The 41,898-nt window shown below is 72.7% G+C and carries 37 protein-coding genes; 30 read left to right on the top strand and 7 right to left on the bottom strand.

The genetic code is table 11. The features are described 5' to 3' along the window. The first annotated feature begins 676 nt into the window (after nucleotides 1-676). Nucleotides 677-1,417 carry a hypothetical protein gene (locus tag ACWC21_RS38740; RefSeq protein ID WP_450889134.1) on the top strand — a complete coding sequence of 247 codons (741 nt, stop codon included), beginning with the start codon at nucleotides 677-679 and terminating at the stop codon, nucleotides 1,415-1,417. Nucleotides 1,418-1,483: 66 nt separating this feature from the next. Here the strand turns inward: ACWC21_RS38740 and ACWC21_RS38735 are convergent, their stop codons facing one another. Then, entirely contained in the window at nucleotides 1,484-2,767 is a 1,284-nt protein-coding gene (locus ACWC21_RS38735; protein ID WP_450889126.1) for a DUF1015 family protein, read from the bottom strand. Between the two features lie 72 nt (nucleotides 2,768-2,839). Here ACWC21_RS38735 and ACWC21_RS38730 point away from each other — a divergent pair, with 72 nt between their 5' ends. Genes ACWC21_RS38730 through ACWC21_RS38715 form a run of 4 tightly spaced genes read left to right on the top strand, consistent with a single transcriptional unit; the run spans nucleotide 2,840 to nucleotide 6,900 of the window. Continuing rightward, nucleotides 2,840-3,865 (top strand): HAD hydrolase-like protein, encoded by a 1,026-nt coding sequence (locus ACWC21_RS38730; protein ID WP_450889124.1) that lies wholly within the window; start codon nucleotides 2,840-2,842, stop codon nucleotides 3,863-3,865. 46 nt (nucleotides 3,866-3,911) lie between these two features. Continuing rightward, a complete protein-coding gene (locus tag ACWC21_RS38725; RefSeq protein WP_450889122.1) occupies nucleotides 3,912-4,955 on the top strand; it encodes a FecCD family ABC transporter permease in 1,044 nt (347 codons plus the stop codon). Further along, nucleotides 4,952-6,007, top strand: coding sequence for a FecCD family ABC transporter permease (locus ACWC21_RS38720; RefSeq protein ID WP_450889120.1), 1,056 nt, complete (start codon nucleotides 4,952-4,954; stop codon nucleotides 6,005-6,007). Before ACWC21_RS38725 ends, ACWC21_RS38720 begins: the two co-directional genes overlap by 4 nt. Next, nucleotides 6,004-6,900: an ABC transporter ATP-binding protein gene (locus ACWC21_RS38715; RefSeq protein WP_450889118.1), complete on the top strand. Its 897-nt coding sequence runs from the start codon at nucleotides 6,004-6,006 to the stop codon at nucleotides 6,898-6,900. The genes ACWC21_RS38720 and ACWC21_RS38715 overlap by 4 nt, the downstream gene beginning before the upstream one ends. Here the strand turns inward: ACWC21_RS38715 and ACWC21_RS38710 are convergent. Continuing rightward, nucleotides 6,884-7,231 carry an SCP2 sterol-binding domain-containing protein gene (locus tag ACWC21_RS38710; protein WP_450889116.1) on the bottom strand — a complete coding sequence of 116 codons (348 nt, stop codon included), beginning with the start codon at nucleotides 7,229-7,231 and terminating at the stop codon, nucleotides 6,884-6,886. The genes ACWC21_RS38715 and ACWC21_RS38710 overlap by 17 nt on opposite strands. Before the next feature lie 42 nt (nucleotides 7,232-7,273). Here ACWC21_RS38710 and ACWC21_RS38705 point away from each other — a divergent pair, with 42 nt between their 5' ends. From ACWC21_RS38705 to recN, 4 genes are all read left to right on the top strand, one after another. After that, on the top strand, nucleotides 7,274-7,558 hold the full coding sequence (locus ACWC21_RS38705) for a hypothetical protein (protein WP_450889114.1): 285 nt from the start codon (nucleotides 7,274-7,276) through the stop codon (nucleotides 7,556-7,558). 7 nt (nucleotides 7,559-7,565) lie between these two features. Further along, the gene (locus ACWC21_RS38700) at nucleotides 7,566-8,381 is read left to right on the top strand and encodes a TlyA family RNA methyltransferase (RefSeq protein WP_450889112.1); all 816 of its coding nucleotides are present in this window, start codon (nucleotides 7,566-7,568) and stop codon (nucleotides 8,379-8,381) included. Further along, nucleotides 8,378-9,283, top strand: coding sequence for an NAD kinase (locus ACWC21_RS38695; protein WP_389147449.1), 906 nt, complete (start codon nucleotides 8,378-8,380; stop codon nucleotides 9,281-9,283). The genes ACWC21_RS38700 and ACWC21_RS38695 overlap by 4 nt, the downstream gene beginning before the upstream one ends. Nucleotides 9,284-9,666: 383 nt before the next feature. Next, nucleotides 9,667-11,409, top strand: coding sequence for a DNA repair protein RecN (gene recN / locus ACWC21_RS38690; RefSeq protein ID WP_450889132.1), 1,743 nt, complete (start codon nucleotides 9,667-9,669; stop codon nucleotides 11,407-11,409). A 24-nt stretch (nucleotides 11,410-11,433) separates the two neighbouring features. On the opposite strand, the gene ACWC21_RS38685 is transcribed toward recN, so the two are convergent. Then, nucleotides 11,434-13,005: an FUSC family protein gene (locus ACWC21_RS38685; RefSeq protein WP_450889110.1), complete on the bottom strand. Its 1,572-nt coding sequence runs from the start codon at nucleotides 13,003-13,005 to the stop codon at nucleotides 11,434-11,436. Nucleotides 13,006-13,114: 109 nt separating this feature from the next. Between ACWC21_RS38685 and ACWC21_RS38680 the strand changes: the two genes are divergently transcribed. After that, nucleotides 13,115-13,597 carry a MarR family winged helix-turn-helix transcriptional regulator gene (locus tag ACWC21_RS38680; protein ID WP_450889108.1) on the top strand — a complete coding sequence of 161 codons (483 nt, stop codon included), beginning with the start codon at nucleotides 13,115-13,117 and terminating at the stop codon, nucleotides 13,595-13,597. A gap of 11 nt (nucleotides 13,598-13,608) precedes the next feature. Continuing rightward, entirely contained in the window at nucleotides 13,609-14,922 is a 1,314-nt protein-coding gene (locus ACWC21_RS38675; RefSeq protein ID WP_450889106.1) for an alpha-amylase family protein, read from the top strand. A gap of 118 nt (nucleotides 14,923-15,040) precedes the next feature. Here the strand turns inward: ACWC21_RS38675 and ACWC21_RS38670 are convergent, their stop codons facing one another. Then, entirely contained in the window at nucleotides 15,041-15,649 is a 609-nt protein-coding gene (locus tag ACWC21_RS38670; RefSeq protein ID WP_450889104.1) for a helix-turn-helix domain-containing protein, read from the bottom strand. A 373-nt stretch (nucleotides 15,650-16,022) separates the two neighbouring features. On the opposite strand from ACWC21_RS38670, the gene ACWC21_RS38665 reads away from it, so the two are divergent. The 10 genes from ACWC21_RS38665 (at nucleotide 16,023) to ACWC21_RS38620 (ending at nucleotide 25,016) form a co-directional block, all read left to right on the top strand. Beyond that, the gene (locus tag ACWC21_RS38665) at nucleotides 16,023-16,292 is read left to right on the top strand and encodes a phosphopantetheine-binding protein (RefSeq protein ID WP_450889102.1); all 270 of its coding nucleotides are present in this window, start codon (nucleotides 16,023-16,025) and stop codon (nucleotides 16,290-16,292) included. Further along, on the top strand, nucleotides 16,285-17,055 hold the full coding sequence (locus ACWC21_RS38660; RefSeq protein ID WP_450889100.1) for an SDR family NAD(P)-dependent oxidoreductase: 771 nt from the start codon (nucleotides 16,285-16,287) through the stop codon (nucleotides 17,053-17,055). The genes ACWC21_RS38665 and ACWC21_RS38660 overlap by 8 nt, the downstream gene beginning before the upstream one ends. 37 nt (nucleotides 17,056-17,092) lie before the next feature. Further along, nucleotides 17,093-17,563, top strand: coding sequence for a hypothetical protein (locus ACWC21_RS38655; protein ID WP_450889098.1), 471 nt, complete (start codon nucleotides 17,093-17,095; stop codon nucleotides 17,561-17,563). Further along, entirely contained in the window at nucleotides 17,563-18,372 is an 810-nt protein-coding gene (locus tag ACWC21_RS38650; protein ID WP_450889096.1) for an SDR family NAD(P)-dependent oxidoreductase, read from the top strand. The genes ACWC21_RS38655 and ACWC21_RS38650 overlap by 1 nt, the downstream gene beginning before the upstream one ends. Further along, on the top strand, nucleotides 18,362-19,618 hold the full coding sequence (locus ACWC21_RS38645; RefSeq protein WP_450889095.1) for a beta-ketoacyl synthase N-terminal-like domain-containing protein: 1,257 nt from the start codon (nucleotides 18,362-18,364) through the stop codon (nucleotides 19,616-19,618). Before ACWC21_RS38650 ends, ACWC21_RS38645 begins: the two co-directional genes overlap by 11 nt. After that, complete coding sequence (locus tag ACWC21_RS38640) at nucleotides 19,615-20,946, top strand: beta-ketoacyl-[acyl-carrier-protein] synthase family protein (protein ID WP_450889093.1); 1,332 nt, start codon at nucleotides 19,615-19,617, stop codon at nucleotides 20,944-20,946. Before ACWC21_RS38645 ends, ACWC21_RS38640 begins: the two co-directional genes overlap by 4 nt. 9 nt (nucleotides 20,947-20,955) lie before the next feature. Then, nucleotides 20,956-21,675: an alpha/beta hydrolase gene (locus tag ACWC21_RS38635; protein ID WP_450889092.1), complete on the top strand. Its 720-nt coding sequence runs from the start codon at nucleotides 20,956-20,958 to the stop codon at nucleotides 21,673-21,675. A gap of 13 nt (nucleotides 21,676-21,688) precedes the next feature. Then, nucleotides 21,689-22,597 (top strand): 4'-phosphopantetheinyl transferase family protein, encoded by a 909-nt coding sequence (locus tag ACWC21_RS38630; protein ID WP_450889090.1) that lies wholly within the window; start codon nucleotides 21,689-21,691, stop codon nucleotides 22,595-22,597. Nucleotides 22,598-22,658: 61 nt separating this feature from the next. After that, nucleotides 22,659-23,609, top strand: a complete 951-nt coding sequence (locus ACWC21_RS38625) for an ACP S-malonyltransferase (RefSeq protein ID WP_450889088.1) — start codon at nucleotides 22,659-22,661, stop codon at nucleotides 23,607-23,609. Nucleotides 23,610-23,879: 270 nt separating this feature from the next. Beyond that, complete coding sequence (locus ACWC21_RS38620) at nucleotides 23,880-25,016, top strand: glycosyltransferase family 4 protein (RefSeq protein ID WP_450889086.1); 1,137 nt, start codon at nucleotides 23,880-23,882, stop codon at nucleotides 25,014-25,016. Between the two features lie 22 nt (nucleotides 25,017-25,038). Here the strand turns inward: ACWC21_RS38620 and ACWC21_RS38615 are convergent, their stop codons facing one another. Genes ACWC21_RS38615 through ACWC21_RS38605 form a run of 3 tightly spaced genes read right to left on the bottom strand, consistent with a single transcriptional unit; the run spans nucleotide 25,039 to nucleotide 29,963 of the window. Continuing rightward, nucleotides 25,039-26,718: a PucR family transcriptional regulator gene (locus tag ACWC21_RS38615; protein WP_450889084.1), complete on the bottom strand. Its 1,680-nt coding sequence runs from the start codon at nucleotides 26,716-26,718 to the stop codon at nucleotides 25,039-25,041. A gap of 51 nt (nucleotides 26,719-26,769) precedes the next feature. Continuing rightward, nucleotides 26,770-28,107, bottom strand: a complete 1,338-nt coding sequence (locus tag ACWC21_RS38610) for an FAD-binding oxidoreductase (protein WP_450889083.1) — start codon at nucleotides 28,105-28,107, stop codon at nucleotides 26,770-26,772. Nucleotides 28,108-28,160: 53 nt separating this feature from the next. Continuing rightward, nucleotides 28,161-29,963, bottom strand: coding sequence for a glycoside hydrolase family 15 protein (locus ACWC21_RS38605; protein WP_450889130.1), 1,803 nt, complete (start codon nucleotides 29,961-29,963; stop codon nucleotides 28,161-28,163). A gap of 522 nt (nucleotides 29,964-30,485) precedes the next feature. Here ACWC21_RS38605 and ACWC21_RS38600 point away from each other — a divergent pair. The 9 genes from ACWC21_RS38600 to ACWC21_RS38560 all read left to right on the top strand — a co-directional run bounded on the left by ACWC21_RS38600 (nucleotide 30,486) and on the right by ACWC21_RS38560 (nucleotide 41,802). Continuing rightward, nucleotides 30,486-32,153, top strand: a complete 1,668-nt coding sequence (locus tag ACWC21_RS38600; RefSeq protein WP_450889128.1) for a CTP synthase — start codon at nucleotides 30,486-30,488, stop codon at nucleotides 32,151-32,153. 84 nt (nucleotides 32,154-32,237) lie between these two features. Further along, nucleotides 32,238-32,864 (top strand): NUDIX domain-containing protein, encoded by a 627-nt coding sequence (locus ACWC21_RS38595; RefSeq protein WP_450889081.1) that lies wholly within the window; start codon nucleotides 32,238-32,240, stop codon nucleotides 32,862-32,864. Between the two features lie 209 nt (nucleotides 32,865-33,073). After that, nucleotides 33,074-35,140, top strand: a complete 2,067-nt coding sequence (locus ACWC21_RS38590; protein ID WP_450889079.1) for a tetratricopeptide repeat protein — start codon at nucleotides 33,074-33,076, stop codon at nucleotides 35,138-35,140. 133 nt (nucleotides 35,141-35,273) lie between these two features. Beyond that, the gene (gene ald, locus ACWC21_RS38585) at nucleotides 35,274-36,398 is read left to right on the top strand and encodes an alanine dehydrogenase (protein WP_450889077.1); all 1,125 of its coding nucleotides are present in this window, start codon (nucleotides 35,274-35,276) and stop codon (nucleotides 36,396-36,398) included. A gap of 403 nt (nucleotides 36,399-36,801) precedes the next feature. Beyond that, nucleotides 36,802-37,938, top strand: a complete 1,137-nt coding sequence (locus ACWC21_RS38580; protein ID WP_450889075.1) for a ParA family protein — start codon at nucleotides 36,802-36,804, stop codon at nucleotides 37,936-37,938. Further along, entirely contained in the window at nucleotides 37,923-38,483 is a 561-nt protein-coding gene (locus ACWC21_RS38575; RefSeq protein WP_450889073.1) for a hypothetical protein, read from the top strand. Before ACWC21_RS38580 ends, ACWC21_RS38575 begins: the two co-directional genes overlap by 16 nt. Nucleotides 38,484-38,762: 279 nt before the next feature. Then, nucleotides 38,763-40,076: a segregation/condensation protein A gene (locus ACWC21_RS38570; protein WP_450889072.1), complete on the top strand. Its 1,314-nt coding sequence runs from the start codon at nucleotides 38,763-38,765 to the stop codon at nucleotides 40,074-40,076. Beyond that, nucleotides 40,073-40,738, top strand: a complete 666-nt coding sequence (gene scpB / locus ACWC21_RS38565; RefSeq protein WP_450889070.1) for an SMC-Scp complex subunit ScpB — start codon at nucleotides 40,073-40,075, stop codon at nucleotides 40,736-40,738. Before ACWC21_RS38570 ends, scpB begins: the two co-directional genes overlap by 4 nt. Further along, complete coding sequence (locus ACWC21_RS38560; protein ID WP_450889068.1) at nucleotides 40,738-41,802, top strand: pseudouridine synthase; 1,065 nt, start codon at nucleotides 40,738-40,740, stop codon at nucleotides 41,800-41,802. The genes scpB and ACWC21_RS38560 overlap by 1 nt, the downstream gene beginning before the upstream one ends. Nucleotides 41,803-41,898 lie beyond the last annotated feature (96 nt).

Here is a 41,898-nt window from a genome sequence, read left to right as displayed (position 1 = left end):
CTTCCGCCGCGATGACCGCCGTGACGACCGCCGTGGCGGTGACCGTCCCGACTTCCGCCGTGACGACAGGCGTGGCGGTGACCGCCCGGACTTCCGTCGTGACGACCGTCGTGACGACCGTCGTGGTGGGGACCGCCCGGACTTCCGCCGCGATGACCGCCGTGACGACCGCCGTGGCGGTGACCGTCCCGACTTCCGCCGTGACGACAGGCGTGGCGGTGACCGCCCGGACTTCCGCCGCGATGACCGTCGTGACGACCGCCGTGGTGGCGACCGTCCCGACTTCCGCCGTGATGACCGGCGTGGCGGTGACCGCCCGGACTTCCGTCGTGACGACCGGCGTGACGACCGCCGTGGTGGCGACCGCCCGGACTTCCGCCGCGATGACCGCCGTGACGACCGCCGTGGCGGTGACCGTCCCGACTTCCGCCGTGACGACCGGCGTGACGACCGCCCCGGCAGCTTCCGTCGGGACGACAGCCGTGGTGACCGCGGTGGCTTCCGCGGGCGTGACGACCGTGGCCGGGACGACCGCGGGCGCGGCCCCCGCCGAGACGACCGGGGCGGTCGCCCCGGTGGTTTCCGGGGACGCGACGACCGTAGGGACGACCGGCGTGGCGGTGGCCGTTTCCGTGACGAGCGGAACCGCGACCGCGACCGGGAGCCGATCAAGCGGCTGCCGATCCCCGAGGACGTCACCGGCGAGGAGATCGACAAGGACGTACGGCAGGAGCTGCAGAGCCTGCCGAAGACGCTCGCCGACGACGTCGCCAAGAACCTGGTGATGGTCGCCCGGCTCATCGACGAGGACCCCGAGGGCGCCTACGGCTACTCCAAGGTGGCCCTGCGGCTGGCGTCCCGTGTCGCCGCCGTACGCGAGGCCGGCGGATTCGCCGCGTACGCGAACCAGAAGTACGGCGAGGCGCTCGCCGAGTTCAGGGCCGCGCGGCGGATGACCGGCAACGTGGACCTGTGGCCCGTGATGGCCGACTGCGAACGTGGGCTCGGCCGGCCGGAGAAGGCCCTGGACATGGCCGGGGCGCCCGAGGTGCAGAAGCTCGACAAGGCCGGACAGGTGGAGATGCGGCTCGTCGCGGCCGGTGCCCGGCGTGACATGGGTCAGCTGGACGCGGCGATCGTGACGCTGCAGAGCCCGGAGCTGGCCTCCAACTCCGTTCAGCCGTGGACCGCGCGCCTGCGGTACGCCTACGCCGACGCGCTGCTCGCCGCCGGGCGGCAGGCCGAGGCGCGGGACTGGTTCGCCAAGGCCGTCGAGGCCGACCGGGACGGCAGCACCGACGCCTCGGACCGGCTGGCCGAAATGGACGGCGTGGAGTTCGTCGACGTACTCGACGACAGCGACGACGACGCCTCCGGCGACTCCGAGGACCTCGCCCCGGTCGACGACAAGGACTGACGCGAAGGACTGACGACAAGGACTGACGCGAAGGACTGGCGAGACGGTCTGACCGCCGACAGGCGGTCAGACGTCCAGTGCCCGCAGCACCAGCCCCGAAGCCGGCTTCGGACCGAACGACGTCGACTTGCGGGGCATCGTCACACCCTGGCGGGCCAGTTCGCGTACGACGTCCTCCCGGACCGGGTGCATGAGGACGGCCGTGCTGCCGTCCTGCTCCGCCTTGGCGACCGTGGCGGCCGTGTCGTGGATGTAGGCGACGTGCGCGGGCGAGTCCTCGGGGATCCGCCAGAGGTGGGCGAGCAGCGTGGCGTGCAGGACCGTGGCGTCCAGGGTGCGCCAGGCCGCGGGGCGGTCGGCCGGGACCGTGCGGGCCAGCAGGGCGGCGTCCGGGCGGTCGACGAGGTGGAACGCGCCGTCCCCGGCGAGGAGGAAGGCGTTACCCGCGCCGGCCGCGTCCGCCAGCACCTCCAGGGCCTTGGCCAGGGACACCGTCAGACGGCGCACGCGGAAGTGGCCGGCCAGGGCGGTGAGTGCCTCGGCGACCGGGACGCCGTGCAGCAGGCGGTGGATGGCGCGCACGCGGAGCGGGTAGCGGATCGTGTCCACAAGGAGCACCAGTCCGTAGTCCCACGGGCTGGGGGAGGCATGCTCCGCGCGTAGACGCCGGTACGTCGCCCAGCGGTGGTGGCCGTCGGCGATCAGCGCCTGGCGGGGTGCCAGGTCCGACTGGACGAGGCGCACCTCGGCGGGGTCCGTGAGCGACCACAGGCGGTGCCGGAAGCCGTCCTCCGTGGTGGTGGCCAGGAGCGGGGACCGTTCGACGGTGCGTTCGATCGCGTCGGCGGTGACGCCGTCGCCCCGGTAGGTCAGCAGCAGCGGCTCCAGGTTCGCCGAGGTGGCGCGCATCAGGTCGGCGCGTTCGGCGACGACGGGCGGCATGACGTCCTCGTGCGGCAGCACGACGCCCTCTTCCGGTTCCGAGACGCGCAGGGCGCCGATCAGGCCCCGCTGGAGCAGGCCGTCGCCGTCGCGCTGCTCGTAGACGTAGAGGCCCGGTTCCCGGTCGGCGGTCAGGACGCCCTCGGCGAGCCAGCGGCGCAGGGTGTCGGCCGCCCGTTCGGTGCGCTCGGCGGGGGTGCCGGCCTGGGGCAGAATCAGCCGGACGATGTTGTGCGGATCGGCCGACTGGAGGTGGTGCAGGCCGTCGGGGCGGACGACGACGTCGTACGGCGGGGACGTGACGGCGGCGAGGCTGCCGACCCGGTCGGGGTCGTAGCGAAGGCCTCGGAACGGGGTGAGTTCCAGGCCTCGGCGCGCCGTTGCTTCCGAGTGACCTGCAGTGTTCATCCCGGCATCGTACGTGTGTCAGTGGCGTACGGCATGATCGAGGCAAGAGCGTCGAACGAGGAGCGATGTGGAATGAGCCGGGGCGTCAGGACCAGGCCCGAGGGCAGCGCGCGGAACCTGAGCGAGGCGTACGACACGGCGCTGCTCGACCTGGACGGGGTGGTGTACGCGGGTGGGAACGCGATCGCGCACGCGGTCGACTCCCTTGCGGTCGCCCGGGACGGCGGGATGCGTCTGGCGTACGTCACCAACAACGCGCTGCGCACACCGGACACGGTGGCCGCCCATCTGACGGAGCTGGGCATACCGACCGGGGCCGGTGACGTCATCACCTCGGCGCAGGCGGTCGCACGGCTGATCAGCGAGCAGGTGCCCGCGGGGGCGCGCGTGCTGGTGATCGGCGGTGAGGGACTGCGGGTGGCGCTGCGCGAGCGCGGACTGGAGCCGGTGGAGTCGGCGGACGACGAACCGGTGGCGGTCGTACAGGGGTACGGGGGTCCCGAACTGCCGTGGGGGCGTTTCGCGGAGGCGTCCTACGCCGTCGCGCGCGGGGTGCCCTGGTTCGCGTCCAACACCGACCTGACCATTCCCAGCGGCCGGGGCATCGCGCCGGGCAACGGCGCGGCCGTGGAGGTCGTACGGATCGCGACCGGCGCCGAGCCGCAGGTGGCGGGCAAGCCGCTGCCGCCCATGCACCGGGAGACGATCCTGCGTACCGGTGCCGAGCGTCCCCTGGTGGTCGGGGACCGGCTGGACACGGACATCGAGGGCGCCTTCAACGGGGAGGTCGACTCGCTGCTGGTCCTGACCGGCGTCACGGACGGCGCCCAGCTGCTGGCCGCGCCGCCGCAGCACCGGCCGACGTACGTGGACGCCGATCTGCGCGGGCTGCTCACGGGGCAACCGGAGGTCACGGAGACGGGCGACGGTTTCCGCTGCGGCGGCTGGACGGCGACGGCGGCCGAGGGGCTCCGGCTGAAGGGCGAGGGCGAGGCCCTCGACGGGCTGCGGGCGCTGTGCGCGGCGGCCTGGACGGCGGCCGGTGAGGGTTCCTGCGAACTGGACGGAGGGAAGGCGCTGGCACGGCTCGGGCTCTGACCACACGGAATCGAAATCCAAGGCTAGGGTAGGCTAACCTAACCTCGTGTTGGTCGACAGTCCCCCCGAACAGCGCGCGGACACCGCCCCCGCGCCCCCGACCCACCGGGCGATACGGGCCGTTGGGCTCCTGGTCGCGGTCGCGATCCTGGTCCTCGTCGCCCTGGCGAGCATCGCGATCGGCGCGAAAGAACTGTCGGTGGACCAGGTGTGGCACGGCCTGTTCCACGCATCGGGAACATACGGCGACATCGTGGTCGACGAACGGCTCTCCCGGACCCTGCTCGGACTGCTGGCCGGTGCCGGACTCGGGCTGTCCGGGGCGGTCCTCCAGGCGCTGACCCGCAATCCGCTGGCCGATCCCGGGCTGCTCGGCCTCAACGCGGGGGCGTCGGCGGCGGTGGTCACGGCCATCACCTACTTCGGCGTCACCAGCCTGAGCGGCTATGTGTGGTTCGCGTTCGCCGGGGCCGCGGCGGTCGGAGCGCTGGTGTGGTTCCTCGGCGGCAGCCGGGGCGCGACGCCGGTACGGCTGGCGCTCGCCGGCACGGCGATCAGCGCCGCGCTCTACGGTTACCTCCAGGCCGTGATGATCATGGACGACGCGGCGCTCGGCAAGATGCGCTTCTGGACGGTGGGTTCACTCTCCTCGGCCACCGACTCGACCATCACACAGGTGCTGCCGTTCCTCGCGGTCGGCGCGGTCATCGCGCTGCTGCTCGCCCGGCCGCTCAACGCCGTTGCCATGGGCGACGACACCGCCCGTGCCCTGGGCGCCAACCTGGGCCGCACCCGGGCCCTGGCCATGCTCGCCGCCACCGTGCTGTGCGGAGCCGCGACCGCCGCCTGCGGTCCGATCGTGTTCGTCGGCCTGATGGTGCCGCACGTGGTGCGCTCCTTCACCGGCCCCGACCTGCGCTGGATCCTGCCGTACGCCACGGTCCTGTCACCCGTGCTGCTGCTCGGCGCGGACGTCGCCGGCCGGATCGTCGCCCGGCCCGCGGAAGTCCAGGTGGGTATCGTCACCGCGATCGTCGGCGGCCCGGTCTTCATCTTCCTGGTACGACGGCGGAGGACGGCACAGCTGTGAGGAACCGTCAGAACAGCCCCGCCGTCCGTGCCCTGCACACCCCCGGCGGGCTCTCCGTCCGTGTGGACCTCCGTGCGCTGACCGTCGTCGTCCTGCTGCTGCTCGCCGCGCTCACCATGAGCGTCCTGCTGATCGGCACCGGCGACTTCCCGATCTCCGCCACCGACGTCCTGAAGACCCTGACCGGCAACGGCACCCGGATCCAGGAGTACATCGTCCGTGACCTGCGGCTGCCGCGCGTCCTCGTCGGTCTCCTGGTCGGCGCCGCGCTCGGCCTGGGCGGCGCCCTGTTCCAGTCCGTCTCCCGCAACCCGCTGGGCAGCCCGGACGTGCTCGGCCTCTCCCAGGGCTCCACGGCAGGGGCGCTCGTCGTGATCGTGCTGCTGTCCGGGAACGCCACCGAGGTCACCGCCGGAGCGCTGATCGGCGGTCTGGTGACCGGGGCCGCCATCCATCTGCTCGCCTGGAAGCAGGGCGTGCACGGCTACCGGCTGGTCCTGGTCGGCATCGGCGTCTCCGCGATCGCCACGGCGGTCAACGGCTATCTGCTCACCAAGGCCGACCTCGTGGACGCCGCCCGCGCCGTCGTGTGGATGACCGGCTCCCTCAACGGCCGGGACTGGGACCAGGTCTGGCCGCTGCTCACGCTGTGCGCGGTGCTCGTACCGATCGTCCTCGCGGGCGCGCGCGACCTGAGGATGACGGAGATGGGCGACGACGTCAGCCACGCCCTCGGGGTGCGGGTGGAGCGCGTGCGGGCGGTACTGATGGTCTCCGCCGTGCTGCTGACCGCCGCCGCGACCGCCGCCGCGGGCCCCGTCAGCTTCGTGGCGCTCACCGCGCCGCAGCTGGCCCGGCGGCTGACCCGTTCCCCGGGACCCAATCTGGTGCCCTCACTGTGCATGGGCGCCGCTCTGCTGGTCACCGCCGACTGGGCGGCGCAGCGTGCCTTCGGCGCCGACCAGCTGCCCGTGGGCGTGGTCACCGGCATGCTCGGCGGCCTCTACCTGCTGTGGCTGCTCGTCACCGAACGCCGGGCGGGCCGGATATGAGAAACACCGGCGCCCCCACCGGCGACACCCCCGGCGAGACGAACGACCGAAGGAGCACCGTGAACCGCCTGTCCGCCGAGAACGTCACCCTCGCCTACGACCAGCGCGTCATCGCCGAACAACTGTCGGTGGAGATCCCCGACAACTCCTTCACGGTGATCGTCGGCCCGAACGCGTGCGGCAAGTCGACGCTCCTGCGGGCGCTGTCGCGGATGCTGAAGCCGAGCGAGGGCCGGGTGCTGCTCGACGGGCAGGTCATCCAGTCCATGCCCGCCAAGAAGGTCGCGCGGACGCTCGGTCTGCTGCCGCAGTCGTCCATCGCGCCGGACGGGATCACCGTCGGCGACCTGGTGGGCCGGGGCCGATATCCGCACCAGGGCATCCTCAGGCAGTGGTCGGCCGAGGACGAGCGGGTCGTGCGGGAGTCCATGGCGCAGACCGGGGTCGCCGAGCTGGCCGACCGGTACGTGGACGAACTGTCCGGCGGCCAGCGCCAGCGCGTGTGGATCGCGATGGCGCTCGCCCAGCAGACCCCGCTGCTGCTCCTCGACGAGCCCACCACCTTCCTGGACATCCAGCACCAGATCGACGTCCTCGACCTGTGCGCCGAACTGCACGAGAACCGGGGCCGCACCCTGGTCGCCGTGCTGCACGACCTCAACCACGCCGCCCGGTACGCCACCCACCTCGTCGCCCTGCGCGGCGGCAGGGTGATAGCCGAGGGGCCGCCCGGCGACATCGTCACGGCCGAACTGGTCGAGGAGGTGTTCGGGCTGCGTTGCCAGGTCATCGACGACCCGGAGACGGGCACGCCGCTGGTGGTGCCGGCGGCGCGCAGGGCACGGGCACACGTGAGCGCCACAGGCGCGGTGAGTGCTAGAGAAGCTTCCTGAGCCGGAACAGGTCCGGCAGGCTCGCCTCCAGCTTCACCCGGCCCGAACCCCACGCCCGGGCGAAGTGCAGACGGCCGTCGACCAGGGCCAGCAGATCGTCGCCGGCCATGGTGAGCCGGATCTGGGCCTTCTCGGGCGGTGCGCCCTGCACGGTGTCATGGACGTGGATGCGCCCGTCGGCCATCCGTCCGACGAAGGTGACGTCCAGGTCGGTGATGCGGCAGCTCACCGAGCGGTCCAGCTCGGCAGCCGCACGGACGTCGCCCTCGGCGTTCCGCATGTTGTCCGAGAGCTTCTCGAGTGCGGTGCGGCACTCCTCGATCGTTGCCATCGCGATCGACGGTACCGCAGCGGTTCAAGGTAGCGTCGGGGCATGAGCGACACAGTGCCCGAGGCCTCCGCCGAGGAGGGGGACGTCCAGGTCGAACCCGAGGACGACCCCGCCGCTCCCGCGCCGTTGAACGTGCCCCGCACCCCCACCGGCAACGCCGAGGTGGACGCCCGGCTGGAGCGGCTGGCCGACGCCGACCACCTCGCCACCGACGGCCATCTGGAGGTGTACGAGGATGTACACGGGGGGCTGCGCGAGGCGCTGACCGCGCTCGACGCCCGCCCGGGACCTCCGGGGCCCCCGTCGCCGTACCAGAGCAGGAGCTGAACCGAACGTGGCAGGAGTCGCACGCCGTCGTCTGGACGCGGAACTGGTCCGCCGGGAGCTGGCGCGTTCGCGCGAGCACGCCGGCCAGCTGATCGCCGCGGGGCGGGTCACCGTCGGCAAGACCGTCGCGACCAAACCGGCCACTCAGGTGGAGACGGCCGCCGCGATCGTCGTCGCGGCCGACGACAGCGACCCCGCCTACGTGTCGCGGGGCGGCCACAAACTGGCGGGAGCGCTGCAGGCCTTCGTCCCGCAGGGGCTGGTCGTCGAGGGGCGCCGGGCGCTGGACGCGGGCGCGTCCACCGGTGGCTTCACGGACGTCCTGCTGCGGGCCGGCGCCGCGCACGTCGTCGCCGTCGACGTCGGATACGGACAACTCGCCTGGTCTCTGCGGGCCGATGAACGCGTCACCGTCAAGGACCGTACGAACGTACGCGAGTTGACGCTTGAAGCGATCGATGGGGAGCCAGTGGATCTAGTCGTGGGTGATCTGTCCTTCATCCCGCTCGGGCTGGTGCTGCCGGCCCTGGCGCGGTGCGTGAAGCCGGACGCCGACCTGGTGATGATGGTCAAGCCGCAGTTCGAGGTGGGGAAGGAACGACTGGGCAGCGGGGGAGTCGTACGGAGTCCGCAGCTGCGGGCGGAGGCCGTGCGGGGTGTGGCCGAGAAGGCGTGGGAGCTGGGGCTCGGGGTGAAGGGTGTCACCGCCAGTCCGCTGCCCGGGCCGTCCGGGAACGTGGAGTACTTTCTGTGGCTGCGTGCCGGGGCGCCCGCCCTGGACCCGGCCGACGTCGATCGTGCAGTGGCGGAGGGGCCGCGTTGACTCAGAACCGAGCTCGTACTGTTTTCCTGCTCGCGCACACCGGGCGGCCCGCCGCGATCCGCAGTGCCGAGCTCGTGGTCAAGGGGCTGCTGCGGTCCGGCGTCGGGGTGCGGGTCCTGGAGTACGAGGCGCGCGACCTGCCGCTCCCCGAGGAGGTGGAGCTCGTCGAGGAGGCGACCCCGCAGAGCCTCGACGGCTGCGAACTGCTGATAGTGCTCGGCGGTGACGGGACACTGCTGCGCGGCGCCGAGTTCGCCCGGGCGTCCGGCGTGCCGATGCTGGGCGTCAACCTCGGCAGCGTCGGGTTCCTCGCGGAGGCCGAGCGGGACGACCTCGACAAGGTCGTCGACCGGGTGGTGAGCAAGGCGTACGAGGTCGAGGAGCGGATGACCGTCGACGTCGTCGTGCACCGCAACGGTGACATCGTGCACACCGACTGGGCGTTGAACGAGGCGGCCGTGCAGAAGGCGGGCGCCGAGAAGCTGCTCGAGGTCGTACTGGAGATCGACGGGCGGCCGGTGACGGGGTTCGGCTGCGACGGGATCGTCCTGTCGACGCCCACCGGTTCGACGGCCTACGCCTTCTCCGCGGGCGGACCGGTGGTGTGGCCCGAGGTGGAGGCGCTGCTGATGGTGCCGATCTCGGCGCACGCGCTGTTCGCCAAGCCGTTGGTGACCTCGCCGAACTCCGTGCTGGCGGTCGAGGTGCTGCCGCACATCCCGCCGGGCGTCCTGTGGTGCGACGGGCGGCGGACCGTCGAGTTGCCGCCCGGGGCGCGGGTCGAGGTACGGCGCGGTGCCGTGCCGGTGCGGCTGGCCCGGCTGCACCACGCCTCCTTCACCGACCGGCTCGTGGCGAAGTTCGCCCTGCCGGTGTCCGGGTGGCGGGGGGCGCCGCACTAGGGGGTGTCTTGTGGATCGGCCCGGCACACACCGACGGCGCCTTCCAGCCGACCCGAGTGGGGGCGATGGGGGCCCCGCGCGAGGCTGTTCGAGCGTGGGGGAGCGTGCAGCTGCAAGGCGGAGGAGGGCGTCGACGCGATGGGGGTCCCCCCCCGCGCGAGCGCAGTCGAGCGTGGGGGAGTCGGCAACCGACGACAACGCCGGTGGGGGCCCCTCGCGCTCGAGCGAAGCCGAGAGTGGGGGAGCGCGTGCCAGACCCCGCGACCCCGGGGTGATCCACAAGACACCCCCTAAGGAGTGTCCCAGGCCGGGTGCACTCCCCCGGGTGACAGGAGACTCCCTGGGTGACAGGGGGACCTCGCACTTCCGTGGCCGGACCTCGTATGGTCTTCTCCGTGCTGGAAGAGATGCGGATACGGTCGCTCGGGGTCATCGACGATGCCGTCGTCGAGCTCTCGCCGGGGTTCACCGCCGTCACCGGTGAGACGGGCGCGGGCAAGACCATGGTGGTCACCAGCCTCGGACTGCTGCTGGGCGGCCGGGCGGATCCGGCGCTCGTGCGGATCGGGGCCGGGAAGGCGGTCGTGGAAGGGCGGATCGCCGTACCCGCCGCCTCCTCGGCGGTCGTACGGGCCGAGGAAGCCGGGGCCGAGCTGGACGACGGGGCGCTGCTGGTCAGCCGTACGGTGTCCGCCGAGGGGCGCTCCCGGGCGCACCTGGGCGGGCGCAGCGTGCCCGTGGGCCTGCTCGCCGAGCTGGCCGACGACCTGGTGGCCGTGCACGGGCAGACCGACCAACAGGGCCTGCTGAAGCTGGCCCGGCAGCGGCAGGCGCTCGACCGGTACGCGGGCGACGCCGTCGCCGTGCCGCTGGCCAAGTACGGCGAGGCGTACCGGCGGCTGCGGGCCGTCTCCGCCGAGCTGGAGGAGATCGTCACGCGGGCGCGTGAGCGGGCCCAGGAAGCCGACATGCTGCGGTACGGGCTCGACGAGATCGCGGGCGTGGAACCGCGGGCCGGCGAGGACGTCGAGCTTGCCGAGGAGGCGGAGCGGCTGGGGCACGCGGAGGCGCTGGCGTCCGCCGCGACCGCCGCGCACGCCGCCCTCGCGGGCAACCCCGAGGACCCCGAGGGCATCGACGCGACGACCCTCGTGGCGGGCGCGCACCGGGCCCTGGAGGCCGTACGGTCGCACGATCCGGCGCTGGCCTCGCTCGCCGACCGGATCGGCGAGGTAGGCATCCTGCTCGGTGATGTGGCGGGCGAGCTGGCCGGGTACGCCGACGACCTGGACGCCGATCCGCTGCGGCTCGCCGCGGTCGAGGAGCGCAGGGCCGCGCTGAACGCCCTCACCCGGAAGTACGGGGACGACGTCGACGCCGTGCTGGCCTGGGCCGAGCAGGGCGCCGCGCGGCTGACCGAGCTGGACGGCGACGACGAGCGGATCGGTGAGCTGACCGCCGAACGCGACGCGCTGCGCGCCGAACTCGGCGGGCTGGCGCAGGCCCTGACGGACGCGCGGACGGAGGCCGCCGAGCGGTTCGCCGCCGCGGTGACCGCCGAGCTGGCCTCGCTGGCCATGCCGCACGCGCGGGTGTCCTTCGACATCCGGCAGACCGAGGACCCGGAGGGCGTCGAGGTCGGCGGGCGTGCCGTCGCCTACGGGCCGTCCGGTGTGGACGAGGTGGAGCTGCTGCTCGCCCCGCACCCGGGCGCCCCGCCGCGGCCCATCGCCAAGGGCGCCTCCGGCGGTGAGCTCTCGCGGGTGATGCTCGCCGTCGAGGTCGTGTTCGCGGGCACGGACCCGGTACCGACCTACCTCTTCGACGAGGTCGACGCGGGCGTCGGCGGCAAGGCGGCCGTCGAGATCGGGCGGCGCCTGGCGAAGCTCGCCAGGACCGCGCAGGTCGTGGTCGTCACCCACCTGCCGCAGGTCGCCGCCTTCGCCGACCGGCAGCTGCTCGTGGAGAAGACCAACGACGGGTCCGTCACCCGCTCCGGCGTGAAGGTCCTGGAGGGCGAGGAGCGGGTCCGCGAGCTGTCCCGGATGCTGGCCGGTCAGGAGGACTCGGAGGCGGCCCGGGCCCACGCGGAGGAACTGCTGGCGACGGCACGCGCCGAGGCGTAGCGGTGGCTCCCGGGCGGGGCGTGTTCAACGGTTCGCGGCCGTCGCCGGCTCCTCGGCGTGGGGTGGTGGCCGGAACAGGCCCATCAGGGTGTCCAGTCGGGTGTCGAGCGCGGACAACGCGTCCAGGGCGGGCTGTGCGGCCGTGTGGGGAGTCCCGGACCCGGCCGTGCGTTCCGGGGCCGGTGGCTGGGGCCGGCGGCCGATCGCGCGGCGTACCGCCAGGGCGTGGGCCGCGACCTCCCCGCGGCGCCGGGTGACGGCCGGGTCGTCCGCCAGTTCGTCCGGTGCCGCGGCGATGGCGCCGGTCAGCTCGTCCGTCTTCCCGATGCAGCCGCGGAGGGCCGCCCACGCCCGTAGCGGGCCGTCCTGCGGGCGCCGGCGAGGCGCCGGCAGCGCGTCGAGGACACGCAGCGGGGCGATGGCCACCGTCAGCTGGTCCACGTGGTGGGCGAAACGGGTCCGCGCCCGGCGTACGGCGTGTACGTCGTGCCAGTCGGCCTCCAGCAGTTCGCCCAGGACGGCCAGCGCCGCGGCGGTACGGGCCCGGGCCACGGCGGCCGTGCGGATCGGCAGCACCAGCCAGGAGGCGGCGAGACCGATGACCGCGCCGACCGCGATACCGGCCAGCCGGGTGCGCAGCAGATCCCCGGGGCTCTGCCCGAACCAGTCGTAGAGCAGGGAGAGCACCGCGGTGACGCAGGCGGCCCAGTACGCGTAGCTCAGCTCCCGCAGCCAGGTCGCGACGGTGAGCACCGCGAAGATGACGACGACGGCGCCGTCCGAACGCGGCCCGAAGGAGCCCGAGACGGCGCCCGCCACCAGCGTGCCGACGGCCGCGCCGGCCGTACGCCAGGCTCCCTTCACCAGGACGTCCCCGCGGCTGCGCGCACCACTGCACACCAGGAACGCGGTGAGGACCACCCAGGCCCAGTGGTCGGGCCAGGCGTTACGGCCGACCACGAACGCGGCCGTCAGCGCCGCCGCCATCTGCAGGGCCATGCGCGTGCTGGGGGACAGGCCGCCGCGCGCCCGGGCCGGCGCCTTCACCACCCAGGCGGCCGGGGGCGCGGGCAGGAACCTCGTGCGGTGGGCCGTCCAGGTCAGTCCGGCTCCCCAGAGGACCGCGAAGAGCGCCGTCACGGCCGCCCAGCCGGTGCGTTCGTGGCCGCTCGTGGGCGCGACCCCGGCGGGCACCACCAGAACGGCGACCAGAGGGAGGACGACGAGCGTACCCGCGCGCGTGGCGCGCGTTCCCAGCCGCCGGATCCAGATCGCGCCGGTCACACCGAGCACGAACACCGCGTCGCCCACGTTCGGGTGACGCTGGATCAGCGTGCTCAGCTCCGTCCCGCCGGCCGCGGCGCACGGCAGCACCGCGCAGGCGATCAGCCGGTCCGTGCGGTCGAAGACGCGCTGCACCCGGCCGAGCGCCGAGGCGACCACGACGGCCTGTACGACGCTGTCGACGCGCAGGCCCGCCACGTGCTCGATGAAGAGCGACCAGCCGTAGGTACCCAGCACGGTGGCCATGGCCACGACCGTGGTCCGCAGGTGCAGCCGGTCCGCGTCGAAGCGGAGGGCCTGACGTAACGACACCGAGAAACTAAGCACTGCGTAGGTTCACCGCCGACGTAAATTGCGCATTAACGGAATTCTGTGGGGTAGTGCGTCACGATCTAGTGAGTGTTACCTTAACAACGTGGTGGTGAAGCGACCAGAGCACCCAGGGGCGTCAGAGCGCGAGGACAGCGCTACCGAGATCAGACAGGGCGTCGTCCGGCTGGCCCGCCGGCTGAGCGCGGAGCGTCCGGAGGACGGGCTCAGCCTCAACAAGAGCAGTGTGCTCGCGCACCTGCGGCGCAACGGACCGATGTCGGCGGGCGCCCTGGCCGCCGCCGACTACCAGCAGCCCCAGTCCCTGACCCGCGTCTTCGCCGAACTCGAGAGCGACGGCCTGATCAGCCGCACCCGGGACAGCCGCGACGGACGGCAGCGGGTGCTGGAACTGACCGCCGAGGGCCGTAAGGCGCTCGCCCGCGACATGGCACAGCGCGACGCCTGGCTCGGCGGTGCCCTCGCCGCCCTGACCGAGACCGAGCAGCAGGTCCTGCTGCTCGCCTCGCGGCTGATGAACCGCCTCGCCGACTCACCGGGCGGCCGTTCCGGCCACCCGCCCCGAACCCGCTGACGGAGGCTTCCGTGCCCTGGTCCGACCACGCCATCTGGTGGCACGTCTATCCCCTCGGTTTCCTCGGTGCCGAGCGCGCCGCCCTCGCCCCGGGCGAACCACCGCGCCACCGGCTGCCCGCCCTGGCCGGTTGGCTGGACCACCTGATCCGGCTCGGATGCAACGGCCTCGCCCTCGGTCCGGTCTTCGCCGCGGAGACGCACGGCTACGACACGGTCGACCACTTCCGGATCGATCCGCGCCTCGGCACCGAGGACGACCTGACCGAACTGGTCGAGCGCGCCGCCGACCGCGGGGTTCGGGTCCTGCTGGACGGCGTCTTCAACCATGTGGGCCGCTCCTTCGCCCCCTTCGCCGACGTGCAGCGGCGAGGCGCCGCCTCTCCGTACGCGGACTGGTTCGTCCCCGAGGGCGACGACTTCCGCACCTTCGAGGGACACCGGCGCCTCGTCGCCCTCAACCACGCCAACCCCGCCGTCGCCGACCACGTGGTCGCCGTCCTCGACCACTGGCTCGACCGGGGTGTGGCCGGCTGGCGGCTGGACGCCGCGTACGCGGTGCCGCGGTCGTTCTGGCGCACCGTCACCGAACGGGTCCGCGCGCGGCATCCGCGGGTGTGGTTCAGCGGGGAGGTCATCCACGGGGACTACGCCGCCTACGTCACGGAGGGCGGCCTGGACTCCGTCACCCAGTACGAGTTGTGGAAGGCGATCTGGAGCTCCCTCAACGACGCCAACCCGCACGAGCTGGCCTGGGCGCTCAAGCGTCACAACGCCATGCTCGACACCTTCGTGCCGCAGACGTTCGTCGGCAACCACGACGTCTCCAGGATCGCCAGCCGGCTGCGCGAGCCGCGGCATCTCGCGCACGCCCTCGCCGTGCTGTTCACCGTCGGCGGGATCCCGTCCGTGTACGCGGGTGACGAGCGTGCCTTCCGGGGCGTCAAGGAGGAGCGGGAAGGCGGGGACGACGCCGTCCGGCCGGCGTTCCCCGCCGACCCCGCCGGTCTCGGCTCCGATCAGCTGTCCGTGGAGCGGCTTCACCAGACGCTGGTGGGGCTGCGCCGGCGCAACCCCTGGCTGGTCCGGGCGCAGACGCAGATCCACACCCTGACCAACGCCGTGCTCACCTACACCCTCACCGATCCGGAGACGGGCGCCGCCGTCGCGGTCGGGCTGAACTTCGCAGCGGCGCACGCGGCGGGTTCGCTGCCGGCCGTGTCCTGGACGCCGGCGGCGGGGGAGGGCACCGTCGACGCCCTGTCCGGAACCGTTTCCCTGCCCGCGTTCGGCTGGTTCGCGGCCACGGCTCCGGTGGTACCGTAAGGCCCCGGAAAAACATTTCGGGATAGCGGGGCCGGATATTCCGGTGGCTGGAATTCCATTTCCGAAGAGCGACCGACGCCCTCCAGGAAAGCGATTCCTCATGCCGGAGTCAGGTCTCTCACGCCATATCGGCGCCCTGGGCCCGGGCCCATGCGTGCCGCCACAGGTTCAGCAAGTGCCCTTGCTCGCCGCAAGCCCTTACATAGGCGATCAGCAGATCCTCCGAGGGCATTCGAACCCCCGCGAGGACATCGGCGACCGTGCTCCGCGGAAGAGGTGCCGTACCCATATCACGGGCTCTCCTCTGTAATTCCCGCAAGGAGGGCTGGCCGGCCGCAAGGCGCACCCGGTGCATGGCCTCCAGCAGATGTGCCGGGTGGTAAATGAATTCCAGTCTGCGGCCGAGGGAGGACGGTCGCCGGCCGCCGCCACCCCCGCCCGGGTCGGCCTGCTGCGCCGCGCGTTTCCACCGCAGCCGCGCCTCGCGCCGGGTGGCTCCGCACACCTGCGCGTAGGCCTCGACGACTTGGCGGCGCGGCAGGCAGGTCCCCCGGTCGGCGCGGAACAGCGTGACGGCCGAGCAACCGGGCTCGGTGATCGACTCCTCCTCGATCAACTGCGACATGCGCCGGTACGTCAGCCCCGATCTCCTGCGCAGCGAGCGCAGCCACTCGGCTAAATCGTGGTACTGCGCGGACTGCGGGACCGGAGTGCTGCTGTGCCCCACGACTCCCCTCCTGTCGGGAAATCCAGATCGTTTCTGACGGGTAATCACTTGAATTCGATCCGAAGGGTGCGCTGTACGGAGCAACATTATGAAGCGCGCTGATGAATGGTCAAGGACATTTTTGCCGTTCTTTACCGTATCGCGGTCTTCCGTCAGTTGAACCGGATATGTGATTCATCCCGTCCGGGAAGTGGAGAAACGTATTCCGTGGGTCGGCAAGGTGTTTTCCGGCCTGTACCGACAAGTTCTCGGCCGACTGTCCGAAGGTCCGGGTCATGAGCGCGTTGCCATCCCATTCCGTGTTCTGTTGGCATGGGTCGCCGCAGCCGGGTAATCCGGCCGCACCACCACCGATCTTTCGTTGGAGGAACACGTGACCACGGCATCCGACGCCACGCTCGACGAGATCATCGACCTGCTCAAGGAAGTCAAGCCGGGCATCGCCGACCAGAGCGTCCGAGCGGACCAGTCGGTGGTCGAGGACCTGGGTCTCGACTCGCTCGACCTGCTCCAGCTCGCCCGCCGGATCAACCGGCACTTCGGCGCCGAGTTCGACCTCGACGCCTGGAACGCCGAAGCCGACCAGCACCAGCGCAGCGTCGCCTCGATCGTGGCCGCCGTCGCCCCCGCCGACCGTGCCTGAGCCGGCCGCGACGGCGCGGGTGGCCGTCGTGACCGGAGGCTCGCGCGGCATCGGCGCCGCGATAGCCCGCCGGCTCGCGGCGGACGGCCTCACCGTGCACGTGGTGTGCCACAGCGCGCTCGAAGCCGGGCGTGGCGTGGTCAAGGAGATCGAGGCGAGCGGCGGGCGTGCCACCCTGCACCAGGCGGACGTCGGCGACGAGGCCGCCGTCGAGGACCTGGTGGAACGGGTGACCGGGCAGGAGGGCGCCCTGCACGTCCTGGTCAACAACGCCGCCGTGATCGACGACCAGCTGCTCGCCGTGACCCGCACCGACCGCTGGGAGCGGGTCCTGCGGACCAACCTCACCGGCCCGTTCCTGACCAGCAGGGCCGTACTGCCGGTGATGCTCGACCAGGGCTGGGGGCGCATCATCAACATCTCCTCCAACTCGGCGCGCACGCCCGGACCCGGGCAGAGCGCCTACGCGGCCTCCAAGGGCGGTGTCGAGTCGCTCACCCGCGCCCTGGCCGTGGAGGTGGGCCGCAAGGGCATCCGGGTCAACTGCGTGGCACCCGGAAAGGTCCGTACCGAGATGACCGCCGCCGTCGCCGACCGGCTCGGCTCCGACGGGGACGGCACCCGGTGGGGCCTGCCGGAGGACATCAGCGGACTCGTCGCGTTCCTCGCCGGTGACGAGGCCGACTACATCCAGGGCCAGACCTTCACCGTGGACGGCGGCCGCATGGTCATGCGCAGCGGAGCCGGGAGGCGGTCCCGGTGAGCCGGACGAGGAGACCCGTGGAGAAGGGGGTGCGGCCGTGGGGGCCGTGAAGTACTGGGAGGACCTGGCGACCGCGCCGGTACGCAGGTTCGGGCCCGTCGTCTTCAGCAGTGCGCTGCTCGACCAGCTCCTCGACCTGATGGGCGAGAAGCACCCGGTCCACGACAGCGACGACTTCGCCCACGGCACGGACCGCAGGAAGCGGATCGTCCCCGGCGGATTCATCCACTCGATCACCTCGGGCTGGGTCGTCCAGCACGGTTCTCCGGCCGCGATCGTCGGGATGCGCAGGCTCAGCTGGGACTTCGTGCGCCCGCTCTACCCCGACACGCCGTTCTGGTTCACCACGAGCACCGACCGGGCCATGGAGATCGACGACCGGCTCGGACTGATCGAGACCACCCGCAGGGTCTTCGACGAGAACGACCGGACCTACGCCATCGGACGCATGAGCGTCGTGCTGCTGCGGCAGGCCGAGCGGCCCGCCATGACGGGAAGGGTTCAGTGATGTCAGTGACCGAAGGTCAGTACCAGCCGCTCAAGGGCCGGGTGGCCCTGGTGACGGGTGGCTCGCGCGGCATCGGCGAGGGCATCTCCCGCAAACTCGCGGCCTGGGGTGCCACCCTGGCCATCAACTACGTCGACCGCGAGCGTCCGGCCAAGGAACTCGCCGCGGAACTGGGCGAGCAGGGCACGGAGGTCACGCTGCACCGCGCGGACCTCAGCGACCCGGCCCAGATCGAGAACCTCATCGCGGAGATCGGCGAGATCCACAACGACCTGCACATCCTCGTCCAGAACGCCGCCGCGACCAAGTTCACCCGGCTCAAGGACGCCTCCCTCGGCGACTGGCAGTTCGTGCAGGACACCAACTCCCGCGCCACCTGGCTGCTCGCCAAGCACGCGCTGCCGCTGATGCGTGAGCGGGACGGGGCCCGCTTCATCACCATCACCAACTCCACCACCACGCGGATCATCCCGCGCGCAGGTCTCTTCGCGGCGGCCAAGGCCGGCCTGGAGGCGCTGACCGACTACCTCTCGTACGAACTGGCGCCGTACGGCATCGTCGCCAACTGCGTGCGACCCGGCCTCGTCCAGACCGGTGTGTTCAAGGTCCGCCCTGACTTCGCACACGGCGTCGCCAAGGAACTCGCGGTCTCCCCGTGGCCGGGCGAGCGCATGACGACGCCGGAGAACAGCGCCGACGTGGTCGCCCTGCTCTGCCTGGAGGAGGCGTCCTGGATCGCCGGGCAGACCATCACGGTCGACGGCGGATACCGCCTGTGGGGCGGCATAGGAGGCGGCCGTGCCGAGTGAGCGTCCCGGCATCGTCGTCACCGGCACCGGCGTGATCTCGGCGGCCGGCCCGGGCACCGCCCGGCTCTGGCAGGCCATGGCGGCAGGCAAGCCCCTGTTCGACCGGCCTTCCGGCCTGCCGTGGCCGACCGCCGCCGTGGACACCTCGGAGATCGGCTGGCCCGAGGGCTCCTCCTGGGCGAACGCCGGCAAGTACGCCAACCAGTCGGCCCGGTGGGCGGTGGCCGTCGCCCGCCAGGCCCTGGAGCAGGCCGGGATCTCCGGCGGGACCGAAGACGTGCGCGGCGGCACGATCATGGCCGTCGCCAGCAGCGGCGACGAACTCAGCGACGTCATCCCGCAGCTCGCGTCCGCGTTCCGGCACGACACCAGACCGCTGGCCAAGTTCCTCCACGACGAGGTGCCCGACTACTCCTACATCCGTGGCATCCCCTCCCAGCTCGGCCAGTTCGTGTCCATGGCGAGCGGCTTCCGCGGCTCCAACGTGGCGGCGTACGGCGAGGCCGCCGCCGGTGGCACGGGCGCCCTCGCGCTGGCCGTGCGGCTGCTGGAGACCGGCGAACTCGACCGGGTGCTGGTGGTCGGCGTCGGCGCGCCGCTGACGGTCACCGGCCTGGCCGCCTTCGACCAGGACGAACCGCTGGGCACCCGCGCCACGACCGGCGCCGGGCCCTTCGACGCCGAACGCTCCGGCACGCTGCCCGGGCAGGGCGCCGCCGCCGTCCTGCTGGAGCGGGCCGACGTCGCGACCGGCACCGCGCTGGCCCGGTTCCTCGGCTGCGAGGTGTTGGCCGCGGCGGACCTCGCCACGGCCGCGGGGCTCGCCGTCGACGCCGTGCTCACCGACGCGGACACCCGGCCGACCGTGTGGTGGGCGCACGGCGCCGGCTCGGTCCGCCTGGACCGCGTCGAGGCCGAGACCGTGCTGCCGCGCGTCGGCAGCCTGCCCGTCACCGGCTCCAAGGGCACCATCGGCAACGCCTTCGAGTGCTCGGCGCTGATCGACACCGCGCTGGCCGTGGAGAGCCTCACCCGCGCGGAACTGCCCCCGGTGGGCCTGCTGGGCCGCCCCGACCCCGGCCTCGGCGGTCTCGAACCGGTCATCGGCGGGCCCCGGCCCCTCCCAACGCCCGCGACGGTGCTGCTGACCGCGCTCAACCAGGGCGCGGCGGCGACGGCGGCCGGTGCGCTGATCCTCGCGACGGCCGAGGGACGCACCACAGACCACGGAGAGGCACAGGCATGACCGGTTCACGCCACGGCACCGACGACATCGTCATCACCGGCATGGGGGTGGTCACCCCCATCGGGGGCGACGTGGAGACCTTCTGGTCGGCGAACCTCGAGGGGCGCTCCGGGATCGTCCGGGAGGAGCGGATGGACACCACCGGACTGCCCTGCGGCTGGACGGCCGGGCTGATCCCCCAGGACGTCAGGGAGAAGGTCGCCGCCGGCCACGGCGCACCCGGCCGTTCCTGGGGCGACACGCTCATGCACGCGTCCGTCGAACAGGCCCTCGCCGACGCCGGCCTCGACGCCCGGCCCGCCGCCGCGGGCCCCGCCGCCCTGGTGTACGCCAGGGTGTGGCCGGGCCCCACCGGCTCCGACCCGCAGGACTACGTCACACACATGGAGGACCTGGCCGAACGCTACGACACCGTCGGCAACCAGCCCTCGGCCGTCCTCGCCCACCTGCGCGGCAAGGACCTCACGCTGGAGACCCGCGACCTGTCCGCCTACCCGAAGGAGATCGCCGAACGCCTGGGCACGGCCGTACTCCCGGTCCGTCTGGAGGCCACCTGCTCCGGAGGGCTGCGTGCCGTAGCCGAGGCGGCCCGGCTGCTGCGGTCCGGCCGCGCGCGCTACGCGGTCGTCTCCGCCGCGGTCTCCCGCAACACCCCCTACGTCCTGTCCCAGTACGGCCAGCTCATGGCGCTCTCCCGGTGGCAGGGCGACCCGGCGCAGGCCTCCATGCCCTTCGACAAGCGCCGTACCGGGATGGTCATCAACGAGTCCGCCGGCGCGCTGGTCCTGGAGACCGCCGAGCATGCCGCGGAGCGCGGGGTCACCGAGACGTACGCCGTGGTCGGCGGCTGGGGACTGGCCGTGGACACCAGCCACATGACCGCTCCCCGCGTGGAGATGATCGAACGCGTCATGCGCACCGCTCTCGCCGAGGCGGGCGCGCGGCCCGACGACGTGGAGACGATCAACGCGCACGGCACCTCCACCCGCCTCAACGACGTCACCGAGGCCCGCGCCCTGCACCGGGTCTTCGGCGACCGGATGGCCGAACTTCCCGTCAGCGCGGTGAAGTCGCTGACCGGGCACGGTTCGGCGGCCTCCGGTGTCGTCGAGACGGTCGCCTCGGCGCTCACCATGTGCCGAGGGGTCGTACCGCCCGTGCCGACCTGCACGGAACCCGATCCGGCCTGTGCGGTGCGCACCTCCTTGACCCCGGTCGAGCGGCCGGTCGGGGCCGTCCTGAAGAACTCCTTCGGCTTCGGCGGCCAGTACGCGTCGATGCTCTTCCGTCGCCCCGCGGCCCCGCGCCGGGCCCCGCTGCCCGGGTGAGCGTGGCCGATGACCGCGGACGACCTGGAATACGAGGAGATCGAACCGGTCGGCGCCCACCGTGCCACCGTCGTGTGGCTGCACGGCGTCGGTCAGGTACCGGGCGACCTGATGGCCGTCGCCGACCGGTTCTCGCTCGCCGCGGCGGGCGTGCGCGGGGTGTTCCCGCGCGCGCCCGTCGAGGCACCCAGCCTGCTGACCGGTCTGCCGGTGCCCTGCTGGTTCCCGCAGAACCTGTTCGCGCTGGACCGCATCGACGTGCCGGGTCTGCTGGCCGCGCACCACCGGCTCACCGGGCTGCTCAGGAGGGAGACCCGTCGGACGGGCTCCACGCGGACGGTCCTCGCCGGCTTCTCGCAGGGAGCGACGGTCGCCCTGACGCTGGCGCTGCGGCACACCGAGCCCCTTGCCGGAACGGCTCTGTACGCGCCGTTCCTGCCGCCCGACCTGACCGCGCTGCTCCCCGAGGGAGGGCCGTCGCCCGCGAACAGCCGGCTGCCCGTGTGGATCGGCCACGGGGCCCGTGACTGGATCGTGCCGGAAAGCAGCGGAGCCGGTCTGCGGGACCTGCTCGCCTCCTGGGGCCACCCGGTGACCTGGCAGCGCTACCCGGGCGGCCACGAGCCGTTCGCCGGCGTACGGGCCTCCCTGCCGGACTTCCTCACCGAGGTACTGGGCACCCCGGTACCGCGGCTGACGGGACCGGGGCCCACGGCACGGGTGAGCTGAGGGGGTGCCGACGATGCCGGTGCCGTCCCCCGGGCCGTCCCGTGGGGCCTGGTCCGTACCGCCCCAGCTGCCGCCGGGTGTGCTGCACGTCTGGCGGGTCCCGCTGAGCGGCCCCGACGCCGACCGTGTCCGCGCACGGGCGGGGCGGGTGCTCAGCGCGGACGAGGCCGCCCGTGCCGGTCGGTTGGTCCTGCGGGAGGACCGGCGCCGGTGGGTGGCCGCCCGGGTGGCCCTGCGGACGCTGCTGGCCGGCTACCTGGGCATCTCCCCCGACCGCGTCACCCTGGAACACGGTCGCCACGGCAAGCCGGGGCTGCCCGGCCAGGGGCGCGACGGGCTGTCGTTCAACCTGAGCCACAGCCGCGACCGGGCGCTGCTCGCCGTGTGCCGGGGCGCCCCCGTCGGGGTGGACCTGGAGCACCTGTCGGCCGGCCCCGCCGACGCGGCCGGCCTGGACGACCTGGCCGTGTCCATGCTGGCCCCCGAGGAGTTGCGCGCCTATCTGCGCCTGCCGCCCGAGCGCCGGCGTGCCGCACTCCTGCGCCGCTGGACCGCCAAGGAGGCCGTCCTGAAGGCGACCGGACGCGGTGTGACCCTGTCGGCCGCACGGCGCCTCGTCGTGCCCGACGGCTCCGGCACACCCCGAGGCCTGCCTGGCGACTGGACGCTGCTGCGGCTCCGGCCGGGCCAGGGGTTCACCGGGGCCGTCACCGTCCGAGGAAGGGACTGGAACCTTGCCTGCACCGACTTCACCACCACCGTCCGCGCCGAGCCCCGCCCCGCCGTCCGCGCCGAGCCCCGCCCCGCCGTCCGCGCCGAGTCCCGCCCCGCCGTCCGCGCCGGCTTCACCCCCGTTGTCCGGGACGACCCCACCTGCCGGGACGCCCGCACCGCCCTCACCTCGACCGGCGACGTCCGCTGAGCCGTTCCCGCGGCGCGCCTCCGGGCCTTCCACGCGGTCCGCCTCCGCCCCGCCCGGCACCGTGCCGGCTCTGCTCTTCCCCGGTCAGGGCGCACAGCGCCCGGGCATGGGCGGTCCCTGGCGGGACACCGCGCACTGGCAGGTCGTCGAGGACCTCTCCGAGGCCTGCGGGTGGGACCTCGGCTACCTCCTGCTGAAGGCCGACGCCGAGCGGCTCACCCGCACCGACAACGCGCAACTCGCCACCTTCACCCTGGAAATGGTGCTGCTCCACGCGCTGCGGGACGCGCTCGGCACACTGCGTCCGGCCGTGTGCGCGGGGCACAGCCTCGGTGAGTACGCGGCCCTGACCGCGGCCGGGGTGATCGAGCCCGAGGACGCGGTCCGGCTGGTCGCCGAACGGGGGGCTGCCATGGCGGACGCGGCACGGCTGGAGCCCGGCACGATGGCGGTGCTGATCGGGCCGGCCGTCGCACGGGCCGCCGAACTGCTCGCCGCCCGGCTGCGCAGGACCGAGCGGGCCGAGGTCTGGGTGGCCAACGACAACGGCCCGGACCAGGTCGTGGTCTCCGGCCGCCCCGGCGCCGTCGCCGCGCTGACCGAGCGGGCGACGCGCGACGGCGCGCGGGCGGTCCGCATTCCCGTCGGCGGGGCCTTCCACAGTCCGCTGATGGCGGCGGCCCGGCCCCGCCTCGCCGCCGCCGTCCGTGCCACGCCCCTCCACCACGGGCACTGCCCGGTGATCACCAACGTCGACGGCCTCGCCCACCAGCACGAGCATCCGGACCGCTGGCGCGAGTCGATGTGCCGCCAGCTCCTGATGCCGGTGCGCTGGTCCGACTCCATGCGGACCCTCCGGGTCGTGACGGGCGGTCGTGTCCCCCTCGTGGAACTGGGCCCCGGCACCACCCTGACCGGCCTCGCCCGCCGCCTCCTGCCCCCGGACGTCCCAACCCGCTCCGCCGCCACCCCCGCCCAGTTGGACACCCTGGTCACCGGCTGGCCTACCTGACCCGCCCGGGGCGAGGGCACGGACGGCGGGCATTCCCTGTGAGACTCGTGCGGGTGGGCGGTTTTTCACTCGTGTGGGTGATGTTCTCCGCCTCAGGGGCCGTGCATGGCACGGTAGGTGCCTCCCGGCATGCCCGGAACACCCGTACGTGCTGGCATCCTTGGCAGGGAACCCCGCACGTGCAGCAGGTGCGCGGTACCACCCCACCGCCCGATACCTTCCGCACGTCCCGTCGTGACCGCCCGACGCCGAACCAGGAGCCCCGGCCACGTGAGCCCCGCCAGCCGTACCTCACCGCACGGTCAGTCGCCGCTGCGCACCGTGCAGGTCCTGGGCGGAGGCAACGCCGGCAGCAGCGCGCACGTGCGCTCCCTCGCCGCCGGACTCGTCGCGCGGGGCGTGCGGGTCACGGTGTGCGCCCCCACCGAGGCGGATCACACCTACGACTTCACCGGGGTCGGCGCCGACCATGTGCACGTGCCCCGCAGCAGCGATCCGGTGGCGGTGGCCACGCTCCGCGCTGCCTGCGCGGACGCCGACCTGGTGCACGCGCACGGGCTGCACGCCTCCTTCCGCGCCGTGATGGCGCTCAGCGGCCGGCGCACCCCGCTCGTCGTCACCTGGCACAACCGGGCCCAGGCGGAGGGCGCGCGGGCGCATCTGCTGCGGGTGCTGGAGCGGCGGGTGATGAGGACGGCCACCGTGGTGCTCGGCACCACCTCCGACCTCGTGGACCGGGCGCGGCGCACCGGAGCCCGGGACGCCCGGCTCACCGCCGTCGCACTGCCCGGGCCGCGCCCGGCCGTGGAGCACGACGACCCCGACCGGCTGCGGCCCAAGGCGCGGGCCGAACTCGGCGCCACCGGCCGCCCGTTGCTGATGGCGGTCGGCTCCCTCGACCGGCAGCGCGGCTACGACGTCCTGCTGGACGCGGCCCGCCAGTGGTGCCGTCTCGACCCCGTGCCGCTGGTGGTCGTCGCGGGGGAGGGGCCGTTGCGCCCGCTGCTCCAGCGGCGCATCGAGGACGAGGAACTGCCGGTCCGGCTCATCGGGCGCCGGGACGACGTCCGCCAGCTGCTCGCCGCAGCCGACGTCGCGCTGATCTGCAGCAGCTGGGAGTCCCGGTCCGTCCTCGCCCAGGAGGCCCTGCACGCGCGCGTGCCGCTCGTCGCGACCGCCGTGGGCGGTGTCCCCGACCTCGTCGGCGACGCCGCGGAACTCGTCCCCCACGGAGACGCGGACGCACTCGCGGGCGCGGTCGCCGGGCTGCTCGAGGACCCCGAGCGGTGCCGGGAGCTGAAGGAGAGGGGCGCACGCCAGGCGGCCACCTGGCCCACCGAGGACGAGACGGTCGCCCAGGTGCTCAGCGTCTACGACGAGCTGACCCAGCCCCGGCCGCTGCCCTGAGCCGTGCCGTCGAAGGCACCCCCTACGGCACGTGCCGGCGGGCCCGCAGGGCCAGGCTCAGTGCCAGTACCGTCTGCGGGTCCTCGAGGTCGGTGCCCAGCAACTCGCCGATCCGGGCGAGGCGGTTGTACAGCGTCTGGCGGTTGAGGTGCAGCTCGCGGGCGGTCTCGGCCTTGCGGCCCGCATGGGCCAGGTATGTCTCCAGCGTGGGCAGCAGCGGCGGCTTGGACCGGCGGTCGTGGTCGCGCAGCGGACCGATGGCCCGCTCCACGAAGGCCGCCAGGTCCGGGTGGTCGCGCAGCCGCCACAGCAGCAGGTCGATGTCGAGACGGCGGGCGTCGTACCAGGGCCGGTCGGTCAGACCCCGCGCCGCCGTCGCCGCTTCCGCCGCGTGCCGCAGACCCGCCGACGCGGCCGCCCAGCCGCCCGCCACCCCGACCACCACCACGGGCGGCTGCGCCCCGGGACGCTGCATCCCCGCCCGTTCCGCCCCGGCCCGCAGCGCCGCCGCGACCCGGTCCGCGACCGCCGGCCGCTCCGCCTCCGCGCGCAGCCCCACCAGCAGCGGCACACGGCCCTCGACCGGCCGCACACCGAGCAGCACCGGCACCCCCACCGAGGCCAGCTCCTCGGCGACGGCACGGGCCAGGACGGCCCAGCCACCCCCGCTCTCGAATCCGCCCGAGGGGGCGGTGCCCCCTCCCGGTGCGAGCGCGTCGCCCAGCCGCATCACCACCGGCAGCAGCGGGCTGCCGCCCGGCTTGAAGCCCAGCACACGCGCCTGGGCCGGGGCGTCCTCCGCGCTGATCCGGCCCTCGGCGAGGTCGGTGAGGAAGTCGCCGCGCCCCCGCGCCGCCAGCTCCTCCTCCTGACGGGCCTGCATCAGCACCACCGCGAGGATCCCCGCGGCCCGCTCGACGGCAATGCGGTGCACCGGGGCGAGCGGGCCCCGCACGGGCAGCAGAACCAGCCGGGCCCGCACCGAACCCGGGCCCGGACCGCCGCCGGGCACGTCCACGAGGACCGAGCCGGCCGGCGGCGGGGCGTCCTTGTGCGGGCCCCGCAGCCCCTCCCACACCTGCAGCGGATCAGCGCCCTCGGGCCCGGCCCCGGCGGCGTACAGCAGCCGTCCGTCCGTCGTCTCCAGGAAGACCGGGTTGCCGCTGAAGTCGGCCAGGATGCCGAGCACCTGCGGCACCCCGCCACCGCCGAGCAGGGCCTCGGTACAGCGGCGGTGCACCTCCTCGGCCCGCTGCAGCAGCGCGTAGTGGCCGTTGACGATCTCGGTGTGGATCTCCTCGGTGACGGTGACGAAGGGCACCTCGCGGTGCAACTGCACGAGCGGCAGCCCCGCGCTGCGGGCGGTGTCCACCAGGGCGGCGGGCAGCCGGGTGAATCGCGGTCCCAGCTCCACGACCAGGGCGGCGATGCCGCGTTCGGCGAGGGTGCGGACGAACGCCCGCTGGTCCGCCGGGCGGGTGCCGAGGCCGTAGCCGGTGGTGAGCAGCAGCTCGCCGCCCTTCAGCAGGGAGGCGATGTTGGGCACCTCGCCGGCGTGCACCCAGCGGACGGTGCGCCCCAGCCGGTCGGCGCCCGCCAGGATCTCCGGCAGCCCGCTGCGCAGCCCGGGCAGCTCCAGGGCCCGCCGAACGGTGATCCCGGCGTCCCGAGTGGCGAGTCCGCTCTCCTTACCGCTGTCCATGGAGCGGACGCTACCTGCGCGAACGCCCTGGCGGCACCTCCGGTCCGCTCGCTACACCGGCCGGATGTTGTGGTTGGCACGGAACACGTTGTCGGGGTCGTACCGCCGCTTCACCTTCTCGAGCCGCAGCAGGTTCCCGGCGCCCACGCCCGCCCGGGTGCGCTCGGTGCCCTCGTCGCCGACGAGGTTGAGGCAGACCGCGCCAGTGCTCCAGGGGCGGACGTCGGCGCCGGCGCCCCGCACCCAGGCGACGGCGCGCTCGTCGAGGGCCGGGTCGGCCCAGCGGGCGAAGGGGTGCACGACCCAGGGCGAGTCCCTGAACGCGACCGGGTACTGGGCGGGGCCCGTGGCGACCGCGCCGCCGAGCGGGAAGAGCATGTGCCAGGACCCGCGCGGCACCGGCGGGGCCTCCGCGCGGGCACAGAAGACGTCCACCAGCGCGTCGGGCAGACCGGTGAGACACTCCGCCGACCAGTGGGCGCGCAGCCCCGGGGGGACGTCCAGCAGGTGCCGCGCCCCGGCGCCGGAGAGCTCGGCCTCGTGCGGCAGGGCGACCAGCGGCTCGGCGAGCTTGCGCAGGTCCCCCTCCCCGCCCGCGTACGTCAGCAGCGCGCCGTACCTCGGCCCGCCCGCGGCCAGTCGTAGCACGGCGCCGCTCACCCGGTCGGGACCGGCGTGGACGATCTCACGGAAGGTGCGGACCACCTCACGGCCGGATTCCGGGGGGTACAGCAGCAGTGTGGCGGAGAACTCCGGCAGCTCGTGGAGTTCCAGGGTGAGCGCGGTGGCGATGCCGAAGTTGCCGCCGCCGCCGTGCAGCGCCCAGAACAGCTCCGGGTTCTCGTCCGGATTGGCGTGGACCCGTTCGGCGTCGGCCGTGACCAGCTCGACGCCGATCAGGTGGTCGGCGGCGAGACCGAAGGCACGGTCCAGCCAGCCGGTGCCGCCGCCCAGCACGTAGCCACCGACGCCGAGACCGGACGCCCGGCCGACGGTCGTGGCCAGGCCGTACGCCCGGGTGGTGCGCTCCAGGCGGCCCGTCGTGGCGCCGCCTTCGACTCGTACCACCTCGGCCGCCGGATCGACGGTCACCTCGTGCATCCGGCGCAGATCGACCATGAGCGCGCCGTCGACCCGCGCCGATCCCGCGAGGCCGTGCCCGCCGCCACGCACCGCGATGTGCAGGTCCAGGTCCCGGGCGAAGCGCACCGCCCGCACCACGTCGGCCTCGTGCGCGCACTGCGCGATCGCCGCGGGACGTCTCTCGGCCCTCGCGTCGAAGACCCTGCGGGCCTCGTCGTAGCCCGGGTCCCCGGGAGCGAACACGTCGCCGGTCAGATCCTCACGCAGCGCGGCGAGCGCCGCGCCCGCCTTGGAACGGGGAGCCATGGCAGCCCCCTTCCGTAAGGGTGCCGCTTCCAGCCTAGGCGGGCGCGGCGCGCTCAGCCGCCGTACGCGCCCGAAGCCGTCAGCCGCAGGGCCGTGTCGATCAGCGGGACGTGGCTGAAGGCCTGCGGGAAGTTGCCGACCTGGCGCTTGCGGCGCGGGTCCCACTCCTCGGCGAGCAGGCCGAGGTCGTTGCGCAGGGACAGCAGCTTCTCGAACAGCTTGCGGGCCTCGTCCACCCGGCCGATCATCGCGAGGTCGTCGGCCATCCAGAACGAGCAGGCCAGGAAGGCGCCCTCGTCGCCGGGGAGGCCGTCGACTCCCTCGTGCTCACCCGTGGTCGGGTAGCGCAGGATGAAGCCGTCCGGCGTGGACAGCTCGCGCTGGATCGCCTCGATGGTGCCGATGACCCGCTTGTCGTCCGGCGGGAGGAAGCCCATCTGGGGGATGAGCAGCAGCGAGGCGTCCAGCTCCTTGGAGCCGTAGGACTGCGTGAAGGTGTTGCGCTCCTTGTCGTACCCCTTCTCGCACACGTCCCGGTGGATGTCGTCGCGCAGCTCGCGCCACCGCTCGAGCGGGCCGTCGGCGTCGCCGGACTCGATGAGCTTGATGGTGCGGTCGACCGCGACCCAGGCCATGACCTTGGAGTGCACGAAGTGGCGGCGCGGGCCGCGCACCTCCCAGATGCCCTCGTCCGGCTCGTCCCAGTGGTCCTCCAGGTAGCGGATCAGCTTCAGCTGGAGCAGGGACGCGTAGTCGTGCCGGGCGAGGCCGGTCATGTGGGCCAGGTGGAGGGCCTCGGTGACCTCGCCGTACACGTCCAGCTGGAGCTGGTGCGCGGCGCCGTTGCCGACCCGGACAGGGGCGGAGTTCTCGTAGCCGGGCAGCCAGTCCAGCTCGGCCTCGCCCAGCTCCCGCTCCCCGGCGAGCCCGTACATGATCTGCAGGTTCTCCGGGTCGCCGGCGACCGCCCGGAGCAGCCACTCGCGCCAGGCGCGGGCCTCCTCCCGGTATCCGGTGCGCAGCAGGGAGGACAGGGTGATCGCCGCGTCACGCAGCCAGGTGTAGCGGTAGTCCCAGTTGCGGACGCCGCCGATGTCCTCCGGCAGGGAGGTCGTGGGGGCGGCGACGATGCCGCCGGTCGGGGCGTAGGTCAGGGCCTTCAGCGTGATCAGCGAACGGATCACCGCCTCGCGGTACGGACCGTGGTACGTACAGTGCTCGACCCACTCGCGCCAGAAGTCCTCCGTCGCCGCCAGCGACTGCTCCGGCTCCGGCAGGGCCGGGGGTTCCTTGTGCGAGGGCTCCCAGGAGATCGTGAACGCGATCCGGTCACCGGGGGCGACCGTGAAGTCCGCGTACGTCGTCAGGGACTTTCCGTATGTCTCCGCCTCCGTGTCGAACCAGACGGAGTCGGGTCCGGCGACGGCGACCGTACGCCCCTCGTGCTTGTGCACCCACGGCACCACCCGGCCGTAGGAGAACCGCATCCGCAGGGCCGAGCGCATCGGCACCCGTCCGGTGACGCCCTCGACGATCCGGATGAGCTGCGGCGCCCCGTCACGCGGGGGCATGAAATCCGTCACGCGGACCGTGCCGCGCGGGGTGTCCCACTCCGACTCGAGGATCAGCGAGTCGCCCCGGTAGGTGCGCCGGGCGGCCGTGGGCGGCTGGGCGTCGGCCGCGTGGGCCGGACCGAGCCGCCAGAAACCGTGCTCCTCGGTGCCCAGCAGGCCGGCGAAGATGGCATGCGAGTCGAAGCGGGGCAGGCACAGCCAGTCCACTGTCCCGTCCCGGCAGACCAGGGCAGCGGTCTGCATGTCTCCGATGAGTGCGTAGTCTTCGATGCGCCCGGCCACGTGCAACTCCAGTCGAACGGCCACGTCGCCCCCCGGCAAAATGGGGGCTGTCGCTGATGCGGTCAAGGGGTCGTTGTTGTGCGTCGTTGAGCGGTGAAGCAAAGCAGTCCGCCGAGCCCTGAGGCAAAACGACAGTCTTTGCTCAACGAACTGACGAGCTCTCGTTGTTCCGGTGCCTACGGGCGGGGGTGGTGCCGTGTTCTCCGGACCTGCTCGGCAGTGAGTGTCCGAGCAGGATACGACGCACGTAGATGATCTGCGTGCCGCTCCCCGCAACCCGTGTGAGCCGAACGAGTGAGCCATGGGTGAGAAACCCGTGGTCGCCGGGCATCCGTGTCGGCCCGTACGCGGAGGGTGGCCGGACGCCATCGCGCCGCGGCGCTGATACCCTGGTAGCCCGTGGACCGGTGGGCACGAAACCCCCGAACCGCAGCGACGGCGCCTCCGGGAGAGCACCCCGACTCTCCGGGCCGGCTGCCGCAACGCAACACAGACCGCGACCACGGGAGCCCCCTCTTGGCCATGCCGCCCGCTGCTTTTCGATCCAGCTCAGCCACGACGACCAAGCACATCTTCGTCACCGGGGGTGTCGCCTCCTCTCTCGGCAAGGGTCTCACCGCCTCCAGCCTCGGCATGCTGCTCAAGGCCCGCGGCCTGCGCGTCGTGATGCAGAAGCTCGACCCGTACCTCAACGTCGACCCGGGCACCATGAACCCGTTCCAGCACGGTGAGGTGTTCGTCACCAACGACGGCGCGGAAACCGACCTGGACATCGGACACTACGAGCGCTTCCTTGACCGCGACTTGGACGGCTCCGCCAACGTCACTACAGGCCAGGTGTACTCGACCGTCATCGCCAAGGAGCGGCGGGGTGAGTACCTGGGTGACACGGTGCAGGTCATCCCGCACATCACCAACGAGATCAAGCACCGGATCCGGCGCATGGCGACGGACGAGGTGGACGTGGTCATCACCGAGGTCGGCGGCACGGTCGGCGACATCGAGTCGCTGCCGTTCCTGGAGACCGTACGCCAGGTCCGGCACGAGGTCGGCCGGGACAACGTCTTCGTGGTGCACATCTCGCTGCTGCCCTACATCGGCCCCTCCGGCGAGCTGAAGACCAAGCCGACCCAGCACAGCGTGGCCGCGCTCAGGAACATCGGTATCCAGCCGGACGCGATCGTGCTGCGGTGCGACCGCGAGGTCCCCACCGCGATCAAGCGCAAGATCTCCCTGATGTGCGACGTCGACGAGGCGGCCGTGGTCGCGTGTCCGGACGCCCGCTCGATCTACGACATCCCGAAGACCGTGCACGGCGAGGGCCTGGACGCCTACGTCGTCCGCAAGCTGGACCTGCCGTTCCGTGACGTGGACTGGACGACCTGGGACGACCTGCTCGACCGCGTCCACAACCCCGACCACGAGATCACCCTCGCCCTGGTCGGCAAGTACATCGACCTGCCCGACGCCTACCTCTCGGTCACCGAGGCGCTCCGCGCGGGCGGCTTCGCGAACAAGGCCCGCGTCAAGATCAAGTGGGTCACCTCGGACGACTGCAAGACCCCGGCCGGCGCCAAGGCGCAGCTCGCCGACGTCGACGGCATCTGCATCCCCGGCGGCTTCGGTGACCGCGGTGTGCTCGGCAAGGTCGGCGCCATCCGCTACGCCCGCGAGAACCGGATCCCGCTGCTCGGCCTCTGCCTGGGCCTGCAGTGCATCGTGATCGAGGCGGCGCGCAACCTGGCCGACATCTCCGACGCCAACTCCACCGAGTTCGACCCGGCCACCGCCCACCCGGTGATCTCCACCATGGCCGAGCAGCTCGACATCGTCGCCGGCGAGGGCGACATGGGCGGCACCATGCGGCTCGGCATGTACCCGGCGAAGCTGGCCGAGGGTTCGATCGTGCGCGAGGTGTACGACGGCAAGGAGTACGTGGAGGAGCGCCACCGGCACCGCTACGAGGTGAACAACTCCTACCGCGCCGAGCTGGAGAAGAAGGCGGGCATCGTCTTCTCGGGCACCTCGCCGGACGGCAAGCTCGTCGAGTACGTCGAGTACCCGCGTGACGTCCACCCCTACCTGGTCGCCACACAGGCGCACCCGGAGCTGCGCTCGCGGCCGACGCGCCCGCACCCGCTGTTCGCCGGGCTGGTGAAGGCCGCCGTGGAGCGGAAGATCTCGAAGTAACACGAGAGTTGTACGGTGGCCGGGGCGCCGGCATTCAGAACGATCGCGCCCCGGCCGCTCGCGCAGGTGTGGAAGGGACAGGGCATGACGATCAAGGACACCGCCGAGGAGTGGGAGATCCGGGCGACGGAGACCCCCTTCACCGGGAACAAGACCTCGGTCCGCACGGACGACGTGGTCATGCCCGACGGCTCGGTGGTCCGCCGCGACTACCAGGTCCACCCCGGCTCCGTCGCGGTCCTCGCCCTGGACGACGAGGACCGTGTGCTGCTCATCAAGCAGTACCGCCACCCGGTGCGGCACAAGCTGTGGGAGATCCCGGCCGGCCTGCTCGACGTGCCCGGTGAGAACCCGCTGCACGCCGCCCAGCGTGAGCTGTACGAGGAAGCCCACGTCAAGGCCGAGGACTGGCGGGTGCTGACCGACGTGTACACCACCCCCGGCGGCTGCGACGAGTCCGTGCGGATCTTCCTCGCCCGCGGCCTGTCGGCGGCTGAGGGGGAGCGCTTCGAGGTCGAGGACGAGGAGTCCGACATGGAGCACGCGCGCGTGCCCGTCGACGAGCTCGTCCGGGGGGTGCTCGCCGGCGATCTGCACAACAACTGTCTCGTCGTCGGCGTCCTGTCCCTGGTCGCCGCCCGCGGCGGCGACGGGCTCGACGCCCTGCGCCCGGCCGAGGCGCCGTGGCCGGCGCGTCCCTTCGAGTCCTGAACGACCCCTCGACCGTTCTGAACGACTCCTCGACCGTCCTGAACGACTCGCGGGCCCTTCCGGTGTGACGATCGCCTGATCCGATCGGGGGACGTCCCCGCCGCGCTCCTCCCGAACCGTCGCAGAGCGTGAACTAGGCTCTGCGCGAGTGAGCCGAAGGGGCGCGCCCGGTGGGCGCCGGTGTGCGGTGTGGGACGGGAGTGTGGCCCGTGGCGAAGCAGGCGGTGGACACAGACGGCGTGCGGCTGTCCGGCGACTCGGCCGCCAGGGGGAACTTCCTCGGCCGGACACGGGAGTTGAAGGAGCTGCGCGCCGACATCGAGCGCGCGGGCCTGGACACCCTGGCCGGCCGCAAGGCCCCCCGGGCGCGCGTGCTGCTCATCGCCGGCCGCCCCGGCTCGGGCCGTACGGCGCTCGCCGAGGAGCTCGTCCGGAGGGTCGCCGACCGTTACCGGGACGGGGTGCTGCGGGCCCGGCTCAGCGAGCCCGACGGCAGCCCCGTACCCGTCGAGCGCACCGCCCGGGAGCTGCTCACCGCCCTCGGCGCGTCCTCCCCGCCCGGAGCTGGCGAGGACGAGCTGTCCGAGGCGCTGCGGGACGCGCTGGCCGAGCGCAGCACGCTGCTCCTGCTGGACGACGCGGCCGGTGCCGAGCAGGTCGACGCGCTGCTGCCGGACACCCCGGACTGCCTGGTCGTCGCCGTCTCCGGCGGACCGCTCACCGGGATCGCGGACGTCCGCCCGTGCACCCTGGGCGGTCTCGACACCAAGTCGGCCCTGGAGCTGCTGACCCGCTGCACCGGCTCCGTCCGCGTCACCGTCGACCCGCGGGCCGCCGAGAACCTGGTCGAGGTCTGCCAGGCCCAGCCCGCCGCGCTCACCCTGGCGGGCGGCTGGCTCGCCGCCCGCCCCAAGATGGCCGTCTCCGACCTGGCCAAGCGCCTGCACGCCGAGGCGGACGACAGCAGCCCGCTGTCCCGGGTCTTCCGGTTCGTCTACGAGCAGCTGCCCGGCCCGGCCGCCCGGATACTGCGCCTGCTCTCCCTGGCCCCGGCCGGCCTGGTCGACCCGCACACCGCCTCGGCCCTGGCCGGCTGCTCGGTCGGCGGCGCCGGTACCGCCCTGGACGACTTCGTCGCCCTCGGGCTGCTGCGGGCGGTGCCCTCCCCGGTGCCGCAGTACGAGGTGCCCGGCTGCCTCCAGCCCCTGCTGCGCGGGCTGGCCGAGACCCAGGACCGCCCGGGTGAGCTCCAGCTGGCCCGGGCACGGATGCTGGAGCGGACCGTGCGGCTGCTGCAGTCCTGCCGGGCGATCACCGAGACGGACCACCCCGAGCTGCGCGAGAAGCTCCAGGGCATGCCGTCCGAGGTGCGCTTCCCCACGCCCCGGGCGGCCGAGGACTGGCTCCGCGCCCGCCGGCCCGCCCTGCTGGCCGCCGCCCGGCTCGCGGTGGCCGACGGCGAGCTGGACACGCTGGCCCGCCGCCTGATGTCCCAGCTGGTCCGGGCCATGGCGGCGCACTTCGGCACCCAGGCGGCCGCTCCCGACCTGTACGAGGTGCACCGGCTGGTCCTGGACGTGGCCGAGCGCCGGAACCTGCCCCGGGAGAAGGCCGCCGCCCTGCTGAACCTCGCCGACGTGGACGCCCGGGCCGGCCGTACCCGGGAGGCGCTGGCCCGCTACCGGGCCGCGCTGGACGCCGGACGGGAGGCGAACGACCCGTACGCGACCGGGCGCGCGATGGAATCCGTAGGAGGTGCCCATCAGGAGCTCGGGGACCACGACCGGGCCGCCGACTGGTTCGGCCGGGCGCTCGCCCAGCGCCTGGCCCGGGGGGAGCGCGCGGACGCCGCCCGGCTGTACGGCCGTATCGCGGGCGCCCACACCTACGCGGGCCGCTACGGGGAGGCGCTGAGGAACTGGCGGGCGGCCGCCGCCGTGCACCGCAAGGACGGTGACATCGCCGCCCACGCAAGGGCGTTGAGCGAAGTGGCACGGGTCCAGGAGTACGCCGGACGGCCCGCGGAGTCGCTGCGCACCTGCCAGGAGGCGGTGGAGTGGGCGCGGCGGGCCGACGACACCCGTCTGCAGGCCGCGCTCCAGCTGCGGCTCGCCGACACCCTGGAGCGCCTCGGCGACCCGACCGCCGCTCGACTGCACCGTTCGGCGGCCGAGCGCATGCTGGGGGAGGGGGCACAGGACGGCCCGGATGACGAGCAACAAGCCGGACCAGCCGCGAGCGCCTGCGAAATCCGCAGTACTTCGACTGAAGATTGATGCAATGAAAGGCTAGACAGTCGGAACGCCTTCATTAAACTGGCTCTGCCGCGTTCCCCTGCGGTGTCTCCCGGTGTGCCCCTGTGTGCCCGGGTATGCCTGGTAATACCCCATACCCTCTGAGCCAAGGACCGTGATCGACGTGAAGGTCGGCATCCCCCGCGAGGTCAAGAACAACGAGTTCCGGGTGGCCATCACCCCCGCCGGCGTGCACGAGCTGGTGCGCCACGGCCACCAGGTCGTCGTGGAGCGGAACGCCGGTGTCGGCTCCTCGATCCCGGACGAGGAGTACGTGGCGGCCGGCGCGCAGATCCTGGAGACGGCCGACGAGGTCTGGTCCGACGCCGACCTGCTGCTGAAGGTCAAGGAACCCATCGCCGAGGAGTACCACCGCCTCCGCAAGGACCAGATCCTCTTCACCTACCTGCACCTGGCCGCGTCCAAGGAGTGCACGGACGCCCTGCTCGAGTCCGGGACCACGGCGATCGCCTACGAGACCGTCGAGCTGCCCAGCCGCGCACTGCCGCTGCTCGCCCCGATGTCCGAGGTCGCGGGCCGGCTGGCCCCGCAGGTCGGCGCCTACCACCTGATGGCCGCGAACGGCGGCCGCGGTGTGCTGCCCGGTGGTGTCCCGGGCGTACCGGCCGGCAAGGCCGTCATCATCGGCGGCGGTGTCTCCGGCTGGAACGCCGCGCAGATCGCCATCGGGCTGGGCTTCCACGTGACCCTGCTCGACAAGGACATCAACAAGCTCAAGGAAGCCGACAAGATCTTCGGCACGAAGATCCAGACCGTCGTCTCCAACGCCTTCGAGCTGGAGAAGGCCTGCCTCGAGGCCGACCTCGTCGTCGGTGCCGTGCTCATCCCGGGCGCCAAGGCCCCGAAGCTGGTCACCAACGAGCTGGTGTCCCGGATGAAGCCCGGAAGTGTCCTTGTCGACATCGCGATCGACCAGGGCGGCTGCTTCGAGGACTCCCGTCCGACCACGCACGCCGAGCCGACCTTCCGGGTCCACAACTCGGTCTTCTACTGCGTCGCCAACATGCCGGGCGCGGTGCCCAACACCTCCACCTACGCGCTGACCAACGCCACGCTGCCGTACATCGTGGAACTGGCGGACAAGGGCTGGGTGGAGGCGCTGCGCCGCGACGCCGCGCTGGCCAAGGGCCTCAACACCCATGAGGGCAAGGTCGTCTACCGGGAGGTCGCCGAGGCGCACGGCCTGGAGCACGTGGACCTCGAGACGCTGATCGGCTGAGCCGGCCGGTCGCCAAGTCGCCAACCGTCAAAAGGCGATACGTCAACAGTGGTCGTCAACGCGGCACACCCGGCCGGACCTTGAAAACGACGAGGTCCGGCCGGATGTGTGTATGGTCACGTGGCTTGCGGTCAACTCGCCTCGAACGTAACCCTTCGACCGATTCGCACACCGGTGAAACCTGCCGTGCGACGGCCGTACGCCCTTGACAGCGGGATGTTTCATTGCCGACACATCCTGCCGGGTCCGGCGGATTGTGTTGCTGCGGACCGCCGACACGCCATAGAGTCGCCAACCGTCGGCATGGTGCCACGCTGACCTGTCTAGAAGTTTCCTGGTCACCAAGGAGGTAAGACGACTTGTGAATGAGTCGACATTTTCTCCCGGGGGTGGTCAACCAGGAATGCCTGCGCGGGGCCAGGGCTCCACGGGGCTCGAGGCTGTCGGCTCCGTCGCTGTCCGAACCTTCGCAGCCCACCAGAGCCAGAGCAGCCCGAACACGGCTCTGTCAGCACACCAGAGCATGGATGGCCATCACGTGAACGCCATGGCCGGCGACGGAAGTGGCGCGCCCCGCAACCACTTCGCCGACTACGACGAACTGCCCGAGGGGCACTTCTACGACCCCGACGCCGAGTACGAGCCCGATCCGGAGTACGCGGCCACGCTCGCGCCCGACGCGGCCAGACAGCGCCGTGAGCGCGTCGGCCCGACCGGACGCCCGCTGCCGTACTTCCCGATCCCGGGCCCGCTGACCGACCACGGCCCCGCGAAGATCATCGCGATGTGCAACCAGAAGGGCGGCGTCGGCAAGACGACGTCGACCATCAACCTGGGCGCCGCGCTCGCGGAGTACGGCCGGCGGGTGCTGCTCGTCGACTTCGACCCACAGGGCGCGCTGTCGGTCGGTCTCGGCGTCAACCCGATGGAGCTCGACCTCACCGTCTACAACCTGCTCATGGAGCGGGGCATGTCCGCGGACGAGGTGCTCCTGAAGACGGCGGTCCCCAACATGGACCTGCTGCCCAGCAACATCGACCTGTCCGCCGCCGAGGTCCAGCTGGTCTCCGAGGTCGCGCGCGAGTCGACGCTGCAGCGGGCGCTGAAGCCGCTGCTGCCCGACTACGACTACATCGTGATCGACTGTCAGCCCTCGCTCGGCCTGCTCACCGTCAACGCGCTGACGGCCGCGCACAAGGTGATCGTCCCCCTGGAGTGCGAGTTCTTCGCCCTCCGCGGTGTCGCCCTGCTGACCGAGACCATCGAGAAGGTCCAGGAACGGCTCAACCCGGAGCTGGAGCTCGACGGGATCCTCGCCACCATGTACGACTCGCGCACGGTCCACAGCCGTGAGGTGCTGGCCCGTGTGGTCGAGGCGTTCGACGACCACGTCTACCACACGGTCATCGGCCGCACGGTCCGCTTCCCGGAGACCACGGTCGCCGGTGAGCCGATCACCACGTACGCCTCCAACTCCGTCGGTGCCGCCGCCTACCGCCAGCTCGCCAGGGAGGTGCTCGCCCGGTGTCACGCCGAGTGAGTCTGCCCGGGGCCGACGAACTGTTCCGTACGACAGGGGGGATGGGGCTGCAGGCTTCCACTCCCCGGCGCCAGGCGGGCGGTGGCGAGGCCCGGGTGCCGGCTCCCGCCGGGGAGAGCGACCCGGCCGCCGCGGCGGAGGACGCGCCGCAGGCCGTCCCCGTGCAGAGCGGTGACGGCGACGGTGCGGAGCACGTGGCGGCGGTCGAGACGGAACCGGCCGAGGCCGGCGAGTCCCGCGAACGCTCCGCGCGCGCCCGGTCGGCGGCGCAGGAAGGTTCTGCCGCCGCCGCGCAGCCGCGCAAGCGGGGCCGCGCCGCGGCACGGCGGCCCAGCGGGCGCGAACGGCACGACGAGAAGATCACGGTGTACGTCTCCGCCGAGGAGCTGATGGACCTGGAGCACGCCCGCCTGGTGCTCCGCGGCGAGCACGGGCTGGCGGTGGACCGCGGCCGCATCGTCCGCGAGGCGGTGGCCGTGGTGCTGGCCGACCTCGAGTCCCGGGGCGAGGCCAGCATCCTGGTACGGCGGTTGCGGGGCCGCTAGGCCGCGTTCCGCTGGGCCGCGGGGCCGCGGGGCCGAACGCCGGAGAACCGGACCGGGGTGGCCATGGCGGGCCGCCGTGGAGGCTTCGGAGTGGCCCGGACGAGTTCCCGGTGTGGTGATCGCCTGGGCGGCGAGGGCCGTTGGGCCGACTCCCGTGGGGAGACTGCTCCTTGGACGCGGGCGTCGCGCCGCGGTGGTGATGCGGGCTTCCACGGGTCGCGGCGCTGCCGGTGGGTGGTGGTCGGCTCCGCGGGCCGGAAACGATAGCCTGCGACGGCCATGACCTCGAACGACGTCCCCGCCCCCGGCGCACGCGCCGGCCGCAGGCGTGCACTCGGACGCGGACCGGGCGCTCCGCGCGTCGAGCCGGGCCCTGACGCGGGCCCCGAGCGTGACGCGCCCGCGGATCCGAACACAGCCGGTGCGGAGTCGGTGCCGGTCGCGGGTTCGCGGCATGCCGGGTTGGAGCTTGAGGCGGGCCCGGGCGTGGAACCGGCGGTTCCGGTAGGCGACGCTGACAGCGGGTCCCGGTCGGAGCCCGAGTCGGGTTCCGAGCGTGGCGCGGCCGCGGAGTCGAAGGCTGCCGGTGCGGAGTCGGTGCCGGTCGCGGGTTCGCGGCATGCCGGGTTGGAGCTTGAGGCGGGCCCGTGCGCGGAACTGGTGGCTCCGGCAGGTGACGCGGATGCTGGGCCCACGCTCCCCGCGGGGGCGGGAGCGGATTCCGGAGGCACGGTCGGGGCGCAGCCCGGACCCGCGTCCGCCGCCGGGGCCGAACCGGCGGCGGACGGCGTCTTCAAGGTTCGCCTGGCCAACTTCGAGGGGCCTTTCGACCTGTTGCTGCAGTTGATCTCGAAGCACAAACTGGACGTCACCGAGGTCGCCCTCTCCAAGGTCACCGACGAGTTCATGGCGCACATCCGGGCGATGGGGCCGGACTGGGACCTGGACCAGACGACGGAGTTCCTGGTCGTGGCGGCCACGCTGCTGGATCTGAAGGCGGCCCGGCTGCTGCCCGCCGCCGAGGTCGAGGACGAGGCCGACCTGGCGCTGCTCGAGGCAAGAGACCTGCTGTTCGCGCGGCTGCTGCAGTACAGGGCGTACAAGCAGATCGCCGACATCTTCAACCAGCGGCTGGAGGAAGAGGCCCGGCGCTACCCCCGTACCGTGGGACTCGAACCCCACCACGCCGAACTCCTCCCCGAGGTCGTCATCAGCATCGGCGCGGAAGGCTTCGCCAGGCTGGCCGTCAAGGCCATGCAACCGAGGCCGAAGCCCCAGGTGTACGTCGACCACATCCACGCGCCGCTGGTCTCCGTGCAGGAGCAGGCCGGCATCGTGGTGGGACGGCTCAAGGAGCTCGGCGAGGCCAGCTTCCGCACGCTCGTCGAGGACACCGACGACACGCTCACCGTCGTCGCCCGCTTCCTCGCGCTGCTGGAGCTGTACCGGGAGAAGGCCGTCGCCCTGGAGCAGGAGTCCGCACTCGGCGAGCTGATCGTGCGCTGGACCGGCGGGGACCAGGACGCCGCCCCGATGGTCACGGACGAGTTCGACCGGCCCCCGGAGGAGCCCGAGGAGGAGAAGAAGACGTGAGCGAGGAGACCACCGACCTCCCCACGGGCCTGCGCACGGTCGCCGACCTGGAGCTCAAGCCCGCCCTGGAGGCCGTCCTCATGGTCGTGGACGAGCCCGCGACCGAGGAACACCTGGCGAAGATACTCCAGCGGCCCCGGCGGCAGATCGCGGACGCGCTCCGGGAGCTGGCCGACGAGTACACCGTGCAGGGCCGCGGCTTCGAGCTGCGCCTGATCGCGGGCGGCTGGCGCTTCTACTCCCGCCCCGAGTACGCGCCCGCCGTCGAGGGCTTCGTCCTGGACGGCCAGCAGGCCCGCCTCACCCAGGCCGCACTGGAGACCCTGGCGGTGGTCGCCTACCGCCAGCCGGTCAGCCGCAGCCGGGTCTCGGCCGTGCGCGGAGTGAACTGCGACGGTGTGATGCGCACCCTCCTGCAGCGCGGTCTGGTCGAGGAGGCGGGCACGGAACCCGAAACAGGTGCGATCCTGTACAGGACGACGAACTACTTCCTGGAGCGGATGGGCCTGCGTGGCCTGGACGAGCTCCCGGAGCTCGCGCCCTTCCTCCCGGAGGCGGAGGCGATCGAGGCCGAGACCCAGGAAGCCGTGCCGTCGTTCGATCCGGACGCCCCGGACCCGGACGACGGTCCAACGACGAACACGACGACGACGGAATTCTGATGCGAAGCAGCGGCAGCGGCAAGAGCGGTGGCGGGCGCGGTAACTACCGCGGCGCCGGGAACAACAGGGACGAGCGGCAGGGGCAGGGCCGGCCCCGCAAGCCACGCCCCGAGGAGCGCCGCTACGACGTGGGTCCCGGCGCCACCCAGGACGGCCCCAAGTCCGGACGGGGCGGCGCCGCACGCGGTGGCGCCAAGGGCGGCCCGAAGAAGCCCCAGCAGGGCGGCCGTACGGCCCCCTCGCGCTCGCGTGAGTACGAGACGCGGGTGGAGGAGCGCAACCGCGAGCGGTACGCGGGCAAGAAGGACGTCAAGCTTCCCAAGACCTTCCCGGGCGCCGAACAGGAGGGCGAGCGACTGCAGAAGGTCCTCGCCCGCGCGGGCTACGGCTCCCGGCGCGCCTGCGAGGAGCTGATCGACCAGGCCCGCGTCGAGGTGAACGGCGAGATCGTCACCGAGCAGGGCAAGCGGGTCGACCCGGAGAAGGACGAGGTCAAGGTCGACGGCCTGACGGTGGCGACGCAGTCGTACCAGTTCTTCTCCCTGAACAAGCCCGCGGGCGTGGTCTCCACCATGGAGGACCCGGAGGGCCGCCAGTGCCTCGGCGACTACGTCACCAACCGTGAGACGCGCCTGTTCCACGTGGGCCGCCTGGACACGGAGACCGAGGGCGTCATCCTGCTCACCAACCACGGCGAGCTGGCGCACCGGCTGACCCACCCCAAGTACGGCGTGAAGAAGACCTACCTCGCGCACATCGTCGGCCCGATCCCGCGCGACCTCGGCAAGCGCCTCAAGGACGGCATCCAGCTCGAGGACGGCTACGCCCGCGCTGACCACTTCCGCGTCGTGGAGCAGACCGGCAAGAACTACCTCGTCGAGGTCACCCTCCACGAGGGCCGCAAGCACATCGTCCGCCGCATGCTCGCCGAGGCCGGCTTCCCCGTCGACAAGCTGGTCCGCACCGCCTTCGGCCCCATCACCCTGGGCGACCAGAAGTCCGGCTGGCTGCGCCGCCTGTCCAACACTGAGGTCGGCATGCTGATGCAGGAGGTCGACCTCTAGAGCTGCGACCGGAAAGGTTTGCCGGGAAGCTCGCGGCGTCCGGTGCGGTGCCTCGCAAGGCGGAGCATCACCCGCGTACTGGATGTACTCGGGTGG

This window comes from Streptomyces sp. NPDC001348 (genome assembly GCF_053597535.1).
The sequence above is the reverse complement of the archived record's forward strand: the minus strand, read 5'-3'. Positions and strand labels throughout refer to the sequence as shown.

Excerpts from the sequence above, each read along its gene's own strand:
- ACWC21_RS38705 (WP_450889114.1), top strand. The coding sequence starts at position 7,274 with ATGAGCGACACAGTGCCCGAGGCCTCCGCCGAGGAGGGGGACGTCCAG.
- ACWC21_RS38635 (WP_450889092.1), top strand. The coding sequence starts at position 20,956 with ATGACCGCGGACGACCTGGAATACGAGGAGATCGAACCGGTCGGCGCC.
- ACWC21_RS38610 (WP_450889083.1), bottom strand. The coding sequence starts at position 28,107 with ATGGCTCCCCGTTCCAAGGCGGGCGCGGCGCTCGCCGCGCTGCGTGAG.
- recN (WP_450889132.1), top strand. The coding sequence starts at position 9,667 with ATGGTCTTCTCCGTGCTGGAAGAGATGCGGATACGGTCGCTCGGGGTC.
- ACWC21_RS38735 (WP_450889126.1), bottom strand. The coding sequence starts at position 2,767 with ATGAACACTGCAGGTCACTCGGAAGCAACGGCGCGCCGAGGCCTGGAA.
- ACWC21_RS38615 (WP_450889084.1), bottom strand. The coding sequence starts at position 26,718 with ATGGACAGCGGTAAGGAGAGCGGACTCGCCACTCGGGACGCCGGGATC.
- ACWC21_RS38650 (WP_450889096.1), top strand. The coding sequence starts at position 17,563 with ATGTCAGTGACCGAAGGTCAGTACCAGCCGCTCAAGGGCCGGGTGGCC.
- ACWC21_RS38600 (WP_450889128.1), top strand. The coding sequence starts at position 30,486 with ATGCCGCCCGCTGCTTTTCGATCCAGCTCAGCCACGACGACCAAGCAC.
- ACWC21_RS38710 (WP_450889116.1), bottom strand. The coding sequence starts at position 7,231 with ATGGCAACGATCGAGGAGTGCCGCACCGCACTCGAGAAGCTCTCGGAC.
- ACWC21_RS38570 (WP_450889072.1), top strand. The coding sequence starts at position 38,763 with ATGACCTCGAACGACGTCCCCGCCCCCGGCGCACGCGCCGGCCGCAGG.
- ACWC21_RS38640 (WP_450889093.1), top strand. The coding sequence starts at position 19,615 with ATGACCGGTTCACGCCACGGCACCGACGACATCGTCATCACCGGCATG.
- ACWC21_RS38595 (WP_450889081.1), top strand. The coding sequence starts at position 32,238 with ATGACGATCAAGGACACCGCCGAGGAGTGGGAGATCCGGGCGACGGAG.
- ACWC21_RS38560 (WP_450889068.1), top strand. The coding sequence starts at position 40,738 with ATGCGAAGCAGCGGCAGCGGCAAGAGCGGTGGCGGGCGCGGTAACTAC.
- ACWC21_RS38715 (WP_450889118.1), top strand. The coding sequence starts at position 6,004 with ATGAGAAACACCGGCGCCCCCACCGGCGACACCCCCGGCGAGACGAAC.
- ACWC21_RS38630 (WP_450889090.1), top strand. The coding sequence starts at position 21,689 with ATGCCGGTGCCGTCCCCCGGGCCGTCCCGTGGGGCCTGGTCCGTACCG.
- ACWC21_RS38730 (WP_450889124.1), top strand. The coding sequence starts at position 2,840 with ATGAGCCGGGGCGTCAGGACCAGGCCCGAGGGCAGCGCGCGGAACCTG.
- ACWC21_RS38580 (WP_450889075.1), top strand. The coding sequence starts at position 36,802 with ATGCCTGCGCGGGGCCAGGGCTCCACGGGGCTCGAGGCTGTCGGCTCC.